We start from the raw sequence: 57671 nt of genomic DNA, 5'->3' as shown, positions 1-57671 counted from the left end.
GTAACGGATAATTGCCTTCATTGCATCCTGGAGCGCATGCATGACCTCCTGGGGAGGGCCAAGCGGATTAATATTGGCACTGTAGTCCAAGTAGGCAGCCGCGTCTCCTCCGAATCTCTGCGCCGCGGTCTCCACATCGCCGCCATGCCCGTATACCTCCACGAACGGATGGCTGTTGTCACTCATCTATAATCCCCCCGCCTGCTTGCGGCTGCAGCAAGAACGAATGATGTCCTGCTCGCTTAGCCACGGCCGCAGCACCGTATAATATCAACCGGATTCAATGCCTCATTATGTCTTGCCGCCGCCCGCCGCGTCAACAGATAGGCCTTTGTCTCCCTATGAAAATTGGTTTACAATAGGTTTTGGACACACCATTTCGTAATCGTAACGGAGGAAACGTCATGCTGTTTATCGATAACCAGGGAATTCACGATCCCACCATAAATCTAGCGATTGAAGAGTATGCTTTGAAGCATCTGTCCACAGATGAAAGCTACCTTCTGTTTTATATCAACAGCCCTTCCATCATTATCGGGAAGCATCAGAATACGATTGAAGAGATCAATCAGGAATATGTGCGCGACCACAATATTCAGGTGGTGCGCCGTCTATCCGGCGGCGGGGCTGTCTATCATGATCTCGGCAACCTCAACTTCAGCTTTATTACGAAGGATGACGGCCAGTCCTTTCACAATTTCCTGAAATTCACACAGCCGGTCATCGACTTTCTGCAGAAGATGGGCGTCCCGGCTGAACTGAGCGGCCGCAACGACCTGCAGGTCGGGGAGAAGAAGATATCCGGCAACGCCCAATTCGCTACGCGCGGCCGGATGTTCAGCCACGGCACTCTGATGTTCGACCTTAATCTGGACGATGTCCAGGCGTCGCTGAACGTGAACCCGGAGAAGTTCAAATCCAAGAGCACCAAGTCGGTCCGCAGCCGTGTAGCCAACATTAAGGAGCTGCTTGGCACCGACATGACCATCGAGGAGTTCCGGGCCGAGCTGCTGCGTTCCATCTTCGGCATGGAACCGGATCAAGTGCCGCAATATGTGCTGCAGGAGAAGGATTGGGAGATCATCCGCCAAATCTCGGAGGAGCGCTATCGGAATTGGGACTGGAACTACGGTCAATCGCCGGAAAGCAATGTGAAGCATGCGAAGAAATTCCCGGCCGGCATTATCGACATTCGCATGAACATTAAGGATGGGCATATTGCGGAGATTAAAATTTACGGGGACTTCTTCGGCGTGGGGGATGTCACCGACATCGAGAATCTGCTCCGCGGCAAACGTTATGAAGAACAGTCTGTCCGGTCCGCACTTGCAGATATAAACGTCAAGCATTACTTCGGCAATATCGAGTTCGATGATCTGGTCGGGCTTATTTTCCTCGAAGAATAACCTGCTTCCATCCATACCCCAACAACAAAAAACCTCCTGTCCTGCGGGTCATCCCCGGCGAAGACAGGAGGTTTTTCTGCGATCATGTACAGAAAGGGAGCAAGCGCACAACCCGCTCACATCCACGCGCTGCATGAAGACCGGCACAAGGCAGGCATGCCGGGCAGAGGCGCCGGGAGATGCAATACCGCGCCTCACTTCGAAGTTACCGCGACCCCATGAACACATACCAGACGAGCAGCAGGGTCAATAAAATAAAAACGTTCTCTACATTTCTCCCCCACTTGCTGCCTGTGCTCATCATTTTGAGCTTGATCTTGAATTTGAATGGCGGCAGCGGACGAATGCCATGGTTCGTAAGCGCATCGGACAGCAGATGAATGAAATAGGATATGCCTCCGGCAATCCATAAGCTTTCCGCCCCTTCCCTGCCCTGGGAAGCGAAATAAAGCAGCGCCGTCCAGCCCACCGTTGCGTACAGCGTATGTGTCAAACCGCGGTGTGTCACCAGCGACGCCGCGATGAGGACGCTGCCGGCAATGGTGTTCCACGGGCTCAGTCTCTGACCGAGGAACAGCAGCCCCAGGCCGATCAGAAACATGACGACATGCCGCAGCGTCCGCCCCGGAAGAAACGACACCATCCCGATCAGGGCGGACAAGACGAGATTCCACGGCGTATATTCCGAGCCGTAATATCCGACGATGAGTGCAGCGCCGATAAGCGACAGCTGGAGAATGCGCAGCAGTTCCGTCGGGATCGCCCGGCGCACCAGCAGCGAGTTCGGCTCGTCGATGTCGGGAAGAAGCGAGCTGACCAAAGCCACGCCGACCGCAGGGAGCGTCACGGGGACGCCAGCCAGGCCCATGATGGATACGGTGACCCCCGTCCCGATAATCAAATGTGCTCTTCCCATCATGATGATTACTTCCTTTCGGCTGTGGGTAACGAACTGCACCCTGAATGAGAATGCATGTTCGGTTATTCAGTATAGCAAATTCCCTGCCATGTTGTCCATATTCATCCATTCTCCGTCTATGGCCCTGCCACTCTTTCGCCGCCCGGCATACCGTTTAAGGCACGCTCCGTCCGGCTGCTTCCGAGCGCAAAAGTGCTTGTCCCAGGCCCGGTTATGGGATACAATTTGGTCACTTGCTGTTTTACAGCCATAGTTAGGGAAGACCTGTTACGTCAGAAAGGATGACCTCTGTAGTGAACCGTTCGCGAATGGCCGATATGAGCCTGCTTATGGTGGCGATGCTGTGGGGCAGCACCTTCCTCATCGTGCAGCATGCGGTGCGAATTTTGCCGCCGATGGCTTTTAACGCCGTCCGCTTTTTGGGTGCCGCCCTGCTGCTGGCGCTTATCATTTCCGTCTTTTATTCCAGGCAGTGGAAGCAGCTGTCCGTCAGAATGGTGCTCCATGCCTGTCTGCTTGGACTTTTTTTGTTTATCGGCTATGCGTTTCAGACCGCGGGGCTGCTGTATACCACCACGTCCAATGCCGGATTTATTACCGGTCTGTCCGTGGTGCTCGTCCCCTTCCTGTCGTTTGTGCTGCTGAAGCATTCCATCTCCAGATTGACCTGGGTCAGCGCTTTTCTGGCTGCTGCCGGACTGTACTTGCTCGCCTTTGCCGGCAGCGGGATGAGCCTGAACAAAGGGGATGCGCTCGTGCTTGTCTGTGCGTTCGGATTCGCGCTCCACATCGGCTATACCGGATTATACGCAGCCAAGTATCCTCCGCTGCTGCTTGCCGCGCTGCAAATGGCGGTCGTTGGTGTGCTCAGCATGGCCGCCTCCGGGGCAACCGAGACCTTCGCCAATACGTCGGAGATTTACGACATGCTGCAGCAGCCCGATGTCATCTGGGCGCTTGTGGTGTCCATCGGGCCGGCCAGCGCCTTCGCCTTCTGGATCCAGACTGCTTGCCAGAAATTCACCACCCCATCCCGGGTGGCGGTCATTTACGCGATGGAGCCCGTCTTCGCCGCGTTGACCGGAATGCTGTTTGCCGGCGAGCGTCTCGGCACTGCAGGCATATTCGGATGTGTGTGCATTCTGGCGGGCATGATTATGGCAGAATTGAAGTCTGCACCGGAAGCGGAATTGAAGTCTGTGCCGGAACAGGTACAATAGAATCACAGGTATGATGAGTTAGAGAGAGAACAATACAGAGATCGAAGAGGAGAGAATACCATGACCACTTACAAACTGATGGCCATCGACATCGACGACACGCTCATTAATGACGACAAAGAGGTTACCCCCGGTGTACAGCGCGCGCTGGAGCAGGCGGTTGCCAAAGGCGTCGTAGTCACCCTTGCAACCGGTCGGGCTTATGCATCCGCACAGGCGATCGCCCGGCAGACCGGACTGAATGTGCCGATCATTACGTATCAGGGTGCACTGATCAAAAATCTGCTGGATGAAAAGGTGCTCTACGAGCGCTATTTCCCGGTGGATGCTGCCGAGAAGCTGTATGAATACTGCGTTCAGCATAACCTGCACCTGCAAACGTATATCGATGACAAGCTCTATTCCCGGGAGGAAAATGAGAAGCTGATCGATTACTGCGCCCTGAACCGCACCCCTTATTATATTGAGCCGGACTTCATCCAGGTCGTGCGCAAGCCGACGCCAAAAATGCTCATCATCGATGATCCGGACTACCTTGATGAGTTGATTCCTGTATTCAAGGAGCTGCTTGGCGACCAGGTTCATATCACGAAGTCCAAGCCGCATTTCCTCGAGTTCATGCACAAGGAAGGAACCAAAGGGCATGCCCTGACGTTCCTGGCGAACCATTTCAACTGTGATCTGAGCGAGACGATTGCGATCGGGGATTCCTGGAATGATCATGAAATGCTCGAGGCAGCCGGGCTCGGCGTCGCGATGGGAAATGCGATCGAGCCGCTGAAGGCTATTGCTGACTATGTAACCTTGAGCAATAACGAGGACGGCGTGAAGCACGTGATCGAGAAATTTGTGCTCTAATGAAGTCCAGTACTGCCCGGCAGCTGTTGCCGGGCAGTATTATATTAGGCAAGGAAGGACAACGAACCGGATAAACTTGCCTGACTGCGGGCACGCATAAGCTGCCCAAGCGCCGGGTCCGGAGGGCATGCGGACAGCCGCTCAGATTGACCGGCCGGCCGCCTTCCGATGCTTGGCTTGCTCCTTTTTCATTGCCCCTCTCCCTCTCCCTCCCCCTCTCCCGCCTCTGCCGATGGATTACGTCCCGCCGCCCTCGAATGTATGCAGCGTCCGCGTCAACGCAGCATCGCTGCCATCGATCAGCCCGAGCTCGATGCACAGTTCCACCAATTTGTAGACACCGTGAAACTGCTGACGAATTCGCTCGTGAATGACAGACAGCGCCTCCCGCATCATTTTCCGGGCCTGCTCAATGCTCTGGTGCTCGACCGCCTGAACAATCCCCTTGATCTTCTCCAGAAAAAACACTGTTTTGCGCAGGGAACGGATCAGCAAAATTTGCCTGACATGAAGCGGCGTATAGAGCCGGTAGCCATTGTCCGGATTCCTCTCCGGGCTCAGCAGCCCCTCCTTCTCCCAGTGGCGAATGGCCGATGTCTCCACATCCGCCAGCTCGGCGACCTCGCCAATGGTCATGCGCGGCTTCAGCCGCTTTCCTTTCACCATCTCCAGCGACGGGTCCTCCAGCAGTGCCAGCGTTTGATCCGCCAGCATTTTCTCCTGCTGCAGCTTGGCCTGCTCGGCATTAACCAGCCACAGTGCGTCATCAAGCTCCCGCTTCTGAATGAAGCGCAGCACTTCATAAGTCATCCCGTACCCGAATCCGGGAAACATCGCCCGCAAGCAGCGAAAGTATGCAACATGCTCGCTCGTATACAGGCGGTGGCCATTCTCGGCCCGCTCCGGGGGCGGCACCACGCCCCACGCTTCATAATGCCGCAGCGCGCTGGTGCTGATCTGCAGCTCATCTGCGATTTCCTTCGGCTTGTAGTACCGCATAATTCCCTCCTACACCTTCTTCAGATCCGTCCCGCATACGCCTGTGGCGCGCATTCCGTGCCTCGCCTGCCAATAATTCTGGGCTAACCTACCGTGCACTTCCGTCTATCTTGTTCTATGACTCCTGAGCCAGTCGCACTTTCATTCCCGTACATGCCAATCGGACACCCTCCGGCAAAGGCAGGTCCCGCCGCACGTCCACATCATGGGACATATGGGTATAAATCGTCTGTCGCGGCTTCAGTTCGGCCAGCAGGTCAGCCGCTTCGCGCATATCATAGACCGACCGCGTTGCAAATGCCGCCTTCTCATGAACAAAGCTCGTCCCCAGCACCAATAGGTCCAGCCCCCTCAAGTGCGCCTTCTCCTCCGCGTTCAAATCGATGGAATCCGAATTGTAGGCCCAGACGAATCCGTTCTTCTCCAGCCGGTAGGCATAGGAGTAGCCGTTCTTGCCATGGTTGACTCTCCAGCAGATGATGTGCCAGCCGCACAGTTGTACTCCATGATCCACAGCCGTCATCTCCAGGTTGCCCGGCAGCCAAGGATACTGCTCCACAATCTTGCTCAGCACCTCCTGCGGAGCGTACAGATTACCCTTCTCGCCGAGCCAGCGGCACGCATCCGCCCATTCCGGCAATCCTCCGATATGATCGAAATGCGGGTGGGTAACTAGAATGTGTCTGACTGTTCGCTGACCGATATGCTCCATCATGACGCGCCAATCCGGACCGCAATCCACAAGGAAAAAATCCGCTCCACTCTCGATCATCACCGAGGAACGGAGCCTCCGGTTCATCCCTGTATCGCGCGCCTCTGCACAGACTGCGCAGTCACAATAGACCCTCGGCACCCCCATTGCATCTCCCGTTCCCAAAAACGTCAATTGATCTGCACTCATTGTGATTATGCCTCCCTGTCAATGTCCTGGAAATCCGGGCACCGTACAGCATATCCGGATAACACAATAAAGCCGCCCGGAATGTATGCCGAACGGCCTGCTATCGTTACACTATGATTTATGCGAATGATGGCTTCTTGTCATCTACAGCTCCGCTGATCACCTTGACGTATTTTTTGTCGACGCCTTCAACCGAAGGGCCTACAAATACACCGTTCTTGTTCTGCCGTCTTCCTGTGCGCTTCTTCGACTTCAGCGAGCTTGTCATAGGAATCGGACCTCTAACCACCCAGCTGCCGTTGGCGGATCCTTGGTTGCCTTCTGTCGATTTCTTTTTCTCTTTTCCGCTCATTGCGAATCCCCTCCAACTAGATACCTGATGGTGCGAAGCAACTCCCGATTCTGCTCCACAACCTCTGCGAGGTCTTCATCGTCAAGCATTTCATGTCCTGTAAAATGGACCGACAGCACATGATTCACACCTAAAGGATAGCAGAACACATACACCTGCGCAACTTCCTCCTCATGATAAAATGCCCATTTTCCACTATGATACACGTCCAGCACATAAATCGACTGATTGCTCGGCGAGCGTGCTTCGTCACCATCAAACGGGAAAAATCTCCCTCTTCCTACATTACCCCCGATATGCGCAATGCCTTCATCCCCTCTTCGTCCCCAGAATGCGGCCCCGGTTACCCGGTAATCGCCGCGGGCAGGAGGGAGCAGGGAATTGCGCACCGCTTCGCTGAGCGCATGAAACTTCTCCGTCTCATCCGTGACCTGTACGTTGCGGTTAAACTCCCAGAAGAAATGGAGCACGCTTTGCTTCCGCCGGAGCTCGGCTTCCTTCTGCTCAATGATGTCCACCGGATCGTGGTAAAATCCTTCCTCGGCAATGGCGTTCATAATATGTCCGCAGGCCACATCCACCGCTGATTTATAATCCCCGTCGCTCCGAAGCTCGTATTCCAGCAGCGTGATGCCCTGCAGATCGGATAGAAGATGGTATTCCTCCACTGTCGCATCGTGTATCAAGTCTTTTTCCGGCTCAACCTGGTCGGGAATCATGCAGTACACCCTTCTTCTGCCAAGCCTTCCCCAGAACAGCCCCATCTCAAACAAGGTGTTGTCGCGGGTGATAAACACATGCTTGCCCCGAATCAGCGCAATGTCATCCGGGGAAAATACGAACACGCCAAAATCACTGGACGCCAGCTGCTTCTCCAAAGCTTCCATCGTATACATGTTCGGCCCGAACGTTCCGCCGTACCACGGTGTCACCTGCGCGGCCCGCTTAATCTGTTCATGTATGGCCCTAGCATACTTAATGGCCTCTCTGGAAGAACCTATGAATAAATTCGGCTTTGGTATGGACATAGGCACCATATTCCCCTTTGTTATACAATTTCGTCTTATCGACCATTATAACAAAGTTTCCTATTTTTGGCTGTATTTCAGGAATCATTCCATCTGCCAGCAATTCACCACCAGCTGCTGTCTGATATAGTATATGCTAAGGTTGATTGACAGACCCCATAAATAACCATGCGCCTGTATCCCGATCTTCGATGGCGAAGAAAAACGGGCGATCGACATGCATGATAACCGGCTCGGACGGCGGCGCTGCGCTTGTCTGCATCTCGATACCCGTCACCGCCGCTGCTTCCGTGCCCGCCTCATGGACGTCAATGTACACCTTGTGTTGAACCCGGCCAATAAAAAAGTCAGCCCCGTTATCCGCCATCCGGCTGAAATCCGCCGCCTGGTCTTGAAAAGCTGCCCTCATGCCGAGCTGCTCCAGCGCAGCTGACAGCTCGGCTGAAGCCTCCAGCTTGAACTTGGGCAAGGCCAGATCCACCTTCTCCATGCCAAAGCCCTCCCTCCATTCCAGCTCGTTCTCCCACAGCGCGGTATGCATAATATCAAGCGAGGATTGTTCTGACGGCAGCAGAATGAGCATCTCCATTCGCCCGTCTCCGTACGGAAGCCGAACAGCCTGCCAATCCTCGCTTTCCTTGTAAGCAAAGCGCTCCTCCTGCTGCATCATCTGAACCTCAGACAGCTTGCCATCCGGCAGCTTGAACGAATCCTTGACCGTCAAGGACGGGTCAAATGCCTGCTTCCAATTGCCGTTGAAATAGACCGCATTGATCAGCATCGCAGCTGCATTCGGAGGCTCATCAAGGATCTCGCTGATCTTGCCACGGGTCTTCTCCTCGACCCAGCTGTTGATCTCCTCCACCGCTTGTGAACTCGTCAAGTCCGTTTTCCGAACCTCGGCTCCGTAGCTGTCACGGACCGCACTTATATACGGCTGCTGGAGCATCACTCCCTGATGATGCCATACCGAGTTGGCTACATTCAGCAGCACCCCGCCGCCCTGCTCAAGCAGAAGTTTGAGGTGCCGGTTGTTCTCATTAATCTCATCCAGATCCATGCCCGACCAGCCCAGCACCCCCGCCATCTCCTCCTGCGTCATCCCGGCGCTGCCGTTATACGCCAGCGCCAGCGCAGCCGTGATGCTGTAGGGAGACAGCATCACATTCGGCTCCGCCGATGACTCCACCAACTGCTGATGGATCGATAGCCCCAGCCGGTTTTGAGCCTCGATCATCTCCCTGTTCACAGCATACAGCAGGCGTTTCCGCTCATCTTCCGTAAGCTCCGGCACCTCCCTGGACGTATTGACTGAATCATGACGCTTGCTCTGCTCCTTGTCCAAATGCAGCTCCCCGCCATTCTCCCCTTGTCCAGGACCGCCACAGGCCGTCAATGCCAGCAGCACCGCCAGGCCAAGCATCGCCCATCCGCTTCTCCCCATATTCGAACCTCCTTCGTGTAGGTCACCTTATCAACCCGCTTCTTTCCTCGTTATTAGACGAAGTATTGCGCCAGGATGTTGCGGCATGCGGAGATGCAGCAGTTCTCCCCCAGCATGCCCTTTATCTTGAACGGCGAGAGGGAGGGCTTTCAGGGCTTTCAACTCGGTCTTGGATTGGGGACGTGCTGCCGAACCAGCACACAGGCTACAGGCTTATATAACAAAAGGCTTTGCCCCGTCCTTCGACGAGACAAAGCCTTTCATGCTACCGCTAGTCATTCAATTCATCTTAAATGCCGGCCAGCACCTGATACCAGATGCCCCGCTTGGAATACAGTGTTTCCCGCACATGATCCCAACCGCCGAGATATTCGATGTCAAACAGGCCCGGAGGCTCGGTGAACATCCCCTTCGTCCGTTCTGCTACGGACTCTTCCACCGGCCGGAATCCGTATTTCACAAAAATGTCCTGGGCCTCGGGAGAACGTAAATACGCAATAAACGCCTCGGCCACATCCGTCGTTCCGCGCTCGCTCGCATAGCGATCCACCACCACGGCCGGATTCTCAATCAGAATGGTATCATCCGGAATTACGATATCATAAGCGACGCCCTGGGCGATGCGTGCCAGCAGCTCATTCTCATACGTGACGATCACATCGCCGACGCCGTATTCGAAGGCGGCCATCGAGGCCCTGCCGCTCTTGTCGAGCGACTCCACATTGCGATGGACGGCTTCAAGGAACGCCTTGGCCGCTGCCGGATCCTTCACGCCGTTTTTCTCCTCCGAACGTTTCAGACCGGCGCCATAGATGGCATTAATATCCCACTGGGCGCCTCCGGATGTTTTCGGATTCGGATACAGCACCTTCACATCCGAACGGGTCAAATCCTCAAAATCCTGAATGCCTTTCGGATTGCCATCCCTCGTTCCAAGGACGACGATCGACCGGGTAATCATCCCGCCATAAGGCTGCTGATTCCAATCCTCCCGGACCAGCCCCGATCTGACCAGTTTATCCACATCCCCCTCCAGCGCAAGCAGCGATACATCTGCCTCAAATCCGCCGACGATGGCCCGCGCTTGTGTCCCGGAGGCTTCATAGGATTCCTGGAAGCTGATCGTCTCTCCGGTCTCTTCCTTCCATTGTTGCTGGAAATTCGGAATGATCTCAGCCATGGCATCCTTCACAACGCTGTATGCCCCGATGACAAGCGTTCGCTCTCCGGGCCTTGACACCACTTCGGCCGAAGAAGTTTCTTGATCGGCGCATCCCGTCAGCAGGATCGTGAAGAGCAGCGCCATGCCTGCCGACAGCAAGGCTACCCGCCTCCAAATTAAATTATGCATGAACACCCTCTCCCTCTTCCTCTCCCTCTTGCGCCTTCTCAGATCATGATCGGCATCGGGTCAACCTTCAAGCCATTCTCCTCGATCCAGCTGTTCTCATCATTGAACAGATAGGCCCGGTGCACCAGCACCCGAACCTCCTGCCCCGGATGCAGCGTTTCCTTCTCCAGCGAGCGGTAGGTGATCAGCTTGTTCCCTTTAACCTCCACTTCCACCAGCCATTCGCTGCCCCGGAAGTGCAGGTGGCGGACGATGCCCGTCTCCGTTGCCGACAACACCGGAAAGTCCGTCTCGCTGCCGATCTCGATATATTCAGGGCGGATCAGTGCGCGCACGTCATGCTTCGCGGCTGATTCAAATCCTTTCAGTTCGGAAGCCTTGTCAACCACGGTGGATTCGCCAATAAACGAAGCGACGAACGGCGTTCTCGGCTCCTTGTAGATGTCCCAAGGGGTTCCTTTCTGCTCCACCTGTCCTTGACTAATAATCATAATTTCATCCGCGACTTCAATCGCCTCATCCTGGTCATGCGTCACGAATATCGAGGTGATGCCAACCCGCTCGATCAGCTCTCTCAGCCAGGAGCGCAGCTCCTGCCGGATCTTCGCATCGATGGCTGCAAATGGCTCATCCAGCAGCAGCAGCTGAGGTTCAGGAGCGAGGGCCCGGGCAAAAGCGACCCGCTGTCGCTGTCCGCCGGACAGCTGATGCGGATAGCGGTGTTCAAAGCCGGAAAGTCCGGTCAGCTCCACCAGTTCCATTACCCGATCCTTGATTTTGGCCTTCGGCGCTTTCTTGACCTTGAGGCCGAAAGCAATATTATCAAACACCGTCATATGCTTGAACAGCGCATAGCTCTGAAATACAAAGCCGATGCCCCGCTCCTGCGGAGGAATGTCATTGACGACCTTGCCGTGAAACCGGATTTCACCGGAATCCGGTGTTTCCAGACCCGCCAGCATGCGGAGAATGGAAGTCTTGCCGCCGCCGCTCGGGCCTAGAAGGCCGATCAGGTGGCCTTTTTCAATCTCGAAGCTGACATTCTTCACGGCGTGAAAGGAACCAAAGTGTTTGTTAAGATCACGAACTTCCACATGCATATCAGTGCACTCCCTTTCTTTTTTTGGCCCATTCCATCACCAGCAGAAGGCCGACGGAGAAGGCTGCAAGTACCAGGGCGACCCCATTGGCCGCCGCGACATTAAAATTCTCGACATCCTGATACACAAGCGTCGTCGCTGTCTGCGTGTGGTTCATAATATTGCCGGATACGACCAGCACGGCCCCGAATTCGCCAAGCGAGCGGGCGACCGTCAGCACGATCCCGTATACGACCGCCCAGCGGATGGACGGCCAGGTCACCTTCGCAAATGTTGTCCAGCCGTAAGCCCCCAGCGTTGCCGCCGCCTGCTCCTGATCCTCGCCGATCTCCTGCAGCACCGGCATCACCTCACGAACCATCAGCGGAAACGTAACAAACAACGTAGCGATGACCATGCCCGGAAATGCATAGACAACCTTGAAGCCGATGCCTTCAAAGAAACCGCCGATAATGCTGTCCGGCCCCAAGAGCAGCACGATCATCAGGCCTCCGATGACGGGCGATACCGCGTACGGAAGATCCACGATGCTGTTAAGGACGCCCTTGAGCTTGCGGCTGAGCCAGGTTGCTCTGACCAGATATAAAGCCATCATGATGCCAAACAGCCCGTTAAGAAACGTAACAACGATAACAATCAGGCCCGTCATCATCAGCGCGTGCAGCGCCTCGGGACGAAGCAGCGCTGTCGCAAAACCGTCCAGCCCATGTTCGAACGCACCGACCGCTATACGGGATAGCGGAATGATCAACAAGATCGTGAACACCGCATACGTCAGGCCAATCCACAGTCTCCTCATGCCCGTCTCCCCCTCTGCTGCACCAGATTGATCACCCACAGAATCGCAAAGGAGAGCGTCAGGAGCATAACGGATACCGCTGCGGCTCCGACAGGGTTGTCACTTTCCACCTCGCCGAAAATAAAAACAGACGCAATGAGCGTTCGTCCGGGAATATTGCCCGCGACGAGCACCACCGCTCCGAATTCGGCCAGCGCCCTGGAGAAGGCGAGCATGCCGCCGCTGATGATGCCCGGAAGCATCGACGGCAGAACGACCTTGAAGAAGGTTCTTCTTCGGGATGCCCCCATCGTGTAGGCGGCCTCTTCCTCCAAGGGGTCAAGCTCTTCCAGCAGCGGCTGGACTGCCCGAATGACAAACGGAAACGTAACAAAGATCATCGCAATGACGATGGCCGGCTGATGAAACACAATCTGGAAGCCGAGACGCTCCGCAGCTTCGCCGATCCAGCTTCCCGGACCGAGCAGAAGCAAAATCATCAGGCCTCCAACCGCCGTCGGAAGCGCAAAGGGCAAATCTACCAAACTGTTTAACAACGTCCTACCCGGAAATTTGTATCTGATCAGCACCCAGGCGATCATCGTTCCGATGAGCACGTTGATGAACGTGGAGATCAGGCCCAGCTTCACTGTGAGCAGAACCGCCTTCCATGCGATAGGATCAGCGACGCTTTCGATCAGCGCTTCCCATCCGGCCGACAGCGACTGTACGTATACCCCGAATATAGGAAGCACGATCAATGCAAGAAAATACAGCAAAACTGTGCTTCGAAATCCCCATGTCCAGCCCTTATGACGAATCAGAGATGTCATTTAAAGTCCCTCCTGCCTCCGGATCGATATTCCGGTCGACTGCTTTACCCATGATCATTCACATTTCCTATTTGGATACTTGGTTTTTCTTAAACCTACTTTATCAAAAGGGTATTCCGATCGTCAATCCATCTTTTTGCAGATGTAGGGTAAAATATAGAAAACAAAAAAAGATATGGAGGTTATATCCTATGCTGTATACCGGGCATCTGTCTACACAAAAGCGTGATGAAATGAAGGATATTACGAGGGAAATCGCCTCCTTCGTCGAGGATAGCGGCGTGGCTGAGGGGACGGTGCTGATCTACTGTCCACATACGACGGCAGGCATTGCGATCAATGAAAACGCCGATCCGGATGTAAAAAGCGATGTGCTGATGAGACTGGACGAAGTATACCCTTGGGAGCATCCCAAGTACCGTCATATGGAGGGCAACACCGCTTCCCATCTGAAGTCGATGACGTGCGGCCCTTCGCAAACCGTCATTATCCATAACGGCAAGCTTCTTCTCGGACGCTGGCAAGGCATTTACTTCTGCGAATTCGACGGGCCGAGACAGCGCGAATACATGGTTAAAATTATGCGGGGCTAGCTGGACAAGCCCTTGTTCCGTGTTATCATTCATAACCAATGCCAAAAAGCCAGGCGCATGCTAGGGGGCATGCGCCTGGCTTTTATACAGGTTTGGGTGTTTCGTATTTCAACGCTAGAGCGTTGCAATCCGTTGAAGTATGCGGGTGCAACAAATCAGGTGCGACGAGGGATCAGACCTTGCTGTACAGGCTGCGGCACAGCACCTTGATGTGGGCGAGAGCGGCGGGTTTTATCTCATCAAACCCTATTCGGTCTTGAATATAGTAGGATATGAATCCATGCAGCGACAAAAACAACGTCCGCGGAACGGTTCTCCGCTCTTCTTCACTATATTGATCATCAAGCAAATATTGACGGACCAGAATGGCAAACATATCAAAACATCGTCCCTGCTCAGCGCGGCAGTAAGCCAGCAGCTCTTCGTCCCGGATCATGAACATAATCTCGTACTGGTACGGATTGTCCAGGCCGAAACGAATGAATTCCAGCATCAGCTGCTCCAGCTTCGACATCCCTTCGCAGAGAGGCCTCGCCGACACTTCCAACAGCAGATCATTCAGATCGTTGAAGTCCTTCATAACGATGGCGTAGAATAGCTCCGCCTTTTCTTTAAAATGATAGTACAACGACCCGTGGCTATAACCAAGGTGCTGCCCGATGCTTCGCATCGAAATCGCCCTGTAACCCTTGGTTATGAACAAATGCCTGGCCGCTTCCAATATTCGCTCCCTCGACAATTCTCGCTCAACTGCTCTTCTTGCCATATTATTTTATTCCCCTTCAATAAAATAAAGCCGCTCTCCCTCCGTGATCGAGGACTGCCCCTGTGTTAAATCCACCATCCAGGCCTTGAAGTTCTCCGCCTCGCCGTCAAGCGGCAAGCAGGTGAGTGTTACCTTGTCAGCAAATACAGTCTCACCCATCCGAATGCCCCGGCCCCGCAGCGCGTTCTCTACCTTGCCCAGCCACGTATAATCCAGCTCTACAAAAATCTCGCGGTGAAGCACCCTTGTGATCGGTTCGCCGGCCTCGATCGCTGCCACGGCGCCGTCGGTGTATGCCCGAATCAGGCCGCCAGCCCCCAGCATAATGCCTCCAAAATAGCGTGTAACCACGATGGCGACATTCTTCAGCTCCTGGTTGCGGATCACCTCGAGAATCGGCTTGCCCGCCGTTCCGCTCGGTTCCCCGTCATCCGATTGCTTCTGGATCTCGTCCCGTTCCCCGATCATGTAAGCGGAACAGTTATGGGTTGCGTTCCAGTGCTTCTTCTTGATGTCTTCAATAAATGCCACAGCGTCCTCTTCGGTCTCCACCGGCATGATATGCCCGATGAAGCGCGATTTTCGAATGACAATCTCTTTCACGCCCGCTGCGCGCACCGTCTTATAACGTTCCAGCATGAACCGATAACCACCCCTTTACGACCGAGTCCCCCGCAATGTGCGCCTGCCCTCCATAGCGAGGACAGGCCGACTGACGGGTGTGCTCAAAAACCATTCATTTGCAAGAAAGCAGTCCCCGGGCACCTGTTATGCCGGCGAACTGCTTCCTTCAGCGTTATGCTTCTGTTGATGATGTGTTCGGGTTTACTCGGAAAGTCTTGCTTCTAGCTCAGCTTTTTCCTTCTCGTACCCTGGTTTGCCGAGCAGGGCAAACATATTTTTCTTGTAAGCCTCTACGCCCGGTTGGTCAAACGGGTTCACACCCAACAAGTAGCCGCTGATACCGCATGCCTTTTCGAAAAAGTATACCAGATATCCGAAAGAATAGGGAGTGAAATCTGGAATTGTCACAATCAAATTCGGCACTTGTCCATCCGTGTGCGCCAGCATCGTGCCTTGAAATGCCTTCTTATTCACGAAATCCAGCGTTTTCCCTTCCAAAAAGTTCAAGCCGTCGAGATCATCCGGATCGGCTTCAATCGCAATCTGCTCCGTCACCTGATCCACTTGAATGACCGTCTCAAAAATGTTCCGGCTGCCTTCCTGGATGAATTGGCCCATGGAGTGCAGGTCGGTGGAGAAATCGACCGAAGCCGGGTAGATGCCCTTGAAATCCTTACCTTCGCTCTCACCGTACAGCTGCTTCCACCACTCCGATACAAAGTGCAGGGAAGGCTCATAGTTGACCAGAATTTCAATCGCCTTGCCTTTGCGGTACAGCGCGTTGCGAACCGCTGCATATTGGTAAGCTTCGTTCTCGGCCACGTTCGGGTTGCTGTATTCCTTGGCTGCATCCGCCGCGCCCTGCATCATCTCGTCGATGTTAATGCCTGCCGTAGCGATCGGGAGCAGGCCGACAGCCGTAAGCACGGAATAGCGCCCGCCTACGTCGTCTGGAATAATGAAGGACTCGTAGCCTTCCTCCGTCGCCAGCTTCTTGAGCGCGCCCTTCTCGCGGTCTGTCGTGGCATAGATCCGCTTGCGCGCCTCTTCCTTGCCGTATTTCTTCTCCAGCGCGGCACGGAAAATCCGGAAGGCGATTGCCGGTTCGGTTGTCGTGCCCGATTTGGAAATGACATTGATGGAGAAATCCTTGCCTTCAATCAGATCAAGCAGATGGCTGACATATGTAGAACTGATGTTGTTTCCGGCAAAATAAATTTCCGGTGTCTTGCGCTTCTCCTTCGACAGCTCGTTATAGAAGGAATGCGACAGCATCTCAATCGCCGCGCGCGCCCCGAGATAGGAGCCGCCGATCCCGATCACAATCAGCACATCGGAGTCGCTCTGGATTTTGGCAGCCGCCTTCTGGATGCGGGCGAACTCTTCCTTGTCATATTCGGTCGGCAGGTTAATCCATCCGAGGTAATCGGAGCCTGCGCCTGTTCCTTGATGAAGCTGCTCGTGCGCCGTCTGAATCGGCTGGGCAAAATAATCAATCTCATGCTGGTGAACAAAGGAAAGCGCCTTGCTATAATCAAATTTTACTTTCTTGGACATTCGTTCCATCCTCCTATTATTTATTTCTACATTTCGCTTTAATTCGATATCTGCTAACTAGGATACTTGAATTCGCTCCCCCTTCGCAAGTAACACTCACGGGCGCCCCTCATATGGAGACTGGGCTCTCTTCATCACATCTCGTAACCCCGGATTACCATCTCTTCCGGTAGGATAACTTAGTTTTATTGTGGTTCTGCTTGAAATGACGTGCTAATATAGAAGAGATTTGGAATCCACAAACGAAGGTGATATCGATGAAAAAAATCGGCTTTATCGGACTTGGTACAATGGGTGCGCCTATGGCCTCCAATCTGCTCAGAGAAGGGTATGACGTCACGGTCTATAACCGGACTTCCGAGAAGTGCCTGCCGCTGGCCGAGCAGGGAGCGAAGACCGCTCCTACGCCGCGTGAAGCAGCGCTTGGACAGGACATTGTAATTACGATGGTGAGCAATGACGATTCGATTCGCGAAGTATTTTACGGCGAAGAAGGCGTGATCGCCTCCTTAAAGAGCGGCATGACGGTCATCGACTGCAGCACCATCTCGCCAAGCCTGGTTAAAGAAATCGCCTCGGCGGTCACTGGGCTCGGCGCTTCCTTCCTGGATGCCCCGGTTACGGGCAGCAAGCCGGCAGCGATTGATGGAACGCTCGTGTTCATGGTTGGCGGCGATCCCCAGGTTATCGAGGCTCACTCTGACGTCTTCGACACCCTTGGCAAAAAAGTTATCCCGATGGGCGAGAACGGCAGCGGCGCTGTAGCGAAGCTGGCGCATAACACCATTGTCGGCATCAACAATCTGGCGCTTGCCGAGGGCTTCTCCATCGCTGCCAAATCCGGCATACCGGCCGACCGCTTTCTGGAGCTGGTGCAGCTCGGATCCGCAGGCAGCAAGGCGGCTGACCTGAAAGGCCGCAAAATCATCGATGGCGACTTCAGCAACCAGTTCTCCCTGGCGCTGATGCTGAAGGATCTGAAGCTCGCCTCCTCCCTCACCGACGGGATGGGCATGCCTTCCCCGATGCTGAGCCTGGCGAAAAGCCTGTTCCAGGCTGGTGCCAGTGAGGGCTACGGAGACGAGGATCTGTCCGCTGTAGTGAAATGCTACGAGGCCTGGATCGGCCAAACCATCGGGCAGAAGCCATAATGTAATACACAGCTCCTTGCTCGTCCACCAGCGCTCATCCAATATGTTCATCCAGACCCTTAAGACCACATTCCACACCGCCTCCAAATTATAAGAGCGGGGAGGAGTGTGGTTTTGTTTTCTTAAAGGATCTCATTTCCATTTTTGTTATTAAGGACTGCAACTATTGTCCATGTACAGACGTCTTATGATGGTAAAGGAGGAATGAATTACTATGCATCGAAATCTTCTCAAGACAATGGCCAGTACAGCCGCGCTAACAACGCTCTTCCTGTTGCCTGTATCCGGAGGTCCTGCAGTATCCGCTGCCCCGGCAGCCGCAGCACCAACAGCTATTATTAACAGTGTTCCCGCCGCCGGAGAGGTACTGATCCGGAATGGAACAACGTATGTGACGCTCACCGATCTGAAGCCGATGGGCAACTACAAGATTAGCTACGACAATAAGAAGAAGCAGGCGGTTGTCCAAGGCGATGGCAGAACGATCGAACTGACCGTCGGAAGCACCGCCATAACCGTGGACGGGCAGACGTTAGACGAATCTGCCGCTCCGCTGATCCATAAAGGTAAAGTGATGGTTCCGCTCCGCGCTGTAGCAGAAGCATTCGGGTCCCATATCGTTTGGAACAACGCTCAGAAAACAGCTTTTATCATTAAAGCGGACCCGCTCGTGATCGCAGATCTTCTGAGCTCCGATCTGTCCACCGCAAGGAATGCTGCAGTCCATCTGCCGTATGCTTCACAATTGAAGCTGCCGGAACTGGAGCTGACCCCGATGGAGATGCAGGGCGTTGACTTTTATTTTCCCCAAGGAGCATCCGACCGTTTCTTCATCGTCGACAATGATATTGCCAGTTACTTTGAAATCCGGGGCGGAGTCAAGCTGCTTAAGTGGCAGGGCCAGCTCGATTATGCTGCCGAAGCTCCCAAGAATCGCAACCCGTTCTTCCTGCCTGCTGTTAAAGCCGAGATCGGCGAATTGCCGGATGTGAAGAACTGGACCGCAGCCAAGTTCCAATTCCGTTATCCGGTTGGCGAGACCTACTACACGCTGCTGGACCGTACCAAGGAATGGGCCCAAGGCTCCGTGGAACTGGATACAAGCTCACCGGACTACAAAGGTGTAATCGTCGATATCCCGGAGGAATAACCTCATTATAGCGATAAATTTCAAGCCCTGCGTTGATATCAGACATTGACATCAACAGCGGGGATTAAGTAAGGGCCTGCTGACTTCCTGCCGTCTGGCGTAGAGCGTCACGCGGGGTGAGCAGGAATGGAGGCCCTCGATGGGTTAAATAGCAGCTTGTATAGAAAGACCCCAATTCCCCTTCGCGCCGGGAACTGGGGTCTTCATCTCTTCATCTTGCTCCCTCTGCCATGCAGTTGATCTGAGAACAGGCGGATACCCTTTACGCCTTGGGATAAGAGCAGCAATAATCTGTAACTGTACGGATTTCCAGCTTAAAGCTTGAATCGCCAGGCACGTGGAATGTCGCGCTGCCCTGAATCTGTCTCCACTCCTGCTCCCCAGGCAGCAGAACGGACAGATCGCCGGACAGGATCTCCATAATTTCCGGACCGTCGGTGCCAAACTCATAGCTTCCCGGCAGCATAATGCCAAGCGTTACCTCCTGCCCGTCCTCCAGCAGCACCGTGCGGCTGGTTACGTTTCCCTCATAATAAATATTCGCGGCCTTTACAATTGTGGCATTGTTGAACTGTGACATGAACAAACCCTCTCCTTATTCAAGTTGTTGTATACATGAACAATGGCATGGCAAAGCCTTCGCCCACCGGTCTGTTAGCTGAGATAAGCAGCCACATGGGCCATCTGCGAACGGCAGTTTATCTTCCGCCTGTTGCGCTGATGCGGCTCCTAAGCGGCTGTTCGTTCGAACAGGGGCCTGACATCGGGGCGAAACCCCTTCCGAATATATGGACGGCACCCGCTTAAGGCGGGTGCCGAAGCATTCCATATGAAGCTGTGATGGCTATAGCGCCATCTACAATTTACAGCATTACAGCAGCGCTTTTACACGGCTGACCACATTCTCAACCGTAAATCCGTACTCGGCGATGACACGATCGCCAGGTGCGGAAGCACCGAAGGTGCTGATGCCAAGAATTTCGCCCTTCTCGCCAACGTAACGCTCCCAGCCGAATGGATGTGCCATTTCAACCGCAAGACGTGCTTTTACATCAGGCAGCAAGACGGAATCCTTGTATGCTTGATCCTGTTGATCGAACAGATCCCAGCTTGGCATGCTGATGACGCGAACCTGGATGCCTTCTTCGGCAAGCTTCGCCTGCGCTTTAACCGCAAGCTGAACCTCGGAGCCTGTCGCAATAATTTGCGCCTGGGCTTTGCCGGATGCTGCATCAGATACAACGTAGGCACCGCGTTTGATGCCTTCGCGTGCGTTCTCGGCCGTTCCGGCGAGAATTGGCAGGTTCTGACGAGTCAGAACAAGCGCCACCGGACGATCCTTGTTCTCCATCGCATACGCCCAAGCTGCGGAAGTCTCATTGGCATCGGCAGGACGAATGACCGTCAGCTGCGGGATGATGCGCAGTGAAGCAAGCTGCTCGATCGGCTCATGGGTAGGGCCGTCTTCACCAACAGCGATGCTGTCATGCGTGAGCACATACGTAACCGGAAGCTTCATCAGTGCAGCCAGACGGATCGCCGGACGCAGATAATCCGTAAAGACGAAGAATGTACCTCCGAAAATTTTCAGGCCGCCATGGAGGGCAATCCCGTTCATTGCGCCAGCCATCGCGAATTCGCGCACGCCGTAGTAGATGTTGCGCCCTTCATAGCTATCCGCCGTAAAGTTCGCAAGACCGTTCAGATGGGTCATGGTGGAGCTTTCCAGGTCTGCGGAGCCGCCCAGCAATTGAGGCACTCCTGCCGTCAGCCCATTCAGCGCCTTACCGGAAGCAACACGTGTGGACATTGCACTGTCCTCCGGGCTGTATTTCGGAAGATCCTTGTCCCAGCCCTCAGCCAGGTCACCGGATTCGCCGCGCTCGAATTGCGCTGCCAGCTCCGGATACGCTTCTTTATATTTCTTGAATTGATCTACCCATGCCTGGTAAGCAGCGATACCGCGATCCTTCACTTTGCCGAAATGCTCGCGCACTTCCTCAGGCACATAGAAATCCTCTTCGTATACCCATTTGTAGAATTCCTTGGTCAGCTTCGCTTCCTCTGCTCCCAGCGGGGAACCGTGAGTACCGCCGTGACCGCCCTTGCCCTGCTTGTTCGGGCTGCCGTATCCGATGACCGTCTTCACTTCGATCAATGTCGGACGGGACGCGTCGGCTTGCGCTTCCTGGATGGCCTTCTCGATAGCCGGAAGATCATTGCCGTCCTCAACGCGCAGAACTTGCCAGCCGTAAGCTTCAAAGCGCTTCGCGACATTCTCCGAGAACGCCAGATTAAGCTCGCCGTCCAGGGAAATATCGTTGGAATCGTACAGCATGATCAGTTTGCCAAGCTTCAGATGTCCAGCCAGGGAAGCTGCCTCGGCGGATACGCCCTCCATCAGGTCGCCGTCGCCGCAGATCGCATACGTGTAGTGGTCGATGACTTTGAAATCATCTTTATTATATGTTGCTGCCAGATGCGCTTCGGCCATAGCCATACCAACCGCCATCGCAACCCCTTGTCCAAGCGGGCCGGTGGTAGCGTCAACGCCAGCTGTGTGCCCGAACTCCGGGTGGCCCGGCGTTTTGCTGCCCCATTGACGGAACTGCTTCAGATCCTCCAGCGACAGATCGTATCCGCTCAGGTGAAGCAGGCTGTACAGCAGCATGGAGCCGTGACCTGCAGACAGCACAAAGCGGTCGCGGTTAATCCATGCTGGCTCGTCCGGGTTATGGACCATCGTTTTGGCAAACAATTGATAGCCCATTGGTGCGGAACCCATCGGCATGCCCGGATGACCGGATTTTGCCTTCTCGATTGCGTCGATCGCCAGCGTCCGAACCGTCGCAATGGACAGGTTGTCGATGGTTTGGTTGTTTTCGGTTGTCATGATTCGTCCTCCTCAAATCTTTTGCTTTTCGGACATTGCAAACCTCGATCCGAGCCGCTTCCGGGACACAATTACAGACGAACATAACCGATTCTATCCATAGATTGCTCATGGTAAGCCACTCATCCGATCCTTGCAAAATCCTGCCTTGAATAAAAGCTGCGAAAAATGAAGACTTCTCCTCCCCATCGCCGGCTGTTCATCACAACTTAGGAAATGGGAATGTTGAAAATATCATTTTGATATTCTTATTGTAACATCTGTGCCGGTTCATTTCCACATCCGAATTATGAATTGTTTCGCAAGGGCAGGCCCTTCCATGCATTATTTCCCTTATTAAACGGGTTATAACCGGCTGAACCGGAGTTCAGCCGCAGCGATGGGCAGATGCCTCTCCCGGCAACCGCCAGGCGGCGGTCTGATAACGAAAAAACGGCCGTTCAGGAGGTCATTCCTGAGCGACCGTTGCATGATTTAGATTCAAGCGGCTGCTTCCGGCGGATGGAATAAGGCGCGTCGCCTGCATCCTTCCCGCTTGCGAAGCCGCGCTGGAGCTAACGCCCCCGGAACGCGGATGTATCTTGGCTGCCATAGCCGCTAGGCCATGGCGAGCCGGACATCATCAGGGGCGCAGCCGGGGGCCGAACCCGTCCCGCCCTGCACTTAGCGGCGGCATCTTACCGAGAGCCGCGCTTCTTCGCCTTGAGGAGGCGGTCCATTGAGGACGCGCGCTCCTCTGTCGCTGGCCCTGGGGCACCGGGCCGGCGCTCTTCGCCCCCGCCGCCGGAGGCGGGAGGGGGCGGCGGTGGCGGCGCGCTCGCATCGCGCGCGCCATCCCGGCCGGCCGGCTTCGCCCGGGCCGGCTCCCGCAGCGGGGCATCCGCCCGCCGCTGCGGCGCTGCCTCCGGCGCTGCCTCCGGCGGGGCCTTGCGGCCCCCCGCCGGTGCAGCCCCGGGTGCCGGGGGCGCGGTGCGCTCCCCGGCATTCCCGGCGCCCGCGCCGCGCTCACGCGGCCCCGCGGGCGGGGAGGACGGCGGCGGCTGGGCGGAGTCCCTGCCTGCGCCGCCGCCGTAGAAGCTCGCGGCGCGGGCTTTGCGCGCCGCGAGCCGCTCGAGGCCGGGGCGCTGCCCGGCCTCCGCGGCCTGGGCCGGCCGCCTGCGCAGCAGGGCGGCCGCACCGGCGGCGATGGCGCCCCATGGCAGGGCCAGGCGCCGCACCGCGATGTCGGCGACCCACAGCAGCAGGGCCGCCGCCAGCAGCGCATAGCTCCAGTCATGGAGCTGCGTCCGCGTGGACGCCTCCCGGTCGAACACCGCTGCCGGTTCATCCCAGGACAGGACGCGTCCCCCCGTCAATTCAGCCAACCGGGTCAGCGCCTCTTCGCCCCCGCCGGAGGAAATTTTGTACTCCGGCGAATACGGAACGACAAACCCTGTCCCCGGCGCAGCCTGAACCGCTTCTTCGTCGCTGTGATCCTGGAGCGACATCAGAAACGCGCCCGGCTTGGAGACGCGAACCTGTCCGGTATACCGTCCGGGCGCTTCCTGAATCAGCTCCACGACCTGCTCGCCCGCCTCGTCGTCGCCGATAATCGCACTCAGCTTCTCGGGCGGCTGATCGCCTGTCGTGTTCACCTGCAGCGTTACCTCATTGCCCGCTACCGCCGTCGTGATCTCATAAGGCGATGACACGAATTGCGGGAACGTCCATTTCACGATCTCCGTCAGCGTATCCGCGAAGCCGGACCAGTTCACCCACTCGCTCGACCATTTCCCGCTCAAGTCACTCGTCCAGGCTACCGTCCGGCCGGAGCCGTACTGCCATCTTGCCAGCACCGGATCCGGCTCGGGACTAACCAGCACATTTTGCGCCGACGGCTTCGGCGTCGTTGCAATATAGCCAAGCAGTCCCGGAACGCCGCGCTCAAACAAGCCCATCCAGTCTCCGGCCTGCTGCACAGCAGGCACGAACGGCCGGTCTACAATGTAGGACTGCGCCATCATCACCGTCTCTTGGCTGAATACCGCCGGCAGCGTCGTCTCATCTTCCACGAAGTAATAACGTCCGTTCGCCGCTTCCGCCAAAAACTGCAGCAGATTCAAATCCGCATCCATTCCGACCGCGACGGTGGACATCGTAATATTCTCCTCAACCATCGTGTCCGCCAGCCCCTGATAATTGGAATTGAAGGCAGACTGGCCATCCGTCATCAGAATAATATGCTTACGCTGCGTATTCAGCTTGAGCATTTCATCCAGCGCCGACGCTACAGCCGGGTATATATCCGTTCCCCCGCCGCTCGGGATCGACTGAATGCTGCTGATGACCTCTTCCTTGTTATCCAGCGTTTGCGGCATCACAACCCACCAGGGCTGATCGTCAAACGCCACCACGCCGACCGTATCCTTGGATCTTAGCAGCTCCACCGTCCGCATAGCCGATTCCTTAGCCAGCTCGATCTTGTTGCCGTCCATGCTGCCGGAGCGGTCGATGACGAGTATAAGCCCCAGAGATGGCACTTCCCGCTTCCCTTCAAGCTCCATCGATACCGGCAGCGCTTTTTCGATCGGGGTTTTGAAATACCCCCCCATCCCGTAGCTGTTCTCTCCGCCGACCATCATAAAGCCGACACCGAAGCTGCGCACCGCCTGCTCAATCATGTCCATCGCAGGACCGCTTACCTTCGTGGCAGACACATTGTTGAAAATAATGCTGTCATACGCTGCATACTTCGCCGCCTCAAGCGACAGCATCTCCGGTGGAATCACTTCCGTACCGATCAGCGCCGACTCAAGCGCTGCTGTAATGTTGGAGGAGGTGTCCGGCTTGCCTTCGACAATCAGCACCTTCGGCGAACCCTCGACACGGGTAAAATCATACGCCGCATTATTCGCCGACGATTCGTCGCCGCTCATGAACACCTCTGCGCGATAGCGATGCAGCCCCGGCGTTTTCGCCAGGCCCTGGACCGCAAAGCGGTTCTCGCCCGGCGACACCTCTACCGTCTGACGGGCAATCTCCCGGTTGTCCTCATAAATTCGCAGCTCGCCTGAGGTTTTGAAGGTGCTTTGCACCAGCACTTCAGCGTAAAAGGCCTCAGCCTGATACAGCCGGTCCGGTACGCGCAGCTCCTCTACCGCAACATCGCGGATTTGCTGCCCGGGAGCCGGAAGCACATCGACGGCGATGCCGCGATCCTTCAGCAGCCTGCCCGCAGCAGCCATGCTGCCGACATTCTCCTCCCCGTCGGAGATCAGCACGATCCGTGAATCCGAGCTGCCTTCGAACAGGCTGCCTGCCAGCTGAAGCCCGGATTCGAGTCCGGTGAACCTCGATTCCAGCCGGGCATTCATCCCGGCTCCCGGTCGCTCATGATCAGTCAGAAGACGCTCCACAGCGCCTTCAAGACCGACCGATACAATCGCCGTCTGATCCCGCTCTCCTTTGGTCTGTACCGCCTCGCTGATCCAGGTGCTGATCCGATCGGCATCGCCCATGCTGTCCGAGCGGTCCGCCAGAAACACGACCTGCTTGTCACGGAGCACGGTGTAACCGTGCAGACCGGATAACATCAGAATCAGCAGCAGAATGACCAGGGCGCGCAGCGTCAGGGTCAGCTTTTTGCGAAAACCGTTTAGCCTGAAATCAGACCGGAATGCATAATACAGAAACAACGCTGCCGGAATCAGCAGCAGCAAGAACCACGGCTGACTAAACTGAACGCCCACGCTGGTACACCCCCCATTCTGCAGCGATAACGGCCAGCGCAAGTGCCGCAAGCCAAGGCATTAACGAAGCTGCCCTCGCTGCCGCCGATGACGCGTTCTGTTCTGACCGATCTGTCCCTTCTCCGGCTTGCTGTGGACCGCTGCCTGCCGTGGTCTGAACAATATTCGGCTCCCGGCGCTCGCTCCAGTCCCCTTCGAACGGATCCGGCGCAACCGACAGCCAGTAGCTGATCTTCTCCCCGGCCCGATTCTCCTGTTCAAAAGCGTACAGTCCCGGTATGTCCGGCACCGTCTGCACCGGTGAAACTCCTTGCGCTGTCTCGGCCGCTTCCGTATAGGCAGGAGCTTCGGCAAGCGCGAGTCCGCCCTTGGCAGCCCACCCGGCCTTCACCGTATCCGCCGCAATCGGAATATCCGCCTGGGCACCTGCGATGTAGCGTCCAAGCCCGGTGCCTTTGCCTGCTGTCATCCATTCAAGCGCATTGCTGACCAGCACCGGAAATTCCGGCGACAATGGCAGATCGCTGTCCTGGAGCAGAAAATGAAAAGCCAGACGCGGACGGCCGCCTTCCTTCCCGGCATGGATCAGCGGAGTATCTCCGATCCTCGCAATCGCTTCTCCCCAGACCGGCGCCTGCCCCTGATCTGTCACCGCGCCGAAGTACACATCGTTCAGCGTAATGTAAGACATGACCGGATGTGTGCTGATGGCCGCTCGGCCGCCAGGCTGCTCGCTGCGGGCGCCTTCGCCGCCGATCGTCCACAGCGGGACGGAGGCTGTGAGCTTGGCCCACTCGCCCTGCTTGAAGCTGTCCGGCACGCTGCCGTCCATCACGATGACGTCAAAGGCTCCATCCGGAACCGGAGGCGGACTAGCCTCGCTGGACTGACGGTTATCAGCCGTTCCCGTTTCCTCTGTGCCCTCCGCATCCGCGCCCGCTTCGTCCGCGATGCCTGTCGCAATCCGGGTCACCTCGGCTCCGCTGAGCTGCAGCGCCTTCTCCAGAAACAGATTGCCGGATGTCAGCAGCAGCACGCGCGAAGTTCCATGCCCGCGGCTGAACGCATACGCTTCATTGTCAGCGGCATAGCCGTCATCCCCTGCCAGCTCAATCCGGTAGATCTCCGCCAGCGGCAGATCCGGGAAGGAAACCGTCGCCCGCGCATCCGGTGTCAGTTCCACCACCTTGCTCGCCAGGAGCTGCTCATCCCCATACAGGCTGACTTCCATGGCTGCCGCCGCCTGCGCAGTCAGGCTGATGACCGCAACGGCATCATGCCGAAGCCCCGCTTCATCCTTTGGCGATACGCCAAACTGATCAATCGATGCATTCAGCAGCATATCCCCTGCAATCGACTCCACCGAGACCGGCACCTGATAAGCGACCTCAACCTCATCCCGTTTCCAGTAACCATCTGTAAAAATAACTACTTCGGCATCTGACTCCTCCCGGGTCAGCGCTGAAGCCAGTGACAGCGTCTCTCTGTAGGAGGCTGGCCCGTAATAAGGCCGCAGCTGCTCCAAAGCGCTTTGCAGCGAAGCGCTATCACCTTCCCGCGACAGCAATGTGATCGGGCTCGCCCCTGCAGCCAGCAGGGTAATGTCGCTGCCCTGCCCGTGATCGCGGACATATTCCCGGATTCGCTCCTTCATAAGATCAAGCCGGGAAGTCCGCTCCTGCGCGCCGCCTTCCGAATTATCCGTCGGTCCGGCCTCCGCGCTCATGCTGCCCGAGGTATCCGCAATGATCACGATATGTGCGCTTCCGCCCCCGGACACCTGCAAGAATGGCTGCATCAGTGCGAAGACGAGCAGCGCTGCAACCAGCAGCTGCAACCACAGCAGAAGCCGGTTCTGCAGCTTCTGCCACGGCCGGTTCGCCTCCAGATTTCGGAGAACCCGATCCCATAACAAGTGGCTGGGGACTGCCATGTCGACATACTTTCGCTTAAACATATACATGAGCACAATGGCCGGCAGCGTTAAACCGAACCAGAGACTAACCCACGACTGAATCCCCAAACATGCCCCCTCCTTCCATACCCGGCACAGCGCTTGTCGCTATTCGGCTTATAAGTCATTGCCCTAGCAGATCCAGACGCCGCGCTTTCTGCTATATCTCCCTGATTCTACCTATTGTAGATTTGTCTCGTTTCTTGAATCAGACCCGCAGTGCCTGCCACCTTATCCGCTCACCAGTCCCGATCCGGCCAGTACGCCAAACATCGCGTCGGACAGCGGCAAGTCTGCCGGAATGAGCACATAGGACATGCCCCGCTCGGCACATACGGCGGAGAGCATGTGGCGGTAACGCTCCAGCTCCCTCTCGTACGCCTCCAGCACCTTGCCCGTCAGCGCCACTTCCTTGCCGGTCAGCGTCTCGCTGTCCACCAGCCTCAGATCGCCCGAAAGCTTCGGCTCAAGCTCTGCCCGCGACAAAATATGGACGAGCACCACCTCCTGCCCCGTTCCGGACAGCAGGGACAGCGCCTTGTACAGCTCCTCTTCCCCGCCTTCCAGCCAGAAGTCCGAGAATATCCAGGTCATACCCGGCTGCCTTGGCAGCGAGCCCGGCACTGCCAGCGCCGCCGCTAGGCTTCCTTCTCCCCCGGTCTGTGCCGATTGCAGAAAGGAGAAAAGTCGATGTGCCGATCCTTTCCCCCGCATAACCGGCAAGCGGGCATTGAGCGTCCGGCTGTAACAGGCGATTTGCAGACGGTCATATGAGGATAGCGCCATATAGCCGATGCTGGCCGCAAGCTGCCGGGCGAGCATCCATTTGGCGCCTCCCTCCGGCAGGGCTGAGCCCGATGTCCCCCCAAGCTCCGGAGAAGCTACAATATCTGTTCCCATGGAAGCCGAGCAGTCCACATAAATGTTGACCGTCAGCTCCTGCTCATCCATGAACTGACGGACGAACCCTTTCCCTGTACGGGAATATATGCCCCAGTCAAACCTGCGGACATCATCGCCGGGAGTGTACAGCCGGTAGTCGGCAAACTCCAGCGAGGAACCGAGGCGCTTGGAGCGCCGCTTCCCTTGATGGGTGCCTGCCACCCTCCTTTTGGCACTCAGGCTGAATCGTTCAAGCCGCGGCAGCCACTCGGGTGGAAGCAAATGTCCGGCCCCGCTCACGCCGATCCCTCCAGCGCCTGCAGAACCTCCTGTATGATGCTGTCTGTCGTAATGCCAAGCGCCTGTCCTTCAAAATTCAGGAACAGACGATGACGCAGCGCAGGCAGCGCCACGGCCCGGATATCACCTGTCGATACATGCATCCGGCCGCTGCACAGCGCCCGCACCTTGCTGACCGAGATGATGGACTGCACGCCGCGCGGCCCGGAGCCGAACTGGACGTACTTCCGAACCGCCTCCGGAGCCGAAGCCTCTTCGGGATGCGTGGACATAAGCAGCCGCACTGCATAGTCCAAAATATCTTCAGCGACCAGCACTTCCTTCGCGCCTTGCTGAATTTCCAGAAGGGTGTCTGCCGTCATCTGTCTCGTCACCTGGAATTCATGCGATGACGTCGTGCGCCGTACAATCTCCTTCAGCTCGTCACCGCTAGGGTACGAAACGTCGATCTTGAGCAGGAACCGGTCAAGCTGCGCTTCCGGAAGCGGATAGGTACCTTCATTCTCAAGCGGGTTCTGTGTTGCCAGGACGAAGAACGGCCTTGGCAGCCGATGCGTCTCTCCGCCTACGGTAACGGTCTTCTCCTGCATCGCTTCCAGCAAGGCGCTCTGCGTTTTGGGGGTCGCCCGGTTGATTTCATCCGCCAGCACGATGCTGCTGAACAGCGGCCCTTTCTGAAACGTCATGCCGGTGCTGCCCTGCTGCCCGAACGACAATATATTCGTGCCTGTAATATCGCTCGGCATCAAATCGGGGGTGAACTGGATGCGCGAGAACGACAGATCCAGCGCCTCCGACACCGTGCGGACCAGCATCGTTTTCCCAAGGCCGGGAATGCCCTCCAGCAATGCGTGCCCTCCGGCGAATATGCACCAGAGCATCTGCTCGACAACCTCCTGCTGACCGACGATGACCTTTCCGATATGCTCCCTGAGACTGTCGATACTCTCTTTCCATTCCTGTGGTTTCACTGCGATATCCGACATGGATTGTCCTCCGTCTTCTTGAATTAATAAGTGCTGTTTATGGCTATATACGCACGGATGCCTTCCGTACGCACGAAGCTAAGGATTCGGATTAATCTCGATGAAATACGCCTCGACCAGTCCCTGCATCTGCTCAGGCAGCTGGCTGCGATTTAGCGACTTCCGCGCTTGCATTTCATAATCACGATACACCTCTTCATAAGGTCTGGCAGTTCCTGGCACGGTCGGGGACACGCCGCCCTTCTGGACTTCGCCGCCTTGGCCGTCCAGCGGACCAGTATCGACTTCGACATTGCCGCTGCCCTCCAATGCTCGCGGCGTGGTGACCAGCTCGCGGCCGCCCGACCCAAGTCCGGCTCCGCTGCCGCCTGTCCCATTGCCCACACCAGTCCCACTTCCGCCACTGCCTGCCCCAGCTCCGCTTCCTCCGCTGCCGCCACTGCTGCCAGAGCCTCCAGAACCTTGACTTCCGGAGCCTTCACTGCCAGATGGTTGCCCCGAGCCACCTTCCCCCGATTCTCCTGATTCACCGCTGCTGCCAGCAGCCTGTGCCAGCGCCTGGGCGCTGCCGCCAGAGCTCCAGCTGTTCGATACTGACATCCCCGAGGCCAGCATCTGCTCCGCCAGCCCAAGACCTTGGGCAGCCAGAGCGGACGCCAGTGCAGAGGCGCCTTGCGACTCGCTATCCGCGGACGCCTTGGCAAGGGCAGCCTCCTCCAGTTCGGCGAACATCTGCCTTAGCGCCTCTTCCAATTCCTCTGGCAAAGCGCTTTCCTGTAAAGCCTGGGCGGTCTTCTTCAGCTCCTCGGCCAGCTTCTCGATGTCCGGTACTTCTTTCGCAGCTTCAGCGAGCTGTTCCAGCATCTCTGCCAGCTCATCCTTCTCCTGCTGGGTCATCTGCTTGACCTCTTCCATCATCTTGCTCATTTCCTGCTGCATCTCATCGGCCTTGCCTTGTTCCAGACTCTGTCCTGTCTGAGCCAATGCCTGCTCCTGCTGCATCTGCCGGGCCAGCTCTGCAAGCTGACGCGAACGCTCTTCCTGCTGCTTCGCCAGCTTCTCCATTTCCTTCATCGCTTCTTCCAGCTTTTCCAGCGCCTGCTCGGGAAATTGCTCGGCTGCAAGCTGCTGCTTCAGTTCATCCAGCTTTTCAAGCAGCTTCTGCTTGGTGGCAGGATCCAGTGTCTCCTGCTGGATCTGCTCTTCAAGCTCTTCCGTTTTCTGTACCTGCTCCTGTACCCAGGCCTTCTGCTCCCGCGCCGCCTCGATCTTATCATCCATCGGGTTCGGGATCAGCGTCAGCGCCACAACCGAGACGAGGCCGGCCATGCTGATCAGCAGCTGTTTGCGAACATTCGGTGCGGGCAGCCTGTGCTTCATCTCGGCCGTGAAACTTGCCCCGTATGCCTCCGCCTGCGCCCGCTGATAGCGAGCCGCTACCGTGTCTTCCTCCTTGAAGGAGAGGGCGGTCACCATCATGTCACTTCGCTCGGCTTCGCCCGAAGCGCGGTCCATCGCCTGGGCCGCCGCTTCTGCCGGTATGCGCCGCAGCCAGCCATACAGAAGCCCAATCAGGATTGCCGCCAGCGGAACCATCATCACCGCCGTCTTCAGCCAAGGGATCGGAACGATTCTCCCGATCACCAGCAGCAGAAGCGCCGCTCCCATTCCGGCCATAAGGCCGTACAAACCGCCAGCAAGCACGCGAAAGGCCTGAAGCCTTCGCCTGGCAGACTCAATGAAGCGAATGATGTTGTCCACGACGATCCCCTCCTTTAGTTAAATGAACGTGCACCATGTCAGGATTGCGAAGGTTGCTCAGCTTGCCCCACCTCTTGCTGGGCTTGCTCCGCCGCTTGCCCAGCTTTCGGTCCGCCATCCTTCTTTCTCTTTCGTCTCGCCACTGGGCGAATGTTGCGGATGGCAATCAGCAGTGCCAGCACTATCACAACTGAATAGACAAGCACAAACTCCAGCCACAGCTGAATCGGAGGCTCGCTGTTCAAGCTGCCGCCATACATGAGAAAGGCATCTCTGGAGAACGTCGGGTTCAGCAGGCTTACCATCGCCCCGGCCGGATTAAGCCCCAGCAAATATCCTACCCATGAATAGGTTCCCGGCGCCGGCTGACCTGAGCTGTACATATTCTGCTGCGCAATGCCCATACAGAACAGATACAGAAGTCCCGTGACCAGAAAGATGATCAGCCCTGTTCCATAAGTCACGATCACCGCGATAATGGTGCGCTTAAACAGCGTTGAGAACATCACGCCAAGGGCGCCCAGCAGCAGCATGACAAACAGGTAGAACAGGAATACCGATACCATCTGTTTTGGTGAAATACCGCCATACAAAAACACAATGCTGTATACCGGCAGTGTTGCCAGGACGATCAGCGCCATGAAGCTCAGCGCAGACGCCAGCTTGCTCAGAATGATCGTGGTAGAGCTTTGCTGGGTCGTAAGCAGCATGCTGAGCGTCTGCTTCTCGCGTTCGCTGCTGACGACGCCCGCCGTTAAGGCCGGAGCCATAAAGGCGATCAGTATCAGCTGTGCAAAACTGAGCACATAGAACATCATCTGGCTCGCCTGCGCATTAAAGCGCTGGGAACTCCTTTGGTCCAAATACAGTGTCAGATAGATAAAGCCCATCGCCACAACGCCCAAAGCCAAAACGTAGAACAGCACGGACATCATCGAACGCGGGGAGCGCATCCGGAGTCTGAACTCCTTGTTAATTACCGGATTGATTAATCTTCGGGTCCAATTCATTCGCGGGCCCCTCCTTTGGTGATTTCGAGGAATACATCCTCCAGGTTGCTCTGCGCTTCCTGGAAGGACACAATCGGAATTTCCCAGGAGATGACCTGGCGCAGCAAGGCGCTCTGCTGCACATCATCCCCGCTGTAATGCACATGGACCCCGGTGTTGTCCGTCAATACGGAGCTTACATGAGGCTCATCCCGCAGCTTGGCCGCCAGCTCCTCCTCCCGCTCCAGGGTCCGGATATGAATCACCTTTTTAACCCGCAGCCGGTTCTGAATATCTGCAACCTTGCCCTGGGCAATCATCTCGCCATGCTCGATCACGCCGATTTCGTCCACCATTTCAGCAAGTTCGGGTAGGATGTGGGACGAAATAATGATCGTTTTCCCCATCAGCTTCAATTCTTTCAATATCTCGCGCATCTCGATCCGCGCCCTCGGGTCAAGCCCCGAAGCCGGTTCATCGAGAATCAGCACCTCCGGATCATGAACCAGGCAGCGGGCAAGGCACAATCTCTGCTTCATCCCGCGCGACAAGGTGTCCACGTAGGCATCCGCCTTGTCGCTCAAGTTCACAAGCTCCAGCAGCTGCGGAATCAGCTGCTCCCGCTCCGTGCGCGGAATGCCGTAGCTCGCGCCATAGAAATGCAGGTACTCCGTCGCCTTCAGCTGATCGTAAACCCCAAAGAAGTCGGGCATGTAGCCAATCCGTTTGCGCACTTCTTTTGGATACTGTGTCACATCATAGCCGTCGACTTTGGCAACGCCTGATGTCGGCAGCATTAACGTCGCCAGGATGGACATCGTGGTCGATTTTCCAGCTCCGTTCGGTCCGACAAACCCGAAGACCGTCCCCTTGCCAATCTCCAAATTGATCTCCTTCAAAGCATGGAAATTCCCGTACCTCTTACTCAGATTGCGTATTTCAATCATGCTGAGACTCCCCTTTCAGCGACAGCTCCGGCATCATGAAGTTGACATGGTCAGACGTGCTGATCATAATCCGGATCTTATTGTTCACAATATACTGTTCCGGGTTGTCCGCGATCACATGGACACTGTTCTGTTGCGTCATCGGCTCCCACTCTCCGGATGATGCGTTCCACAGTTCCATTGTAGCTACTCCCGGCACTCTCGTTCCCTTGATGGAGATTTCAGAATATTTGACATCGTCGCCCGGCAACAGCGGGAACTCCATAATCATCGTTCCTTGCCCAAGCTCCACGCCATGCACATAGGTTCCGAAGATCGGGGAATTCACCTGCGTCACTTCCGGCGTCAAGAATCCATACGGAATGGTAATCTCGCCTTCATTCAGGGCCCATCCCATCTGAATCGGCTGCACCCAGAAGTTCAGCTGGTCGCTGCTCACTTCTTTTCCGGCGCGTGTATAATTCGTCAGATGATCTTTGCTCCAGCCAAAAATATAAGTCGATGTCTTGTCAATATTGGTTGGCGAATAGCTGTACATGGACAAAACTTCCCGTTCACGATTGTAGACATCGTTATTCGTGTACGGATACAGAAGATTGGAAAGATTCTGATGATTGGTAGTGAGAATCTGTGCTTTGTCTTGAGGCACCTCAGCGCTCTCTCCTTGCTTTATATCGCCCATCCGGTAAGCCTTGCCGCCCATAACGAGCACAACATTCTCCAGATCGCTCTTCGTTTCATTCGTCACTTGACCGACAATCTGCCCTGCTGCGTCCAGACGAATATCTGATGTCAGCTTGCCCGCCTCATTGTATCCCTGTCCCTGCATGTAGACTTTGCCAAGCGACCATTGAGGCATATTTCGAAACTCCAGCAGCGTCTCATTTTCCGCAGCACGGATATAGGTGTTGTTATCGCCTAATCTGCTGCCGCCAAAAGAGTTGCTGGAACCTCCGGCTCTCAGGTACGTGTTCTTAGGAAACTCGAGTGTGTAATTTCCGCTGCGAGGCGAGAAGAAGGCGGAAACCGATGACTTCAGAGCGCTCCCCTCACCGTCCATCTCTATAACATTGATCGTGTGGGCCATTTCCTCCGTACGGTCTGAGGAGCCCACCGTATACACCGTGCCGCTGGCCACAACGGCCAGGGCAGGAATAAGAAGCCAGGCCCATTCCCGCTTGTCTACTTTCTTCAATATAAAATACAGCAGCGGACCTACAATAACCGCATATCCGATGAGCATCCACAGCAGCAGCTGAAAGGATGGCATCTTCAAGGACGGAAAGTACTCCGTGACGTAACCGAGGCTTTCAAGCATGGGTTGGTAATACCCCATCCCGCCTGGATTAACAAGCGGAAGCGCGCCTCTTAGAATCGAAGCCCATGCATCTGCATGCCCTCCCCAAGAAGCAACGGGCTCCAAGGCCAGATCATAAGCCGCATACATCACCTGGCCCATGCCCCGGCTTTTCGAGACGATCAGCGGGTTCCCGTTCCCTTCGAGCTGGCTTTCCGCGCCTTCTACCGGCGTTGCGGTCGAAATCGTATAGCTTTCTTGCAGGCTTAGCGGTTTGCCGCCCAGCTTCTCCAGCTCAGGCAGAGACTGCACCGTTGTCGTCCCGGTCCATTGCACCGGAGCAATATCGGCGAATGGCGCCGCGGATTTCACATAACCGGCTCCGCCGGACAGCACCAGGGTTCCGCCTTCACTCACCCAATGGGCGATGGCCTCTTGCTGCGCAGCCGACAATGTATCGGAAGCAAAATTATTAATTACAAGAACATCCAGCCCGTTCAGCAGCTGCGCCTGATCCGGCAATTCCTCTGCCTTCAGAGGCACGGTGTTCAGGCTGTTGCCTCTGCCGTTCAGGGCGTTCATAAAGTTCATCGTATCCGGATCATCGGACAATACGGCAATCAGCGCCCCGGAATATTGCGAGCTCTGAAGGTAGTTCCGGCCGAGGTCAAACGGAATCGGCTGGCCCTCAGTATACGATTTTTCATAAAATAAAATCTGGTTATTATCCTTGTTTAAATAGCCGCCAGGGATGCCGATAACAACCTCCTTCGGCGTGTCCTTCGGAAGCTCAACATATTGAACATAGGAAGACTCTATCCCCATGCCTTGATAGCTCTGAATTTGAACAACGATGTCACCCGCGATATCCTGATCGCTTGTCAGCGTTATCTTCAGCGGATTCCATTTCCCCTCTTTCAGCTTCCCCTTATAGCCCAGCTCTGTCTGAATCTGGATCTTAGGAGCGTCGGCATTGGCCGTTCCGCTCCCGGTGAACAATGACGCAGCCAGTACCAGCAACGCCATCACCCACAGCGACAGACCCCGCAAACTTCTTGTACACAACGACAACTGATGATTCCCCTCTCCAATAAAATAGCTCTTTCCTATTCCCCTCACGTCTGCTTCTTGGCTGTATGTAAAACATAAATACGGATGACCCGAGATGATGTTCCGCCTGATCAAAACGTCTCGAACCCGATCAGAGACAACCATCGCATCCGGCGTACAATACTATTGACGAGTACAATGTGAAAAAAGTTTGAACTGTTGCTTGAAAAACTGCATCGGCCTTTTCTCCATCAGAGTGCGGATAAAAGAAAGCTCCCGCCCCTTAAAGGAGCGGGAGTTAAACCAATTGCAGCGTTAAAGTGTCAGCTGCTCCTGTGGCCCTTGTTCTCTATTAACCGTGTATACCGCCCCGCATCGTTACCTGCGGGATACGTTATCCATCGTCCGAGCGCCAAGTCTATACCGCATGTTCGAAAGCCCTGGCTAAGCCCGGATCAGCTGAATACAACGGTTTTATTGTTGTGAACGAGAATTCGATCTTCAATATGCCATTTGACGGCACGTGCAAGCACCACCCGTTCAATGGTGCGGCCGATGCGCTTCAGTTCATTCACATCGTCGCGGTGGCTGACGCGCTGAACATCCTGCTCAATAATCGGTCCGCCATCAAGCTCCTCGGTCACATAGTGTGCCGTTGCGCCGATGATTTTCACCCCGCGATTGTATGCCTGCGCATAAGGCTTGCCGCCAACGAAGGCGGGCAGGAAGGAGTGATGGATATTGATGATCCGGTTCCGGTAAAACTCAATGAATGCAGGTGAGATGATCTGCATGTAGCGGGCCAGGATAATGACATCAATATCTTCCCCAATCACTTCAAGCTGACGCTTCTCGGCTTCTGGCTTCGTATCAGCTGTAACCGGAATATGATGATACGGAATACCGAAAGACTCAACATAATCCTTCATGTCCAGATGGTTGCTTACCACCATCGCAATATCCGCATCCAGGTCTCCGGCTTGCCACTGCCACAGCAGTTCGACCAGACAATGATCTTCCTTGGACACGAAGATGGCCAGTCTTTTTTTGCGGGCGGCGTGGTAGATGTTCCACTGCATGTCGAACGAGTCTGCAACCTCGCGGAACGAACGCTCCAGCTCTGGCAGCTTGCTGTCCAGATGGTCCAGGTCGAACTCGACCCGCATGAAGAACATTCCACCCTCGGGGTCCATGGAGTACTGATCGGATTGGACGATATTGGCGCCGTGCTCGAACAGAAAGCGCGAGACGGCCGCTACGATCCCCGGTCCATCCGGACAAGAGATCAGCATGCGGGCACGATTCGGGTGTAAGCCGGATGCCGACGGCTGTTCTTTTTTTACATGGATTTCCATACTAACTTGATGACCCTCCTGTCATTTCGATGCTATAAAGCGGCTACTTACCTATTATGAAGACAGCGACGCACCGGACAACCAGGCGATGATTCGTTGGTTCACCTGCTCCTCCGAGCAGTCCGGCAGCAGCTCTGCTGCAACAACCATGTCATACAGACGTTCCATGGGCTCGCGCGGGTCGGCCTTTTTCGCCTTCGCGTCATTCTTCAGGAGCGTCCACGTATCGAGCACGAATTGGCGGGAATCGATCCCTTCCTTGGTAAAGAACGAGCCGAGCTCTCCAACCTGCTCAATGAACCCTTGTCCGAAGCGAGCTTCAACATCGCCGCGCAGCAGCGCAATTTCAATCTCATACATCGGGCGCTGCGTTTTGGGATCTTTGCCGATCCAAGGCGTCTCCAGAATGAACGGTCTGCCCTGCAGCTTCTCATGATGAACCACGTTGCGGATCGCCTCGAAGCCAATCCAGCCGGTGCCCAGTGGCGTGTGGCGGTCTTTGGCTGCTCCGATCGGATTTTTGCTGTCGTTAATATGAACGACACTCAGACGGTCCAGACCGATCAGCGAATCGAATTTCTCCAGCACACCGTCCAGATCATTGACGATGTCATAGCCGGCATCATGAATGTGGCATGTATCCAGGCAGATCGAGAGCCGGTCATTATACTTGACCTTATCTATAATAGAAGCAATTTCTTCAAAGCTGCGTCCCATCTCCGTGCCTTTGCCGGCCATGGTCTCCAGTGCGATCTTCACCTCAGTCTCTTCGGTACCGCCCAGCACTTCATTCAAGCCCTCGGCAATCCGGTCGATGCCGTACGCCGGGTCCTTGTCGGTATATGCACCGGGATGCAGCACGATGTTCTTCACGCCAATGGCATGCGTGCGGCGAATCTCTTCCTGCAGGAAGCTGACCGCAAGCTCATAGGTGTTCACCTTATAGGAGCCCAGGTTAACAATGTAAGGCGCATGGACAACGATCTCCTCAATCCCGCTTTCCTTCATCGCGGCTTTGCCCTCTTCGAGGAACATGGATTCCATCGGCTTGCGGCGAGTGTTCTGTGGCGCGCCGGTATATATCATGAACGAGCTGGAGCCATATGAATTGGCTTCAGCCGTTGCTGTCAACAATCCCTTGTCCGAGAAGGACACGTGGGAACCAATCTTCAACATAAACCTAATCCCCCTTTTGACACACAATTACCACCTATTTTAGCGTGAATACTGAAATAAATCTAGAAATGCGTTATAATTCTCATAGAAGTGTCATGTAAGTTAATCCTCCTGAGGTGATATAGAGATGATGAGCGTAGGGGTTGTTACAGCATTTTTATCCTCCAGCGCACCTCCTTCCTGGTTTATGTATTCGATTGCATTCTGGGGATGGGTGATGCTTGGGGTGATGGGTATCGGCGGTTTTTTTATGTTCCGGAAGTTTCTGAAGGTGCTTCCGAAGGCCGACGGCAAGTCCAAGCTGGACTGGCAGAACTATTGGGTTGAGAAGAGCCGGCCATTGTGGACCGATGATTCCAAGGCATTCTTGAATGAGCTGGTGCAGCCGGTTCCAGGCCCGTTCCGCGACATCGCCAAGCATTCCATCGCCGCCGAGATCGGCAAGATCGCCGTGGAATCCGGCGCAACTGAAGTAACCCGCGACCACTGCATCAAAGGCTACATCGTCGCGACACCGAAGCGGGACTACAAGTTCCTGGTCGACTTTCTTCAGAAGAAAAATATCGACTATACACCATACCAGCATTTATTGAACAAGTAAGCATAACGAACAGATCCCCTGGGTCCTTTACGCTTGACGTTAAAGGACCCAGGGGATGTTTTTGTTAATATCCGAATCGGGCACAGTCTCAGGTTCATTCCCGCTTTCCGCACGCTTTGCTCCGTTATCCCGATTAATCAGGAAACTGCAGGAGCAGCACTAACACTGCCACGACACAGGTTTTTTCTATATCGCCTAATATTCGCTCTAATATTCGTTTTATATTCGTTCTATATTCGTTATCGTTTCATGTTCGTCCCCTCTTTAACTGTCCCAGGCATTGGGTTGCTTGCTACACCGACACCCTAAAGCTGAATTTCCCTCCTGCAATGACAAAGGTGTCTCCCTCTTGCAGCGCATACCCTTTGTACGGAACCATAGGCTCCCCGTTCAACACCGTCCCGTTCTTCGAACCCAAATCTTTAATGAGATAGCCTCCTTGATCACGAGACAATTCCACATGTGCCCGCGAGGTTCCCGGAGCGGAGGCCACATACTGTGCGACCTCGGGTGAACGGCCGATGATAAAATGCTGCTGAACAAGCTCAATTCGCTGACTTGCTCCTGTATTCGGGTCGGTTGTCTCAATGAAGGCTCTCGGAGCTGTAGTTGCCGTCATACATCCCCCGTCCTGGGCTGAGAGCAGCATTGTACCGGCGTCACCCGAAGCCAATACGCTGGTCTTGTGTGACAGCTGCCGATAATAGTCTTCGGCATCGGTCGGCTCCTCCATCTGCCTAGTTGACATCCCAGGATTCCCGGAAGTTCGTTGTTGATGGGGACGCTGCTGCAGCGCACCTCCCTCAGCCTGGATTCCTCCGGAAGAATTGTAGCCGCCTCCGAATCCAGAATCTGGGCTCCCCGTTCGGTCGTTTGTGCTTACGCTCGGCTGCTCTCCCGGTTCCATATCCGGTTGATTCCATCTCCAGTTCTCCGTGAGTTCCTCCTCATGCCTTTGTCTTCCCCTGACTGGTCGGGATGGAATATCGCGATGTTCCGTCAAAACCTCAGATAACGGGTCTGCCTCAAATTTCGGAATTCCCCAGCCGATCTTGCGCGGGGAAGGAAGCTCCACCGATTCAAGCAGCGGCAGTGAGCCTGAGTCTGTCCAGGCCTCCGATCTTGCAAACAAACGCTTCAGCTTGCCCTGCCATGCCAGCCAAGCAGCTGCCGCCAGCAGCAGTGTAATGACGGCCGATACGATCAGCATCAGCGTGCCCGGCTGATTCATGTACAGGAACCGCCACGTGACCGCTGCCGCGAGCATACAACCAAGCACAATATACGTACGGACGGGCGAAGCGCCTTGCGCCTCCTCCTCCGTTGTCTCATCCTCGCTCGAAGAAAAGGAAGCGGACAACGAAAAGGCGGAAGCCTTCGGCAGACGCTCACGTATTTCCCTCTGCTCCTGTGCCTGATCCTCCTCTTCCTGCGCTCGCCTCGCATTTCGCCTTATGCTGCGGCTGCGAACCTGACTTTTTCTATTCGTCTCCTGCTCCGGGTGTTGTGCTGTTGGAATCGCGTCCGGTTCATACCTTGCCGCCCGGTAGCCATGCTCCACCTCACTGGCCGCTTGCTCGCTGGCAAGTTCATACATACTCCGCATATCGGCATTTTCGGTCCGAGCCTCTCTGCCTCCCGTATCATCCTCTGTGGACAACAGGTCAATAAGCAGCTCCTTAAGCCCTGTCAGATGGAAGGCTTCGCTCGCGCAAAAAGACATCAGCGCCTGCACACCCCCGCCTTTCAGCTCGGTCACATTCGCCAGCAGACGGGTCATGAACTCCTTCAATGGATGCTGCACGCCAGGCCCGGTTCCCCTGGCGTTTTCCAAAGGGACATAGCATAAATACAGCGTCCCGAGATGCAGATCCCCTTCCACAAAAATATAGTCCTCATGCAAAACATACTGCTCGGGCTGAAGCATGTATTGCCTCGCTTCATTCAAAGCTGTAGCTATCTGGAGCAACAGCCCGTAATATTCAGTCAGGCTCAGCCTTTCGCTTTTCAGTGCTTGTGACAGCATCTTTTTGCCGCTGATGTCATATTCCAGCGTTACCTGATTATCCAGTTCCCGCACATGCAGCTTGAGCAGGTGAGGGATACGCGCGGAGCGAATCATCCCTAGCTGCACCGGGTTGAGCTCGGAAGGTGCGATTCCTTGCTCTCTCCCCAACACCATAAACGTTCCGCCATTCTGTACAAAATCCGTGTTTAACCCAAGCAATGCTCCCGCCCCCTACACATATAAAAATAGGTACGCACCGATGGCGCCTGGGAGCACCGCGGTCATAAACGGAAAACGCAAATGCTCTCCCTCCTGACCACGCCAAGGCTGCAAGCTTCTCAGCATAACCACACCCGCTATGCCCGCCACGACTCGTCGTAACCTGCTGAATACCTCTCTGCGCCAGAGCAGAAGACATAATCCGATGACGCCGGCAAACAGAACCGAATACAGAATACACTGCAGTGTAAACAACGCTCCGGTCCATGCGCCGATTCCGCCAAACAGCTTGACATCTCCCGCGCCAACAGCCCCGGTAAAGTACATGATCAGCAGAATGAAGAACCCCGTCCCAAGGCCTTTAAGCGAAAAGAACAGCCCTTCCCATCCCCCAATCACACCATGATACAGCAAGCCCAGTGTCATCGCCGACACCGTTATGACATTCGGAATTTTCATCGTGCGAATATCGGTTATAAATGACATCAGCAGAAAAATGCCGCAGGCTCCAAAAGCCAGCTCCATGTCCCGTCCCCCTCTCGATCCGACCGTACATATCCGCCGTTCTTCACTTTCGTTCTACCTCTTGCCCCTTCAATTGAAGGTTCTCGTTCCATGCCAAGCAGGGTCCTGATCATTGTCGCGGCACGACAGTAAACATCACCTCGAGTCGCTGACCATCCGCGGTTTCTATCACAAATGGCCATGTGCCAGGGGTCGTGTTAAAGCCAACATTCCATTCCCATTCGATATACCCGTTCTCATCCGCCGTTTTCCAGCCCAAATATTTGGCTGTGCTTTTGCCACTTTTGTAGTAGACCGACAGCTGGGCTTCCATCCCTGGCTCGATCTTGGCCCGCACGATAGCCTGCTTGCTCGCAACGGCCGGGTCCGGCTTCTCCAGCAGCTCAATGGAGCGTCCTGTGTTCTCCTCCGTTCCCCCGCCGCTTCGCCCTTCTCCGGTATCTCCAATCCATAGCCGTTCCTGGGCTTTCGCCTGCAGCACAATCTTCTTGTTCACAAAAGGCATGCGGATCGGAAGTTCGTAGTTGACCTCAATGCCGAAGTAAGGCTTCTCATTGGTCTTCAGGTTCGGAATATGGAGATTGGATACATGGATCCGTTCGTAATGAAGAAGCTCCGGCATGAACGGCCTTAGAATCGGTTTGACTACCGGGTCAAGCACCGCTTGAGCCGCCTCGTTCTTAAGCTGCTGCAAGGGCTCCTCCCCGGTCGCAATAGCCTCCTGTATCCACTCATTCACAGGCGATGGAAGCTGTGATGTGTACTGGGAGGCCCAATCGCTTAAAGACAGCTTCGGAATTTCCCAGTGCGAGGGACTCGAGGAACCGGATTCGGAGGCTTGGTCTCCGTTCGGACTCACTGCGATGGAGACCGGGTATATATGGGCGGTTACCGTTTTGACTGTATCGGACACCATGCTTTGCAGGGCAGTTGAAATCAGTGTCATTTGCACAATATAAATGAGAAAAATGACAAAAAACATAAACATCGGCAGCACCAGTGCTGCTTCAACCACCATGCTTCCCTGCTCGGTTCGCATATGGCTCCCGCTCCCGTGCCGGAAGGCGCTCTTACGCCGTATTGTTCTTCTCATTCGAATCCCTCTAATCCTAATAGGAAAAATCCGCTCTGCGGCTAAACACATACCGGTTCCCCTGGACTTCGCCGCTGTCGCCAATTGCTGTGCCCAGCACATTCGTAATGCCAGGCAGAAACCAGAGCCGCATCGCCATGGTGACCTCACCGGAAGCATAGGTCGATCGATCAGCCGGATTGATTCCGGTATTGAATCGAATCAGTGCCAGCATACGGGACATTTTGCGCTCATTGTTGCTGTGCAGCAGCAGAAACAGCCTGAGATGATCTCGATAAGTCAGCTGCACAGGCACATACTTGGACAGTGGAATCGAGCCCTTCTGAACAAGCTGAAGCATGTCTTCAATCGACTTCTCGATCCCATACAATATAGCAGCTGCCAGAACCACCAGCGGATTGCCGAGCTTGCTGTTCACGACCAGTCCCTCCATCGTCCGGATCGCAAGCCGGGTGGCGAAAATTTCGGCATAGGCGGAAGATATGTTGCCAATCGGGTTGTGAAATCCGTAAAGAATGTACTCCACCTCTTGATTCGCGACCCTAAGCTCATCAGCTAGACGGCTTCCGGCCGAAGGATTCTGGATGACCTCGGATAATTTGCCTATATCAAAATGCTGATAATAGTGCACCGCATACTCATTTTGAAAAAGCTCTTCTCCTGCTCCCTCCAGAATGCTCCCCATCGATCCGAATATGCCGTCCATCCCGTTCATGGCCGACTTGCCAGCGTCATAGGGATTGCTGCCGAGCTCCCGTCTACTCCTCGCCTCATCTAGCTCCCGGTTGAACTGCAGACTTTCGTCATAATACTGCTGCAGCTTGCGGAACTCATCCATTAGCTCGTTTTGCCCTTCGAGTCCGTTAAGAGCGCTCAATACATTCGCAGCCTCATTCAGCTTCTGCTTGGCAAGCTTCTCTGCTGCCTTCCGTTCTTTATCGGCAGCACGGCTTTCGTCCAGCTGAGCCCATTGACGGTCAAGGATATTTGCACTGCCTGAAACCGCATATTCCTGCAGGTAACTGTCCAACTGCCGGCTTGTCTGCATGACCTGTCCTTTGTTCTCGCTTCTTCCTGCAGAGGAGGCGACAGACGATACTCCGCTCTGAACAGCCGCGTACTTCCGCTTCTGTCCATGAATCTCCTGACGCAATCCGTTCAGAAGCTCATCGCTTCGCAGCAGTTGATCCGTCTTCTCCCGAATCGAACGAATCAACGCTGCGTCTTCTCCGGACGATCCTGAGTTGCCGAGGGTCTGATCATTCGTTACGGTATCATAACCGACATTGGTGTTTCGATCCTCTGCTTCCTGAATCACCCGCTTCATTTCCTCATTCAAACTTTGGGCTTCAGTCCACAGTTGTTCCGCCTTGGTTAGAAGCTCATCATGCGTGCTAGAGGCCTTGTCCAATCGAGCTGATATTTGCGAGCTTAACACTGACACGCCGAACTCATAATCCTGTATCAAGGAAGTATACAACTTGTCCTCATCCTCCGGCCGTCTGGCATCCTCCTCTACCTTGGACATATAATCTGCATACTGGGCGGCCGCATCGCTCGCCATATAGACGAAGCCGCTGAGAGACGCATCATAGATGTAAGCCCCTGGCGGGTCCATAATCAGCTTCGGCAACGGCAACGCGCTTTCGGCTGCTTTCCGCTGTTTCTCCAGCATTTCATTCAGCGCATCTTCTCTTCTGTCGTACAGCTTCTGAAGCTTTCCAAGCACATCCACCGTATTCGAGGCTTCCTTCATCGCTTGCGACATCGGCTTGAACTTTTGTACCAATTCGAGTGTAAAATCAATCGGTGCTTTATATTTCATGTCTTCGCCGATCATGCGATTAAAGACTTCATAGGATCCCAATGGCCGTTCCAGTTCAAGCCCTGAGCTGTCTACCCGCATCGCCATCAATTGGAAAGCATCGCCCCGGTCACCCGGATTCAAGCTGTCATTCAGCACATTGCCCATAATCATGTTGCCATCGGTCTCTCCATATGCAAAAAGTCCGTAGCGCTGCTGCAGGACTGGATCATAAGCGGACATGACCGACCGGACAGCGGCCCGCGCCAATCTTTCGGTCTGAACCTTCATCGCCGCAATCCGGGCATAGTCAATAAACACCGCCACAAACATAAACACAGCGGCCAGAATGACAATAAGAAAGATCGATACCGATCCATCGGAGAAATGTCTCCTGACTGACCGCCGCCCTCGTCTGAAACCTCGCTTCAGCATGTTATTTCAGCCCTCCAAACCGCTGCAGCACGCCGGAGGCAGCGCCTTGATCCGTTATGCTTCCGCCCGCTCCGCGGAACTTCGAACCGTAATAGCGCATCAGATCAATCGTGCGGATGAATTCAACAGGGTCCACCACAGCGGACTGGGCAGCAGCGTAGACGTAGCCGTCTCGGTTCATCAATCGGGTCACCGGCGTCATCGAGGTGCTCTGTACCAGCTTCGTCTCCACCGTGCGCAGCAGCAGCTTGTTGTCATAATTCATCTCTCCCCGAACACCGTCAGGAAGAACAGAGTTTCCTTTAGCCAGCTTTCTTGAGGGAAGTCCTCCACCCTGCCCATCCGATGAGGGCAAGGAAATGTGTCCTCCGCTCTCTCCCTTGCTCCAGCCAAATAACGAGGTAAGCAATGCGTCATCCGTCAGCCGCCAGTAGAGGGAGTCATGAAGCCCTTCACTCACCGCTCCATTCGAAGCTTCCCTATGGCTGTTATTCCATATAAAAGCGACGCGCTCCGAGGCGGCATTCGACACCTGCACTAGCATCGATTGTTGGTATATATACAAGCACAGGAACAACAGCAGCACGACGACAACGAACACAAGCGGGAGTACAAGGGAAGCTTCAATCGTGAAGCTCCCTTCCTCCTTCAACAACTTGCTTCTCTTAATCCTTAATGAATTCATTGGTTCTTTGGTTCACATTCGCAAACAATCGCTGTACAAGTTGGAACAATTGATCCTTAAAGAAATAAGCGATGACCAGAATAACGACGATGATCAAGATCATCTCAAGCGTGCCGATCCCTCTATCGTCCTTCCAAAAGCGCTTTAATCCTCTTCCAAGCCCTGATACTATCATGTGTATACACCGATCCCTTCTATATATTCATCATCATAAATGCCGGCGCTCCGAGGAGAACAATGACGATCATAAAAATGACAACCATCGGAAACACCAGCTTGGAGGAGGCCTGCTCTCCCCTCGTTCTGCTGATCGCTTTGCGCTTCTCCCACAGCACGCGGGACAGATCTCTTAATGCAAGCACGAAGTCATTTCCTCCGCGCCGGAAATTAAGCAGCATCGTTGTCGTAAAGATCGAAACCTCCTGCACCCCGCAGCGCTTGTTGAACTGCTCGAACGCTTGCTGAAATGAAACGCCGCCTTCCCATTCCTGGACCAGCTGCCTCAGCTCGCGATACAGCGGATGATCTTGTTGACTGCTCTTCTCCGTACAGTGGATTAGCGCCCTCTGGACCGTTTCACCCGCACCTACGAGCAGCACCAGCTTGTTCAGAACCTCCGGAAGCTCCATTACGATGTCCTGCTCACGCTGAACGACTTTTTTGTGAAGATCCTGAACCATGAGCACCGGCAGCAGAATCCCCAATCCCAAACCGGATAACAGCCCCATAGCCTCACCAGAGATCAGTGTGAACAGACATCCGCCTAGCAGAGCGAGCCAGCCATAAGCCAGCGACTCGGCCATGAACAGCAATGTCATCTCCGGACTTTGACGCAATCCGTAAATTTTCTGCACGGAGCCTTGAATGCGGAAGAACAGAATGGGAAAACGCGTCGCAATGTTGAACCGGTCAAACAGATACAGCATCGGCGGACTCATCTTCCGCAGCTTCAATCCTTCCATATGCACCTTGCCAAAGCTTCGATATTTCTTGCCGCCGATCAAGTTCAGCACCACCCAACCACCCGCCAGCAGAACCATCACAGCAGCAGAGACCCCAAGCAGCATGCCTGTATCACCTCCTTAAACCTGGATATCCATCATTTTCGTAATCCACCAGAAGCAGCCGCCAAGCCCGGCTAAAGCCAAGGTGGAAATCATCATCCCGGCCCCGCTGCGCATAGGCTCCATGTAATCGGGTGCGGTCAAATTCATAAAGAGCACAAGCAAGAACGGAGCCACGAGCAGCGCCTTGGATTCAAATCTTTTCTGCGAGACCATCACCGATATTTCCTGCTGGATATCAAGCTTCTCTCCGATTACACTGGAGGTTCTCCGAACGACCTCAACCAGGTCTCCCCCGGTCCGCTTGCACGTTGTAAACACATCTGCGAAATTGGTGATGTCGTCCATAGCTGCTCTCGTGGCAAAATCCCGCAAAGCAACCTCAATGGGCTCCCCGTATTCCAGTCGGGAGACGATGAGCCTCAGCTCAAAGATCATATCGCTGCGGCCCCCAGGGTCCAGCAGCAACAAGTCCTGCACCGCGTCTCGGAACGCATTCTCCACCGACTTGCCCGCGGAGAGCGACGAAGATATCGAATATAGCGCCTGCTTGAAGTGAAGATTTAATGTTCTTCGTCTCCGCTCCAGCAAATGCCGCCTCCAAAATTTCGGAAAGAATACACAACCGGCCACCAGCACCGTCGCCATTACAACATGGCTGTAAAACAGGTAGCCGATCCAGAATAACAGCACCGCACCTGCCAGCAAACTGCCGACCCGCTGACTCGGGGACAAATGGTATGTACGGTAGTCAGGAAATCTTCCGCTGCCCTGAGATTGACTTCGAGCAGCCCCCTTATGCTGTGCTTCGCCTATATCTGATCGGCGCTTCGGTCGTCGCTTCAATTCAGCTTGTTGCTTCCATTCGGTCTTCATCAGCAGCCTCCTCTGACTTTTTCTGCAGCGGCCAAAGCTTGATGCCGGCCATAGCCAGCTTGTCATCGCGCCGGAGAAAGCTGCCGCATGATTCGAGCTCCCCCAGCACGCGTCCCCCTGCTTCTCCGCTCTCCCGAAAACGGTAAAGCGGGTTCAGCTTGACCTCGCCGCCGTTCATACCTATCACCTCACTGATCTCGGTGACGCGGCGCGAACGATCCCTAAGCCGGGATAAGTGGACAAAAATATCGATCGCCGAACTGATCTGCTGGCGAACCACCTCAACCGGGAGATCAGCCCCGCTAAGCACCATGGACTCCAGCCGGCTGATCATATCCCTTGTGCTGTTCGCATGGCCGGTGGACAGACTTCCATCATGTCCGGTGTTCATCGCCTGCAGCATATCGATCGCTTCGCTTCCGCGAACCTCCCCCACAACGATGCGATTGGGCCGCATCCGCAGCGAGGACCGAATCAGATCGCGGATCGATATTTCGCCCCGTCCTTCGGTATTCGCGTTCCGTGTCTCCAGAGATACAAGATTCGGAACGGTCACAATCTTCAGCTCCGCCGAGTCCTCGATCGTAATGACCCGTTCATCGGGCGGAATGTACTGGGACAATGCGTTCAGAAAGGTTGTCTTCCCCGAGCCTGTGCCACCGCCGATAAAAATGTTGTATTTGCCAACTACCAAAAGTCTTAGCAGCTCAGCAGCTTCCGCGGTGATGGCTCCCTTATCCACCAGGTCCTCCATCGTCATCGGCGACTCCGGGAATTTCCGGATCGTCATGGTCGGGCCTTTTAACGCTATGGGCGGTAGCACAATATTGACCCTGGAGCCATCCTTCAGCCTGGCATCCACGATCGGCGAGGATTCATTCACCACCCGGTTGACGGTGCCAACGATGCTCTGAATAATATCCTCCAGCCGGCTCTGTGACTCAAATTGCATCGGCAGCTTCATGACTTCACCGCCCCGCTCGATAAAGATCTCCTCATGACTGTTAATCATAATCTCGGTAATGCCCGGATCGTCCACTAGCGGCTGCAGAACATCCAGCCCCCGGAACGAGTCAAACACCCGGCGAACCAGCCTTCTCTTCTCGGATGCGGTCAGATGCCCAAGCTCCCGGCTTCTCCACACCACATCCTCAATATGCCGAATCAGCTCCTCATTGCTGATGGCTGAGGTCATATCCAGCTCTGAACGAACCCGCTCACGGACGGCTGCAAATTTCTCTTCAACCATAAGCCCGGTCCCCGTCGGCATGGAATGACACCAGCCCCGGCTTCTCCAGCAGCGCTCTGCACAGCTTCAGAATTTCCCGCTGGAAAATCGGCGAGCAGAGCAGCAGATCTTCCTGATGCACTTGCTTCCATGAAGGGATGTAGGGCAAAGCACCATCCAGGCCCGATGCTTGCCGAGGAAGCGGATTGGCAAGCTGTCCCGTAAACCGGTTCATCACATATCGGCTCTTGCCCATCGCATTCCTGAACAGCTCCGGATGCCGGCTCTCCAGGTAATTGAGCCACACCCCGCTCTTGTACATGCTGACTAGGTCATCCAGCAGCACCCACATCAGCAGATCCGCCCCCTCCAGCACCCCAAGCGTGCGTTCCTCAATACAGCCTCCCGTATCGGCAATGATGAGATCGTATTCGTCGCTAGCTGCCAGCAGCTTCAGCAGTAAACCTGTATCCGCCTCAGTGATCTCCATCAGCTCCTGCACCTGCTGACTCGGAGCAAAAGTGTCACATTTCATCCCGGGATGCTTCACAATAAATGGCCCAAGCTCCACATCCGGCATCTCCGGGCGCTGGGCGCCTGCCTGGCGTTTAGCGATGTTCTCCTCCTGCCAGGCCTTCACGTTGTACAGCAGTCTGGAAAAGCGCTGCTCGCCTTCCGGCGTCCCGGATGAAAACAAAGCGCCGGTGTTCGCCGTCTCCAGATTGAGATAGAAAACGCGAAGCCCCAGTACGCCAAGCTGCTTGGCCATATTCATCGCAATCGTAGATTTCCCGCATCCGCCTAGCGGCGATGCGATCCCGAGCACGGGTGTCGTTCCGCTATGGCGCTTCGGTTCGCTGACCGCTCCGTTAAGCGGGCCCTTGCAGTAGGCAAGCACCGCCTCCATCAGCTGCGGAAGCGGCTGGTACTTGGCAATGGCCGCTCCTCGGCCAGGCTCACCGCCTCGGGCACTCGGAAGAGCGCCCCCGTCCTCGCTCAGCAGCAGCCAGGCGATGTGCCGAGCATCCCCGCCTGCCGCTTCAAGCCAGGCCTGCAGCATGTCACGATCTCCGACCACGAGCCCGGGCTTATGCTCTGTCATATATTGAAGGAATGCATCCATACGGGTAAATGCCGTCACGTGCAGCATATTTCCGAAGGAGCTGCCCTGAACATAGTCCAGCAGCGGCTCCACATACCGGGAATCCTGGACGGCCAGCACCATTCTCACCGGCATTTTTGCAACCACCTTTCTCATGCCAACGCAAAAAAGCACCGTCAATACCGCTTATCGCGGTTATTGAACGGTGCTTCCGTTGTCTTGTTATAATTTGACATTAGAATAACATAGCATCTGTCAAACGGCAACATTTATTTTTCAGAGATTACTGATCTTCCTATTGCCAAAACAAGGATATATATCCTACTATATAGGCTCAGCAGCAATTCTCTTTATGTAGCACGTTGTACATAGAATCTGCTGAAACTATATAGGATCTGCTGCAACCGGAACCTCCCAGAGACTCCGAATACGAATCATGTGGATTTCATCAAGTCAGGAGAGTGACATCAAGTGAAACGCTATGTTATGTTCGTTCTATTGGCCTTCGTGTTCTTGACAGGCTGCGGCCAGCCGCTGGCGGCTCCGCCACACACGAGTGAAACGGCCATCCCGGAAGCCGGCCCTGCCGGAAATGAATCTTCAACAACGGGTTACCCTACAGACGACCTCAATCTGCCTCGTGTGCCTGTCGAGCTCGTAAGGGCCATCGACGGTGACACGATCAGTGTCATGTATGAAGGCAAGAAAGAAAATGTTCGTCTTCTGCTGATCGATACGCCGGAGACGAGTCACCCCCGCCTCGGTGTGCAGCCATTCGGGCCGGAGGCCAAGCAATTCACGAAAGAGCTTGTAGAGCAGGCCGAATTGCTGGAGCTGGAGTTCGATATCGGCCCGAATCGGGACAAATACTCCCGGCTTCTCGCTTATGTGTACGCTGATGGAGTCATGGTGCAGGAAGCGCTGCTGGAACAGGGACTGGCCCGGGTCGCGTATATTTATCCGCCCAACGTCCGTTATGTTGACAAATTCGACGATCTGCAGCGAATCAGCCGTGAGCAGGGCCTTGGCATTTGGAGTATAGAGAACTACGCCCAGGAGGACGGCTTCTATCCAGAAGAAGCGGAGGGCACTGAACCTTCTAAGTCAGAAGATTACGACATCCTGACCGAGGCGCCGGAGCCTTCAGCCGGGCATGCGGATGTTCCGGCCAACGGCTGCCATATTAAGGGGAACATCAATTCCAAAGGGGAGAAGATCTATCATACACCCGAGTCCCGGTATTATGAACAGACCAAGCCGGAGCAATGGTTCTGTACAGAACAAGAAGCGGAGGAAGCCGGTTTCCGCGCTCCTCTACGTTAACAACAGGGACATCTAGGAGAGAAAGCGCCGCCGAATGTCCGGCGTTGGAATGAGACATTCCTCGGACTTTCCGAACCAGCGATAGCGATTCCGGGCCACCATCCGATACAGCTGATTTCTCAGCGGTCTCGGAACGGTCACTGCGATGTAGAGCAACGGCCAAGGGAAGCGCAGGCGCCGGACAATTCGCAGCGCAGCTGTGGAACGGGTATAGTAGGTTCCATCTTCAATCAGCACCATCGTCTCGCTCATATCCTCCGGCAAGCCTCCTTGTCTGAGCAGTTCCTGCCCCGCCTCGGACTGAAGCGAGGCGAAATGAAAATAACCATCAGGATCTCGCTGTATGATGAATCTGGTGAGCCCCTGGCATAAATGACAGACCCCATCGATAAGCACGATCGCGTGCGGAGATTGCGGGTCTTTATGGTTATGGGCCATATGGAATTCCCCCGTTCTGTTCGTTATATCGTCCGTATATAAAGAGAAAACGCAGGGAAGCCTCCCCACGCTTGTTCAAATCGCCTATTCTCGATTATTATTCGGCAACCTTGCTCAGCCATTCCTGTTCCTTCAGCTGACGATCGAAATCATCTTGGAATTTCTCCATACATTTGCAGATAAAATCCTTGTGGCACACCGGGCATGGCACTTTTCCCAGTCTCGTCAGTGCGGTCATCTCCCAATCCGGAAATCGGTTATAGAACACCCGGCATTGTGTTCCGTCAGCCAAGCTGACGATGAATTCGTAAAGACCTTCCTTGTCATTGCTTCCGGCTTTGGTCACATTCGCAATCTTCGGTCTGTATGACATGTCATCACCCGTCTATTTTAAATTGTTATTGACTGTTTGTACCTTCTAGTACTTAGTCATATTAAAGAATTTTGCACCATATGTCAACCTGACCCCGGATACGCTGCCCAAGGGCTTCCATTGACGCAAAAATGCCCGAAATACCGGCTCAACAAGCGGTATTTCGGGCACTTGTAAAGTACAGGAACATTGCAAATTACAGGACGTTCAGCTCCACGTCTATGTTGCCTCTTGTCGCCTTTGAGTAAGGGCAGAAGTCATGAGCCTTGCTGGCAAGATCCTCCGCCTGGGAACGTTCCACGCCAGGCAGTTTCACATTCAGCTTGACTGCAAGCTTGAAACCTCCGTCCGATTCATCCTTGCCGATCATAACATCGGCTGTAACCTCGGTTTCGGTCAACTTTACCTTCTCCTTGCGGGCGATGTTCTGAAGAGCACTTTCATAGCAAGCGCTGTAGCCTGCTGCGAACAGCTGCTCAGGATTGGTTCCGGCTCCTCCGGGACCTCCAAGCTCCTTTGGCATTTTCAGATCATGTTTAAGTACGCCATCCGATGAAGAGACGGATCCTTCGCGCCCGCCGCGCGCGGTGGCCGAGGCAGTATACAAAGCGTTCATGTTTACTCACTGCTCCTTTCAAGTTAGGGTACACTTTCTACTTTACACTTCCCATTAATTTTGAAACGTAATCATGAGATTCAGATTTTCTAGAAAGAATCTATGGATGCGTTACCGGAAGCAGCTTCCCGTCTGGAATAGCTCCAAACCCAATTCTTGCAACTGTTTCGCATCGAATTCATGAGTCATATCGTCAACTTACGAAGTAATGCTGTATAGCCTCCATCTTCAGATCTTCAGCGTATACTTTTAACTTTAATAGCAATGAAAAATGCACCCTCTTCATCGGTTAAACCCCGGGGGGGGTTCCGATGTCTCTTCTAAGGGGTGCACTTCAGAGTGACTTTGGGATTTTTTATTTTATGAGCTGAAGCTTCAACTTTTCATATTCCTCTTGTGTAATTACGCCTTGCTTAACAAGCTCCGATAACTTCAATAGTTCATCGGCAAGTGACATTTTCAGTCCATGAACATCTTGTACAATAACATGGTGATTACTCGCCTGATTGGCTGCATCATTGGCTTCATCTTCATTGGATCCAACTTTATTTACATTTTTAATTAAATAGCTCAAAATATTGTGCCAATGCAGCACATCATCATATACCTTTTTATATTCCAAGCTAGATTTGGGAACCGCCTGATCAAAAGAACCAAACGTAATTCTATAAAATGATTTTTGAGAATCATTAACTACAATCTGCAATTGTACTTGTCCCACTTGGGTGGATGAAGCTGTAGCTGCACTTAAACCGCCGATCACCGCACCAACCCCGCCAGCAATCAATCCGCCAAGCAGCGCTCCACCGAGCTGGTCGGATCTTGATGTCCTTGTAACTGTAGCTCCATCCTCAATGATTTCCGATTGAAGAATATCATCATAATTGAATATTTTAGATGTGTAGTTGATTCTCGAAAGGGCCTGCGATAATTCCAGTCCTTTATTATCATATGTATTGTAAATGATAGCAATCTTCTTATTGTCTTCATCAATCGCAATCATGGAGGATAAATCAGCGGAGACAGCCTCTTGACTGGCATAAAAAAACTCTCTTTTCAATTTATTGAAGGCCAGATCTAGTTCACTTTTAATGGATTTGCTCATCTGATAATTCTGCCTGATGATCTTTTCTTCTTTGTCCCTCTCCCGCTTTTTTTCCAAATAATATGAGGAGAAACTAGATATCATGATGCCAAAAATTCCAAACCATATCACAACACTATTATCATTTTTTGCGCCTACGGAAATAATAAAAAACATTACAATAATGCCTAAACAACCTATTCCAACCCACATTAAAGTTTCCTCCTGACCGTTGTACAGAGACAAGTCTAAGCTGTATACAACTCTGCTTATTGAATAATATCGGCAGAGTTATTTCCTTTATATAAAAAAGAAAACATTAAATTAGTAAGTAGAGATCGACTGTAGAACATCGTTTACAAAATAAAGATATTTATCTCCTCCATATGAACGCTCGTATACCCAAAATTCCGTAGTTCCCCACGAATACGTGTTCTTCATATTCTGGTCGTACCATCCCCAGGATAAATACACCATATCGGATGTCATGCCTGTGCTGATGGTATGCTCTTCGATCTGTCTCCAGTGCTTTTGTGAAAACTTGTATTGCTGATATGGATTTGACGTGTAAAATACATACTTGAAATCTGATTTAACCATAGGTGCTTTATAGGTTTTTCCCTTGTAAACAAAATAAGCATCGATCAAGTCCCCGATATTTCGTTCGACTTTCGTTAGTTTCACTTGAGCTAAATTTTTAATATTGACATAGTTGCCGGATAAGTCGGAGATTAGCGTATGCGCTGTATGGACCCATACTGTTTTTCCATAATAACCTATGTATGCTTCATAGAGATCGTTTACCGGGACGGTGAGTTTGGTCGTGTCGGTGATGAGGGTAACTGCATCTATGTAAGATGAAGAAGGGTGGCCAATTTGACTTTTATCCACTGTTATCTTTGCAGCAAACAGATCTTGAGCCATTTTCAGAGGCAGCATCAATTTGCCATCGATAATCTGTGGGGCCACGGCGTATGATCTTTTTGCATCATTGATCTGCACGGACTTGGAATCCAGCTTTGCCTGCATCGTTGTTTTTTGGTATTTGAGTGTAATATTTTTCGTTTTGCTATCGAATTGCACACTTCCGCCCATATTTTTAACGACCTGCACGGCTGGAAGCATCGTATTATTTTTGATAATGACACCTTTATCGTCTATCGTTTTAACGACGGGCTTTCCGTTCGGTGGCGGGGTTAGATTGATGGATTTATCCTTCCATGGTTCCATGTTCGAACTGCCTTGTTCATAATACTCGAACGAGATGGATGAATCCGCAGCGTCATTGCTCGTTGCGCCAACGGCGTACACTTTGTTGTTATAGATGACGACAATATAGCATACTTGAACCCCTAAATAATCTCCCCAATTATTCTGCGCAACGGTGTTCATCACACTCTTTTTCCCGTCCACGGACAAGCCTTTAAACAATTCAAAGTCGGCTTCTTTAAACGTAATACGTATTGCCCCTTCGCTTTCATCCAAACCTGATGAGCCGGCAACAGAATATTGACGGAACGTTTTAACGGAAGCATTCAGGATCAGTCTCCCTACGGTCGGGCCTTCCTCCGATTCGGAAGCCTGGGTGGTCACAGGAAGCGTGCTGCTAATCAGCAGTATAACTACTAGAAAGGCCAATATTCTCTTCAAATCCATATTCCTCCAATAATTTTTAAGTTTATATTAACACTAATCCTCATATAGGTATATAGAATCATAAATCATGAACTGCATAGTCCATTCAGCGCATGGATTCTGCAACATCGTCAGTTTCTGCAACAAAAAAACCACGCTTCAAGTTCAGGAACAATCCTAAACGAAGCGTGGTTTTCTCATTTCCAATGCGGTAGAGAGGACTCGAACCTCCACGGGCGTACGCCCACTACCCCCTCAAGATAGCGTGTCTGCCATTCCACCACTACCGCATAATAAAAAGGGAACGTCTCAGCAGAACATTCCCTATTATATACCTCTGTAAAGCAAATGTAAAGCGCCAATCCTTACCTTATTATAAGGGCTCACCGATTGATGTCTTTGTTCCTTCCCTTATCCTTGCGATATGCGGAAAATTCCAAATACTCGCGGATGAATTCCCGCTCTTGCTCGCCCAGCTCGGAGAGCTCGGCTGGATCAATCATGATCTCCTGTTCCGCGCCATGCTCCATGCCGTAGCCTTCGCGTGTTTCCTTGATTTCCGGGAATGGGCTCCCCCTGCCGATGATTAACCAATCCAGACTCACCGAGAAGAATGCTGCGATTTCGATCAACTTGTTTGTGCTTGGCGTTGTTTTGCCCCTTTTCCAATCACCAAAATTTCCCGTGCTGATGCCGAGCGCTTCGCAAAAAGCCTTCTTGGTCATACCTCGGTCTTCAATTAGATGTTCGATTCGTTGGTAGATAGACTGCATGAAACAACCGCCTTCCCATACTCTTCAGCATAAAATAACTTATTTAAGTTATTTCCTCTTGCACAATTACTTATATAAGTGTATAATAGTTTCTATATTGCCTAAATTATACCATAGATCGCAGCACTTTTTCCTCAATGTATGAATCCAGTTAGAGGAGCGAGTAATTTGCCAAATACCGTAACATCTTGGAGTCATGCCGTTCACTCCTTGAACAAGGGGCTGATCATCCTGCGCGCGGACGGAACGATCGACAACATCAATGATCCGTTGATGAAATGGCCCGCCAAGTTCGGAATGTCGCCGAAGCACCTGCAGCCAGGGATTTCGTTTTTTGATGTCAGCCCGCCCGAGTTTGATTCGTCTTTTGCCCTTTTTTATAGGGAGTTTTTTCTCCCCGCTATTCGTGAGGTGCTGCTTGGGCATAAGGAGGCGTTCTCCGTTGAATATGAGCTGGAAGGGGAGGACGGCCCCGCCTGGGTGTTGTGCGAGGTTCAACCGATCGCCAGCACTGGGAACAAGCTTGTGCTTGGAGCCGTACTGTCTTATTCGGACATTACGAAATATAAGCATACAGAGCTTCAGCTTGCTCACTTGCTTTCCTACAGCGCTGCTCTGCCGGAGCATGTCCCGATCTGTGCCGTATGCAAGCATGTGCATACCGAAGACGTATGGGAGCCCGTGGAAAGCTATCTGGAAATCCGGCTTCCGATCAAGTTCACCCATGATATATGTCCTGGTTGCATCCGGCGCTTGTATCCACAATATTCATCCGCGTTTGATGACGCCGAATTGCCGGATAATGAGGAGCCTTGACGTCATCTAACAGACAGATCGCGTTTCTGACATACAAAATAAGCAGCCCGAACCCTGCTCTGTGGCAGAATTCGCGGCTGCTTTTTATTTTGGACAGAAATGAGATGAGGCATACTGATTAGGTTTACGGGGTTTCCGGCGCTGCCGTAACGATCCGAAGCAGCGGGCTGAACAGTGAGGGCAGCACAGATACGTGCCCCTCCCCTTCAATTTCCCGGTATGTGGTCTTCAAGAGGTGATAATGCGGTTTCAAGCAAGCGTACAGTTCTCTGGCATCCGTCACCATGGACGGCTTCTCTTCTCTGCCAACATAAAGATGCAGCTCCCGGAGCGGTTGCATCTCCTGGAGGCGTGCGCTTCCATTCTCCCAGTGGGTATACAGCGCATGATGCTTCCACCATATCGATGGGCTCGCGGCAACATACCGCTGGAAAGCCTCGGGCCTGGTGAACAGCGTGTACAAGGCAAAATATCCGCCCAGAGAATGACCGAAAAGCGACTGCCTGCTGCGGTCGATCGGATAGTGTTCCTCGATCCTCGGCTTCAGCTGCGTCTCAATAAACTCCAGAAAATGCGCTACCCCGCCGGTCTCCGGCCATTCCATTCCTCCGGGTCTTGCCGGCAG

At 54.1% G+C, this 57671-nt stretch carries 52 protein-coding genes and 1 tRNA gene (1 of these 53 running past the window's edge); 9 read left to right on the top strand and 44 right to left on the bottom strand.

Features of this window, described 5'->3' with window-relative positions; translation table 11 throughout:
- Window positions 1–186: the start of a threonine-phosphate decarboxylase CobD gene (gene cobD / locus CHH75_RS19575; protein ID WP_095398976.1), read on the bottom strand. Its footprint begins 939 nt before the window's first position; 186 of the gene's 1125 nt are visible here — the first part of the coding sequence; it begins with the start codon at window positions 184–186; its stop codon lies off the left edge, out of view.
- 218 nt (window positions 187–404) lie between these two features.
- Between cobD and lplA the strand changes: the two genes are divergently transcribed.
- A complete protein-coding gene (lplA, locus tag CHH75_RS19570) occupies window positions 405–1406 on the top strand; it encodes a lipoate--protein ligase (protein ID WP_095398975.1) in 1002 nt (333 codons plus the stop codon).
- A gap of 205 nt (window positions 1407–1611) precedes the next feature.
- Here lplA and CHH75_RS19565 read toward each other — a convergent pair whose 3' ends face one another.
- Complete coding sequence (locus CHH75_RS19565; RefSeq protein ID WP_095264877.1) at window positions 1612–2325, bottom strand: metal-dependent hydrolase; 714 nt, start codon at window positions 2323–2325, stop codon at window positions 1612–1614.
- Between the two features lie 293 nt (window positions 2326–2618).
- Between CHH75_RS19565 and CHH75_RS19560 the strand changes: the two genes are divergently transcribed.
- Together CHH75_RS19560 and CHH75_RS19555 are read left to right on the top strand one after the other, a co-directional pair.
- Window positions 2619–3545 (top strand): DMT family transporter, encoded by a 927-nt coding sequence (locus tag CHH75_RS19560; RefSeq protein WP_095398974.1) that lies wholly within the window; start codon window positions 2619–2621, stop codon window positions 3543–3545.
- 60 nt (window positions 3546–3605) lie between these two features.
- Complete coding sequence (locus CHH75_RS19555; protein ID WP_095264875.1) at window positions 3606–4403, top strand: Cof-type HAD-IIB family hydrolase; 798 nt, start codon at window positions 3606–3608, stop codon at window positions 4401–4403.
- 237 nt (window positions 4404–4640) lie between these two features.
- On the opposite strand, the gene CHH75_RS19550 is transcribed toward CHH75_RS19555, so the two are convergent.
- The 9 genes from CHH75_RS19550 to cysT all read right to left on the bottom strand — a co-directional run bounded on the left by CHH75_RS19550 (window position 4641) and on the right by cysT (window position 13189).
- A complete protein-coding gene (locus CHH75_RS19550) occupies window positions 4641–5402 on the bottom strand; it encodes a TioE family transcriptional regulator (RefSeq protein WP_095398973.1) in 762 nt (253 codons plus the stop codon).
- A gap of 115 nt (window positions 5403–5517) precedes the next feature.
- Window positions 5518–6303, bottom strand: a complete 786-nt coding sequence (locus tag CHH75_RS19545) for an MBL fold metallo-hydrolase (protein WP_095398972.1) — start codon at window positions 6301–6303, stop codon at window positions 5518–5520.
- A 118-nt stretch (window positions 6304–6421) separates the two neighbouring features.
- Entirely contained in the window at window positions 6422–6655 is a 234-nt protein-coding gene (locus tag CHH75_RS19540; protein ID WP_095264872.1) for a hypothetical protein, read from the bottom strand.
- Window positions 6652–7683, bottom strand: coding sequence for a TIR domain-containing protein (locus tag CHH75_RS19535; protein WP_095264871.1), 1032 nt, complete (start codon window positions 7681–7683; stop codon window positions 6652–6654). Before CHH75_RS19535 ends, CHH75_RS19540 begins: the two co-directional genes overlap by 4 nt.
- 136 nt (window positions 7684–7819) lie before the next feature.
- On the bottom strand, window positions 7820–9127 hold the full coding sequence (locus CHH75_RS19530) for a serpin family protein (protein WP_095398971.1): 1308 nt from the start codon (window positions 9125–9127) through the stop codon (window positions 7820–7822).
- A gap of 289 nt (window positions 9128–9416) precedes the next feature.
- Window positions 9417–10478, bottom strand: coding sequence for a sulfate ABC transporter substrate-binding protein (locus tag CHH75_RS19525; RefSeq protein WP_095264870.1), 1062 nt, complete (start codon window positions 10476–10478; stop codon window positions 9417–9419).
- 38 nt (window positions 10479–10516) lie between these two features.
- Entirely contained in the window at window positions 10517–11578 is a 1062-nt protein-coding gene (locus CHH75_RS19520) for a sulfate/molybdate ABC transporter ATP-binding protein (RefSeq protein ID WP_095398970.1), read from the bottom strand.
- 1 nt (window position 11579) lies between these two features.
- A complete protein-coding gene (locus CHH75_RS19515; RefSeq protein WP_095264868.1) occupies window positions 11580–12377 on the bottom strand; it encodes a sulfate ABC transporter permease subunit in 798 nt (265 codons plus the stop codon).
- Window positions 12374–13189 carry a sulfate ABC transporter permease subunit CysT gene (cysT, locus tag CHH75_RS19510; protein WP_095264867.1) on the bottom strand — a complete coding sequence of 272 codons (816 nt, stop codon included), beginning with the start codon at window positions 13187–13189 and terminating at the stop codon, window positions 12374–12376. Before cysT ends, CHH75_RS19515 begins: the two co-directional genes overlap by 4 nt.
- Before the next feature lie 191 nt (window positions 13190–13380).
- Between cysT and CHH75_RS19505 the strand changes: the two genes are divergently transcribed.
- Window positions 13381–13782: a secondary thiamine-phosphate synthase enzyme YjbQ gene (locus CHH75_RS19505; protein WP_095264866.1), complete on the top strand. Its 402-nt coding sequence runs from the start codon at window positions 13381–13383 to the stop codon at window positions 13780–13782.
- Window positions 13783–13954: 172 nt separating this feature from the next.
- Here CHH75_RS19505 and CHH75_RS19500 read toward each other — a convergent pair whose 3' ends face one another.
- The 3 genes from CHH75_RS19500 to CHH75_RS19490 all read right to left on the bottom strand — a co-directional run bounded on the left by CHH75_RS19500 (window position 13955) and on the right by CHH75_RS19490 (window position 16729).
- On the bottom strand, window positions 13955–14548 hold the full coding sequence (locus CHH75_RS19500) for a TetR/AcrR family transcriptional regulator (protein ID WP_095264865.1): 594 nt from the start codon (window positions 14546–14548) through the stop codon (window positions 13955–13957).
- A gap of 6 nt (window positions 14549–14554) precedes the next feature.
- Complete coding sequence (locus CHH75_RS19495) at window positions 14555–15187, bottom strand: YigZ family protein (protein WP_095398969.1); 633 nt, start codon at window positions 15185–15187, stop codon at window positions 14555–14557.
- Window positions 15188–15373: 186 nt separating this feature from the next.
- Entirely contained in the window at window positions 15374–16729 is a 1356-nt protein-coding gene (locus CHH75_RS19490; protein WP_095264863.1) for a glucose-6-phosphate isomerase, read from the bottom strand.
- A 257-nt stretch (window positions 16730–16986) separates the two neighbouring features.
- Between CHH75_RS19490 and CHH75_RS19485 the strand changes: the two genes are divergently transcribed.
- Both CHH75_RS19485 and CHH75_RS19480 read left to right on the top strand, forming a co-directional pair.
- Window positions 16987–17880 carry an NAD(P)-dependent oxidoreductase gene (locus CHH75_RS19485; RefSeq protein ID WP_095398968.1) on the top strand — a complete coding sequence of 298 codons (894 nt, stop codon included), beginning with the start codon at window positions 16987–16989 and terminating at the stop codon, window positions 17878–17880.
- A 238-nt stretch (window positions 17881–18118) separates the two neighbouring features.
- Entirely contained in the window at window positions 18119–19030 is a 912-nt protein-coding gene (locus CHH75_RS19480) for a copper amine oxidase N-terminal domain-containing protein (protein ID WP_095399001.1), read from the top strand.
- Between the two features lie 262 nt (window positions 19031–19292).
- Here CHH75_RS19480 and ppnP read toward each other — a convergent pair whose 3' ends face one another.
- From ppnP to CHH75_RS19420, 12 genes are all read right to left on the bottom strand, one after another.
- The gene (gene ppnP, locus CHH75_RS19475) at window positions 19293–19610 is read right to left on the bottom strand and encodes a pyrimidine/purine nucleoside phosphorylase (protein WP_095398967.1); all 318 of its coding nucleotides are present in this window, start codon (window positions 19608–19610) and stop codon (window positions 19293–19295) included.
- A gap of 291 nt (window positions 19611–19901) precedes the next feature.
- A complete protein-coding gene (tkt, locus tag CHH75_RS19470) occupies window positions 19902–21923 on the bottom strand; it encodes a transketolase (protein ID WP_095398966.1) in 2022 nt (673 codons plus the stop codon).
- A gap of 677 nt (window positions 21924–22600) precedes the next feature.
- Complete coding sequence (locus CHH75_RS19465; RefSeq protein ID WP_095398965.1) at window positions 22601–25651, bottom strand: VWA domain-containing protein; 3051 nt, start codon at window positions 25649–25651, stop codon at window positions 22601–22603.
- Window positions 25635–27674, bottom strand: coding sequence for a vWA domain-containing protein (locus tag CHH75_RS19460; protein WP_095398964.1), 2040 nt, complete (start codon window positions 27672–27674; stop codon window positions 25635–25637). Before CHH75_RS19460 ends, CHH75_RS19465 begins: the two co-directional genes overlap by 17 nt.
- A 162-nt stretch (window positions 27675–27836) precedes the next feature.
- Window positions 27837–28787, bottom strand: a complete 951-nt coding sequence (locus CHH75_RS19455) for a DUF58 domain-containing protein (RefSeq protein ID WP_095398963.1) — start codon at window positions 28785–28787, stop codon at window positions 27837–27839.
- Window positions 28784–29773 carry an AAA family ATPase gene (locus tag CHH75_RS19450; protein ID WP_095264856.1) on the bottom strand — a complete coding sequence of 330 codons (990 nt, stop codon included), beginning with the start codon at window positions 29771–29773 and terminating at the stop codon, window positions 28784–28786. Before CHH75_RS19450 ends, CHH75_RS19455 begins: the two co-directional genes overlap by 4 nt.
- A 78-nt stretch (window positions 29774–29851) precedes the next feature.
- Window positions 29852–31534, bottom strand: a complete 1683-nt coding sequence (locus tag CHH75_RS19445; protein WP_095398962.1) for a phage tail tape measure protein — start codon at window positions 31532–31534, stop codon at window positions 29852–29854.
- A gap of 38 nt (window positions 31535–31572) precedes the next feature.
- On the bottom strand, window positions 31573–32544 hold the full coding sequence (locus CHH75_RS19440; RefSeq protein ID WP_095264854.1) for an ABC transporter permease: 972 nt from the start codon (window positions 32542–32544) through the stop codon (window positions 31573–31575).
- Window positions 32541–33470 (bottom strand): ABC transporter ATP-binding protein, encoded by a 930-nt coding sequence (locus CHH75_RS19435; protein ID WP_095264853.1) that lies wholly within the window; start codon window positions 33468–33470, stop codon window positions 32541–32543. The genes CHH75_RS19440 and CHH75_RS19435 overlap by 4 nt, the downstream gene beginning before the upstream one ends.
- Entirely contained in the window at window positions 33463–35817 is a 2355-nt protein-coding gene (locus CHH75_RS19430; RefSeq protein ID WP_255223080.1) for a DUF7408 domain-containing protein, read from the bottom strand. Before CHH75_RS19430 ends, CHH75_RS19435 begins: the two co-directional genes overlap by 8 nt.
- 455 nt (window positions 35818–36272) lie before the next feature.
- Window positions 36273–37172 carry a formyltetrahydrofolate deformylase gene (purU, locus tag CHH75_RS19425; RefSeq protein WP_095264851.1) on the bottom strand — a complete coding sequence of 300 codons (900 nt, stop codon included), beginning with the start codon at window positions 37170–37172 and terminating at the stop codon, window positions 36273–36275.
- A 54-nt stretch (window positions 37173–37226) separates the two neighbouring features.
- Window positions 37227–38348, bottom strand: coding sequence for a deoxyribonuclease IV (locus CHH75_RS19420; protein ID WP_095398960.1), 1122 nt, complete (start codon window positions 38346–38348; stop codon window positions 37227–37229).
- A 127-nt stretch (window positions 38349–38475) separates the two neighbouring features.
- Between CHH75_RS19420 and CHH75_RS19415 the strand changes: the two genes are divergently transcribed.
- Window positions 38476–38949: a DUF2621 domain-containing protein gene (locus tag CHH75_RS19415; RefSeq protein WP_413773633.1), complete on the top strand. Its 474-nt coding sequence runs from the start codon at window positions 38476–38478 to the stop codon at window positions 38947–38949.
- A gap of 292 nt (window positions 38950–39241) precedes the next feature.
- Here the strand turns inward: CHH75_RS19415 and CHH75_RS19410 are convergent, their stop codons facing one another.
- The 10 genes from CHH75_RS19410 to CHH75_RS19365 all read right to left on the bottom strand — a co-directional run bounded on the left by CHH75_RS19410 (window position 39242) and on the right by CHH75_RS19365 (window position 50123).
- A complete protein-coding gene (locus tag CHH75_RS19410; protein WP_095398959.1) occupies window positions 39242–41176 on the bottom strand; it encodes a DUF6382 and FHA domain-containing protein in 1935 nt (644 codons plus the stop codon).
- A gap of 12 nt (window positions 41177–41188) precedes the next feature.
- The gene (locus tag CHH75_RS19405; protein WP_095264848.1) at window positions 41189–41701 is read right to left on the bottom strand and encodes an A24 family peptidase; all 513 of its coding nucleotides are present in this window, start codon (window positions 41699–41701) and stop codon (window positions 41189–41191) included.
- A 109-nt stretch (window positions 41702–41810) separates the two neighbouring features.
- Entirely contained in the window at window positions 41811–42794 is a 984-nt protein-coding gene (locus CHH75_RS19400; RefSeq protein ID WP_341036541.1) for a TadE/TadG family type IV pilus assembly protein, read from the bottom strand.
- Between the two features lie 16 nt (window positions 42795–42810).
- Window positions 42811–45033 carry a hypothetical protein gene (locus CHH75_RS19395; protein ID WP_095398958.1) on the bottom strand — a complete coding sequence of 741 codons (2223 nt, stop codon included), beginning with the start codon at window positions 45031–45033 and terminating at the stop codon, window positions 42811–42813.
- A 1-nt stretch (window position 45034) separates the two neighbouring features.
- Window positions 45035–45685: a TadE/TadG family type IV pilus assembly protein gene (locus CHH75_RS19390; protein ID WP_255223079.1), complete on the bottom strand. Its 651-nt coding sequence runs from the start codon at window positions 45683–45685 to the stop codon at window positions 45035–45037.
- Window positions 45686–45698: 13 nt separating this feature from the next.
- Window positions 45699–45893 carry a Flp1 family type IVb pilin gene (locus tag CHH75_RS19385; protein WP_095264845.1) on the bottom strand — a complete coding sequence of 65 codons (195 nt, stop codon included), beginning with the start codon at window positions 45891–45893 and terminating at the stop codon, window positions 45699–45701.
- 19 nt (window positions 45894–45912) lie between these two features.
- Window positions 45913–46785, bottom strand: coding sequence for a type II secretion system F family protein (locus CHH75_RS19380; protein WP_095264844.1), 873 nt, complete (start codon window positions 46783–46785; stop codon window positions 45913–45915).
- 15 nt (window positions 46786–46800) lie between these two features.
- Window positions 46801–47658, bottom strand: coding sequence for a type II secretion system F family protein (locus CHH75_RS19375; protein WP_095398956.1), 858 nt, complete (start codon window positions 47656–47658; stop codon window positions 46801–46803).
- The gene (locus CHH75_RS19370) at window positions 47630–48907 is read right to left on the bottom strand and encodes a TadA family conjugal transfer-associated ATPase (protein WP_095398955.1); all 1278 of its coding nucleotides are present in this window, start codon (window positions 48905–48907) and stop codon (window positions 47630–47632) included. Before CHH75_RS19370 ends, CHH75_RS19375 begins: the two co-directional genes overlap by 29 nt.
- Window positions 48900–50123 (bottom strand): P-loop NTPase family protein, encoded by a 1224-nt coding sequence (locus CHH75_RS19365; protein WP_095398954.1) that lies wholly within the window; start codon window positions 50121–50123, stop codon window positions 48900–48902. Before CHH75_RS19365 ends, CHH75_RS19370 begins: the two co-directional genes overlap by 8 nt.
- A gap of 351 nt (window positions 50124–50474) precedes the next feature.
- On the opposite strand from CHH75_RS19365, the gene CHH75_RS19360 reads away from it, so the two are divergent.
- Entirely contained in the window at window positions 50475–51311 is an 837-nt protein-coding gene (locus tag CHH75_RS19360) for a thermonuclease family protein (RefSeq protein WP_095399000.1), read from the top strand.
- Window positions 51312–51323: 12 nt separating this feature from the next.
- On the opposite strand, the gene CHH75_RS19355 is transcribed toward CHH75_RS19360, so the two are convergent.
- The 7 genes from CHH75_RS19355 to CHH75_RS19325 all read right to left on the bottom strand — a co-directional run bounded on the left by CHH75_RS19355 (window position 51324) and on the right by CHH75_RS19325 (window position 56230).
- Window positions 51324–51749 (bottom strand): thiol-disulfide oxidoreductase DCC family protein, encoded by a 426-nt coding sequence (locus CHH75_RS19355; RefSeq protein ID WP_095398953.1) that lies wholly within the window; start codon window positions 51747–51749, stop codon window positions 51324–51326.
- A gap of 97 nt (window positions 51750–51846) precedes the next feature.
- Window positions 51847–52122 carry a hypothetical protein gene (locus CHH75_RS19350; RefSeq protein ID WP_095264839.1) on the bottom strand — a complete coding sequence of 92 codons (276 nt, stop codon included), beginning with the start codon at window positions 52120–52122 and terminating at the stop codon, window positions 51847–51849.
- 196 nt (window positions 52123–52318) lie between these two features.
- The gene (locus CHH75_RS19345; protein WP_095398952.1) at window positions 52319–52738 is read right to left on the bottom strand and encodes an organic hydroperoxide resistance protein; all 420 of its coding nucleotides are present in this window, start codon (window positions 52736–52738) and stop codon (window positions 52319–52321) included.
- Between the two features lie 355 nt (window positions 52739–53093).
- Complete coding sequence (locus tag CHH75_RS19340) at window positions 53094–54035, bottom strand: SHOCT domain-containing protein (protein ID WP_095398951.1); 942 nt, start codon at window positions 54033–54035, stop codon at window positions 53094–53096.
- A 111-nt stretch (window positions 54036–54146) separates the two neighbouring features.
- On the bottom strand, window positions 54147–55472 hold the full coding sequence (locus CHH75_RS19335; RefSeq protein WP_176475620.1) for a copper amine oxidase N-terminal domain-containing protein: 1326 nt from the start codon (window positions 55470–55472) through the stop codon (window positions 54147–54149).
- 192 nt (window positions 55473–55664) lie between these two features.
- Window positions 55665–55747: transfer RNA gene (locus CHH75_RS19330), tRNA-Leu, on the bottom strand.
- Between the two features lie 93 nt (window positions 55748–55840).
- Entirely contained in the window at window positions 55841–56230 is a 390-nt protein-coding gene (locus CHH75_RS19325; RefSeq protein WP_095264835.1) for a helix-turn-helix domain-containing protein, read from the bottom strand.
- Between the two features lie 168 nt (window positions 56231–56398).
- Between CHH75_RS19325 and CHH75_RS19320 the strand changes: the two genes are divergently transcribed.
- On the top strand, window positions 56399–57046 hold the full coding sequence (locus CHH75_RS19320) for a PAS domain-containing protein (protein WP_230875821.1): 648 nt from the start codon (window positions 56399–56401) through the stop codon (window positions 57044–57046).
- Window positions 57047–57170: 124 nt separating this feature from the next.
- On the opposite strand, the gene CHH75_RS19315 is transcribed toward CHH75_RS19320, so the two are convergent.
- The coding region (locus CHH75_RS19315) for an alpha/beta hydrolase (RefSeq protein WP_141235867.1) at window positions 57171–57671 on the bottom strand (501 nt) is incomplete at its 5' end.

This window comes from Paenibacillus sp. 7541, from assembly GCF_002276395.1.
Lineage (GTDB): Bacteria > Bacillota > Bacilli > Paenibacillales > Paenibacillaceae > Paenibacillus_AQ > Paenibacillus_AQ campinasensis.
The sequence above is the reverse complement of the archived record's forward strand: the minus strand, read 5'-3'. Positions and strand labels throughout refer to the sequence as shown.

Coding starts and splice junctions, on each gene's coding strand:
- lplA (WP_095398975.1), top strand. CDS start 405: ATGCTGTTTATCGATAACCAGGGAATTCACGATCCCACCATAAATCTA.
- CHH75_RS19565 (WP_095264877.1), bottom strand. CDS start 2,325: ATGATGGGAAGAGCACATTTGATTATCGGGACGGGGGTCACCGTATCC.
- CHH75_RS19555 (WP_095264875.1), top strand. CDS start 3,606: ATGACCACTTACAAACTGATGGCCATCGACATCGACGACACGCTCATT.
- CHH75_RS19550 (WP_095398973.1), bottom strand. CDS start 5,402: ATGCGGTACTACAAGCCGAAGGAAATCGCAGATGAGCTGCAGATCAGC.
- CHH75_RS19545 (WP_095398972.1), bottom strand. CDS start 6,303: ATGAGTGCAGATCAATTGACGTTTTTGGGAACGGGAGATGCAATGGGG.
- CHH75_RS19540 (WP_095264872.1), bottom strand. CDS start 6,655: ATGAGCGGAAAAGAGAAAAAGAAATCGACAGAAGGCAACCAAGGATCC.
- CHH75_RS19535 (WP_095264871.1), bottom strand. CDS start 7,683: ATGTCCATACCAAAGCCGAATTTATTCATAGGTTCTTCCAGAGAGGCC.
- CHH75_RS19530 (WP_095398971.1), bottom strand. CDS start 9,127: ATGGGGAGAAGCGGATGGGCGATGCTTGGCCTGGCGGTGCTGCTGGCA.
- CHH75_RS19525 (WP_095264870.1), bottom strand. CDS start 10,478: ATGCATAATTTAATTTGGAGGCGGGTAGCCTTGCTGTCGGCAGGCATG.
- CHH75_RS19520 (WP_095398970.1), bottom strand. CDS start 11,578: ATGCATGTGGAAGTTCGTGATCTTAACAAACACTTTGGTTCCTTTCAC.
- CHH75_RS19515 (WP_095264868.1), bottom strand. CDS start 12,377: ATGAGGAGACTGTGGATTGGCCTGACGTATGCGGTGTTCACGATCTTG.
- cysT (WP_095264867.1), bottom strand. CDS start 13,189: ATGACATCTCTGATTCGTCATAAGGGCTGGACATGGGGATTTCGAAGC.
- CHH75_RS19505 (WP_095264866.1), top strand. CDS start 13,381: ATGCTGTATACCGGGCATCTGTCTACACAAAAGCGTGATGAAATGAAG.
- CHH75_RS19500 (WP_095264865.1), bottom strand. CDS start 14,548: ATGGCAAGAAGAGCAGTTGAGCGAGAATTGTCGAGGGAGCGAATATTG.
- CHH75_RS19495 (WP_095398969.1), bottom strand. CDS start 15,187: ATGCTGGAACGTTATAAGACGGTGCGCGCAGCGGGCGTGAAAGAGATT.
- CHH75_RS19490 (WP_095264863.1), bottom strand. CDS start 16,729: ATGTCCAAGAAAGTAAAATTTGATTATAGCAAGGCGCTTTCCTTTGTT.
- CHH75_RS19485 (WP_095398968.1), top strand. CDS start 16,987: ATGAAAAAAATCGGCTTTATCGGACTTGGTACAATGGGTGCGCCTATG.
- CHH75_RS19480 (WP_095399001.1), top strand. CDS start 18,119: ATGGCCAGTACAGCCGCGCTAACAACGCTCTTCCTGTTGCCTGTATCC.
- ppnP (WP_095398967.1), bottom strand. CDS start 19,610: ATGTCACAGTTCAACAATGCCACAATTGTAAAGGCCGCGAATATTTAT.
- tkt (WP_095398966.1), bottom strand. CDS start 21,923: ATGACAACCGAAAACAACCAAACCATCGACAACCTGTCCATTGCGACG.
- CHH75_RS19450 (WP_095264856.1), bottom strand. CDS start 29,773: ATGTCGGATATCGCAGTGAAACCACAGGAATGGAAAGAGAGTATCGAC.
- CHH75_RS19440 (WP_095264854.1), bottom strand. CDS start 32,544: ATGAATTGGACCCGAAGATTAATCAATCCGGTAATTAACAAGGAGTTC.
- CHH75_RS19435 (WP_095264853.1), bottom strand. CDS start 33,470: ATGATTGAAATACGCAATCTGAGTAAGAGGTACGGGAATTTCCATGCT.
- purU (WP_095264851.1), bottom strand. CDS start 37,172: ATGGAAATCCATGTAAAAAAAGAACAGCCGTCGGCATCCGGCTTACAC.
- CHH75_RS19420 (WP_095398960.1), bottom strand. CDS start 38,348: ATGTTGAAGATTGGTTCCCACGTGTCCTTCTCGGACAAGGGATTGTTG.
- CHH75_RS19415 (WP_413773633.1), top strand. CDS start 38,476: ATGATGAGCGTAGGGGTTGTTACAGCATTTTTATCCTCCAGCGCACCT.
- CHH75_RS19405 (WP_095264848.1), bottom strand. CDS start 41,701: ATGGAGCTGGCTTTTGGAGCCTGCGGCATTTTTCTGCTGATGTCATTT.
- CHH75_RS19400 (WP_341036541.1), bottom strand. CDS start 42,794: ATGAGAAGAACAATACGGCGTAAGAGCGCCTTCCGGCACGGGAGCGGG.
- CHH75_RS19395 (WP_095398958.1), bottom strand. CDS start 45,033: ATGCTGAAGCGAGGTTTCAGACGAGGGCGGCGGTCAGTCAGGAGACAT.
- CHH75_RS19385 (WP_095264845.1), bottom strand. CDS start 45,893: ATGATAGTATCAGGGCTTGGAAGAGGATTAAAGCGCTTTTGGAAGGAC.
- CHH75_RS19380 (WP_095264844.1), bottom strand. CDS start 46,785: ATGCTGCTTGGGGTCTCTGCTGCTGTGATGGTTCTGCTGGCGGGTGGT.
- CHH75_RS19375 (WP_095398956.1), bottom strand. CDS start 47,658: ATGAAGACCGAATGGAAGCAACAAGCTGAATTGAAGCGACGACCGAAG.
- CHH75_RS19370 (WP_095398955.1), bottom strand. CDS start 48,907: ATGGTTGAAGAGAAATTTGCAGCCGTCCGTGAGCGGGTTCGTTCAGAG.
- CHH75_RS19365 (WP_095398954.1), bottom strand. CDS start 50,123: ATGCCGGTGAGAATGGTGCTGGCCGTCCAGGATTCCCGGTATGTGGAG.
- CHH75_RS19360 (WP_095399000.1), top strand. CDS start 50,475: ATGTTCGTTCTATTGGCCTTCGTGTTCTTGACAGGCTGCGGCCAGCCG.
- CHH75_RS19355 (WP_095398953.1), bottom strand. CDS start 51,749: ATGGCCCATAACCATAAAGACCCGCAATCTCCGCACGCGATCGTGCTT.
- CHH75_RS19350 (WP_095264839.1), bottom strand. CDS start 52,122: ATGTCATACAGACCGAAGATTGCGAATGTGACCAAAGCCGGAAGCAAT.
- CHH75_RS19345 (WP_095398952.1), bottom strand. CDS start 52,738: ATGAACGCTTTGTATACTGCCTCGGCCACCGCGCGCGGCGGGCGCGAA.
- CHH75_RS19340 (WP_095398951.1), bottom strand. CDS start 54,035: ATGTGGGTTGGAATAGGTTGTTTAGGCATTATTGTAATGTTTTTTATT.
- CHH75_RS19325 (WP_095264835.1), bottom strand. CDS start 56,230: ATGCAGTCTATCTACCAACGAATCGAACATCTAATTGAAGACCGAGGT.